Below are 53,255 nucleotides of genomic sequence, written 5' to 3'. Positions count from 1 at the left end.
AAATTATGCGCAGCAATGAATTTTCCGAGAAAAACGTACCCAGCGCCTTTATTCCAGTGATTGTCTTCAAAAATTCGATCTCACCGATACACTCAAATTGATCGATTTATGTTCAGTGCAGGGTAAAAATTTTCGTCGTATCGAGTGAAGGTAGACAAGGTGACCAGCAGTGCGGGGTCAGTGGTTTTGCCACTTTTGCTCAGGTTGTTATGGCGCTCTATTCCAGCTTTGCGTACTGGGTTGTTTCGGTTTTGAGCACATTTCTGCTCGCTCCAAGTTTTTTGTTTGTAAAGGAGAAACAAACTGATGAAGAGTCTACTCACCTTGGGTGCTGCCGTCGCGTTTATCGCAACAGGAAGTGCATACGCCGACACTAGCGTGGATATCCCACTTTCCGGGCACTTGTGTAAGACCTGTAATGTCACCGCATTCCTGAATGGTCCCTTTGACGACCTGGATATGACTACGACCGCGCAACAGGGCTTTGAATCACTCAGCCCCATATGCAATTACGGCGGTACGCTGACAGTCACGTTCACATCACTCAATGCGGGCTTTTTAGAAAGTGGACCCAACAGTGTGGGATATACGCTGCAAGTCAGTGGAGGTCTTTTGGCTCCCACGCAACTCACAGTTCCAGCTGTCGTTAACAACTGGCCGGCAGTAGCGAACGCAGTGCAGACGCGCAGTCTCAGTGTGGCCCTGCTTGCGGTTGCGACGGTGGCCGGCACCTATACCGACACGATTACGGCGTCGGTGACGCCGAATTAATTTACCGCGGTGGGCGCTAGGCGCTCGCTTAGAGGCCCACCTGAATTACGGGAACCGCTTTGGTGAAGTCGGCTAATTTCTCCATGAAATTCGATTTCATCGGAAAGCGCAACTTTTATCCAAATTCTCACCGCGCAGTGTCGAGTTATTCGATTGCGCCGGGAAAGAGATTGATGGGTGGCGGAATGTCCTAAATTGATTCCGCTTTAGGGGCGATCATCAGCTTTGTTGGCTCGTCATTTCCTGAAGTAAAGTTTGTAAAGGAGAAGTTAACTGATGAAGAAGCTGTTCGTGGTCGGCACAGCCGCCGCACTGATGCCCATGGGCAATGCCTATGCAGACACCAGCGTCCAAATCCCCCTGTCCGGGACCCTGATGAAAACCTGTGACGTGATCCAAAATTTAGACGGCCCTTTTGACAACTTGAATATGTCCACGACCAGTGAGCAGGGCAACGAACAGGTCATTCCCACGTGCAACTACGCCGGCACCGTGACTCTGACCTTCACGTCCCTCAATGGCGGCTTTCTCGTGAGTGGATCCAACATGGTCGCATATAACCTGATAGTGGATGGTGGGCTTCTGGCTCCCACGCAACTCACCATTCCGGCAGTTGTCGCCGTCTGGCCACATCCCGTGCCGGACATCGGGGTTCCCCGCAATATCAGGGTGGCCCTGCTCTCCGCCGCGACGGTAGCCGGAACCTATACCGACACAATTACGGCGTCGGTGACGCCGAATTAATTTTCTTGGGTGGGCAACGAGCATCTGCACAATGCCCCATATGCAAGGCGAGGGTCGATTCAATGCTGCATTGCTCTTGGCACTACGAACCTTTTAGATGGTCGGCGTGCCCCTGAGCTGGTCTTTGAAAACAGAAGAAAATGTATATCCGAGATCTTTTATTACTTTTTATTTTTTTGGCTATAGATACTCCGTTATCAGTGGCCCAGTCGGTGACGCCGACGCGGCTTGAACTCAATCTCGAAGAATCTGCCCAGGCAATCTTGACGCTATCTTCGACCAAGCCAGTAGACGTGGCTCTGGAACTTTCCATCGCGGACTATTCCGCAGCAGGTGGGGAGGTGGATGCTCCACTGGAAATCGTGCCACCACAGATGGTGCTGCGGCCAGGAGAGACTAGGCGGGTTTTGGTGAGATGGCGTGGCGAAAAAAGACTGCCGGTCAGCAAGTCATACTATTTGGCAATCGATGAGCTTCCATTAACCGTGGGTGCGCAAGAGAGTGACGCGGAGATTCAGCTGCTGACCTCGTGGCGGTTGCCGGTTCACGTAGAAGTTGGCGGTAAGCCTGAGGTAGATTTTTTTGCGCCGCATATCGATGGCAGCGCATCTATAGAACTTAAGAATACGGGCAGGCAGTACGCACTATTGTCCCACTACGAAATCGGAGTGAAGGGTAACCGGGAAGTCGTTGTTTTGGATGGACTGGATCTCGCCAGATTGCTAAATCGCGATGCGCTTCTGCCTGGGCAGACCGTATCCATTCCGTTGCGCCTGATAGGGCTCGGAGCCGTTGGGCTGCAGGGTGCAAGCCTGCTTAAGAAGGAATAGTGCCAGTGATCCATATACGATTCCTTTTGCTCTTTGTCCTCGCCAGTGGGTTAATGGCCGCGGTTTCAGGTGCGGCAAATGAGGTTGCCTCTGCGGATGCGTCAAAGATCATTTATGTGAATCTGCCGGTCTCAATTGACGGGCGCATTGTTGGTGATCTGAATGTAGGTGTCGCAGGTACTGCTCTGTACACGGTCGATCGCCAGAGTTGGCTGAGTTTTGCCAATGGATATTTTGATGCCGAGGTGGTAGAGCGTATCGCACAGACTGTCGATGGGCAGGCTATTCCGATCGGTGCTTTTATTGAAGAATTTATCGATATCTTTTTCGATCCTTCTGCGCTGGAGATAAAGATTAACCTGGCCGATTCGCGCAGGCTGACGCGAGAAGTGTCGCTGCGCTCTCATGTTGTCGATTACGATAACCTAACTGATTACGAACTGCCTGGGCGCTCCGCCTATCTGAATCTCAATCTGCAGCAGGACTACCGCTGGAACGGTGCGCTGGACAGCGATCAGCAGCGTGCCACGCTGGTGAATGTTGACGGGGCGATACAGCTTTTCGGCAGTCCAAGGTTAGTGCTGGAAGGTGGCGCCTTTCTCGATTCGGCGGTTGGCGTTGACGACCAATGGCAACGCAGCGAAGTTCGCCTGGTGCATGACGATATACGGCGAGCAGTTCGCTATTCAGTTGGCGATGTATTCTATCGGGCGACTGAATTCCAGGTATCTCCGCCACTGCTTGGTCTCTCAATCGAGCGGGCCTATGCCGACATACAGCCGCTGCGCAACATCACGCCCACCGGAACACGCAGTTTTACTGTAAACCAGCGCTCGACTGTTGAGGTCTATGTCAATGGTCTTTTTCAGAATACCTTGCGCCTTGAGCCGGGACGTTACGATCTGAGTGATTTCGCCGTAAATGCTGGAGTCAATGAAGTTTCTTTGTTGATTACCGATCCATCAGGCCAGCAAAGGCGCATTGAATTTTCGCTGTTCTCCGATCCCATACTGTTAAAGCGAGGTGTATCTGAGTTTTCTTTCAACGCCGGTTATCAGCGAAGTGTGGCAAGTCCCGTCGGCATTGACTACGACTACAATGCGCCCGCGTTTTCTGGTTTTTACCGGTATGGTATTACGGATTATCTAACGGCGGGCGCCAGCTTCCAGGCGACCGAAGTGCAGCAGATTGCCGGGGGCGAAGTCTCCCTCTCTACCCCCGTTGGTATTCTGGCAGGCAACTTAAGTACGAGTGACTTGAACGGTGTTGGGCGGGGGAGGGCGGCCTCACTGCGCTGGTCGTATGATTTTTTTCTCGGTGGCAGGCGCCCTCATGAATTTGATCTTGTCGCGGTTGGCAGGGATGAGCTCTATACCTATCTGGGCCAGGGCAGCCCGACCGCAACCTACAAGTCCGAGTTGCGCGCGCGCTATTCAGCGCCGGGACCGTTTGGCAGCTATATCAGTGCCAGCGCTCGCCATGCCGAGCTGTTTGATGCTGCGGCACCGATCGACAAAGTCTACGGCTTGGATGTCACGCGTCGCTTTGGTCCCCTGAATGTTTCCATCAGGTTCGAGCAGGAGAAAACCGACATCGAGGAGGCGCGCGCGATTGTCCGACTGTCGATGCCTTTCGGTGAGCGACAGATCGCGAGTACTCAATGGGATACTTTCGATGATACCGGTGAGTTGGTGCTCGGCAGGACACAATATGGCACCGTCGGTGATTTCTCTGGTGGATTGGCACTACGGTCTGGTGTTGATAACTACCAGGCCGACTTGGGCGCGTTCTACCAGGGCAATCGGTTCCAGTTGGGCTTCGATCATACCTACACCGACTTCACCGATACCGACACCGGCACGGAGCGCGAGCCGGTGCAGTTGAGTACGCTCAGGCTGGGGTCGAGCCTGGCCTACGCGGATGGAAGTTTTGCGCTGGCGCGACCGATCAATGACTCTTTCATCATGGTGCGGCGCCACGAAACCCTCGATGGCAGCCGGATTCTGGTGGACGAACGCCAGGGAGGTTATGCCGCGATCGCCGACAACTTCGGGCCGGCGGTCGTGCCCGGAGTCAACAGCTACGTTTCACGGCGTGTGCGCTGGGAGCCGGAAAGCCCACCCTTTGGCTACGACATGGGCAATATCGAGGGCAACGCCTTCCTATTTTACCGCTCCGGTATCGCCTACATGGCCGGATCGGAAGCCTCGATTACCGTGATCGGCGAGGTGCGGGACCTTCGCGGCGATGCCATCGGCATGACCGTGGGTAATATCACCGCGACCGACGGGCGCGAATTTGCGCCGGTGACCACCTTTACCAACAAGCGCGGCCGTTTCGTTGCCCAGGGGCTGGCACCGGGCGAATACCGGATCGTCTTTCCCGACCGCGGCGACCTGAGTGTGCGCTTTACCATTGAAGACGGGGCCACGGGGATTGTTGAACTCGGTGTTATCAGGGAGCGGGTGTCACTATGAGGCGAATTGCAATCGTGTCGGGCTGGCTTCTCCTCCTGTTGCTCGGCGCTGCCGCCTACGCGTCGGAAGATGGAGAGGATGCCTGTTCTGTGCAGGCTGTGTCCGTCGAGGGGCAGTCGGGATTTGTTTACTTCCCGTTTGCCGACCGCGACGAGGTCAGGGAGCTTCGGCTGGCAATCGACTCGCGCGGGCAGTGTCGTCTCGGTCTGGCGCTGTTGCCGACCTCCGGTGCCGAGTTGCGCGGGCCGGGGCAGCCACTGAATGTCACATTTCGCGATCGGCGCGATCAGGTCATTCCGTTGAACGGTAACGAACAGCAGTGGGTGCCGTTTGAGCAGACCGCTCGCGGCACTATCGCGTCCCTGGCGGTCGGGCTTCCCCGGGGGCAGGCCCGTCGCGCCGGTGATTACGTGAATACGTTTGTTGCGCGGATATTTGCCAACGGGCGCCCGGTACGCGAGATCGATTTTCAGCTGTCGGTCCGGGTTGCGCCGCAGGCGGACCTGCAGGTGGCGGGCAACGCGGAAGGGCGGCTGGGCCGGTCCGCGGGGATGAATTTTGGCGAACTGGAAACCGGTGAAACACTTTCGGCACTGCTGGCCGTGCGCGCCAACGGGGCCTACAACCTGTCCGTCGCGTCGGATAACAAGGGCGTCCTGCGCCATACCTCGCTCAATGGCGATATGGCGGCCGTTCCCTATACCGCGTGGATCGACGGCCGGAGGCTCTCCCTGCAGGGCGGGGCAGATATGCAAAATTATGCGGCCCCTCAAGATGGCCGGCGCCTCCGCAACATCAGTGTGCAAATCGGCGAGACTCGCGGGCGCATGGCGGGTCAGTACCGCGATACCTTGCGGGTGACGGTGACGCTACTGGAGTAAATTCAGCCGCAAAATAGCGTTGGAGGTATATGCGAGCAGCAGCGCTGGGGCTGAAACGAAAAAAGGCCGACTCTCGCGAGTCGGCCTTTTTTGGAATTGGTGCCCAGGAGAAGACTTGAACTTCCACGACCTTGCGGTCACTAGCACCTGAAGCTAGCGCGTCTACCAATTCCGCCACCTGGGCATTCCGCGGCAAGCGCCGCAGAGGTCCGCACTATAGGGATTTTCTGTGGCGTGTCAATCGTCGTTAGTGACCGGGAAGCTTTGGTGTGGCTGTGCGCGGGAGTTGGAGGGAAAAGTTGCCCTCCGCAAACGAAAAAAGGCCGACTCTCGCGAGTCGGCCTTTTTTGGAATTGGTGCCCAGGAGAAGACTTGAACTTCCACGACCTTGCGGTCACTAGCACCTGAAGCTAGCGCGTCTACCAATTCCGCCACCTGGGCAAATCAGCGGTGTGCTCCGCTGAGGACGCGCACTATAGGGATTTGCCCCGGGGGTGTCAACGGTCCGCCAGCGTTTTTTTCTACTTTCCCGCAAGCAGTCGGGATTGGCCGCGAAATCGCTTATACTGCGTGCAGTAGCGGCGCCTCCCTGACCCGGTATTCACCGCCAGCGCCGCCATTCCAATTCCCGGATATTCTCCGGATGCCGCCCAGAACCGGCGGCCACCTCAAACAACGGATGCTGTTTTGACTCAAAAGAAGACCTCAATTCATATCGAAGCCGATCCCCATGCGGAGCGCGAGGCGGAGAAGTACGACAAGCCTGTTCCCAGCCGCGAATACCTGCTGCAGTTGCTGGAACAGCAGGCCGGCCCAGTACCCTGGGAGACGGTCGCAGACCTGCTGGAACTGCACGATGAAGACCTGCGCGAGGGCGTGCGCCGCCGGCTGATTGCGATGTCCCGCGACGGCCAGATCGCCAGTAACCGCGCCGGTGATTTCGGCGTGCTCGACAAGATGAGCCTGGTGCGAGGCCGCGTGATCGGTCACCGCGACGGTTTCGGCTTTGTGTCGCCCCGCGACGGCGGCGACGACCTCTACCTGTCCCACCGCCAGATGAAGAAGGTCTTCGACGGCGATGAGGTGCTGGTGCGCGAGACGCCCGGCGGTTTCCGCGGCAAGCGCGAAGGTGCGGTGATCCGCGTCATCAAGCACAACACCCAGCAGCTGGCCGGGCGCCTGTTCCAGGAGAACGGCATCTGCTTCGTGCGCCCGGACAATCCCCGTATCAACCTGGACGTGATGGTGGCGGCGGACAAAACCGCTGGCGCCGAACACGGCCAGTATGTGGTTGTGGATATCACCATGCAGCCGGGGCGCGATTGTGTCCCCCAGGGCGAGGTGGCCGAAGTACTCGGCGATCACCTGGCGCCGGGGATGGAGATCGACGTCGCTATCCGCAACTACGGCATACCGCACACCTGGCCCGCCGCACTGCAGACGGAAGTCGACGCCATTGCCGATGAAGTGCTGGAAGTAGACAAAAAGGCCCGCGTGGATCTGCGCGCACTGCCGCTGGTGACCATCGACGGTGAAGACGCCCGAGACTTCGACGACGCGGTTTTCTGTGAAGTGCGTAAAGACGGCAGCTGGAAACTGCTCGTGGCCATCGCCGATGTCTCCCACTATGTGAGCCCGGGCATGGCCCTGGACGAAGAGGCCCACAGCCGCGGCAATTCGGTGTACTTCCCGGATTTCGTCGTGCCGATGTTGCCGGAAAAACTTTCCAACGGGCTCTGCTCGCTTAATCCTGATGTGGACCGCCTGTGTATGGTGTGCGAAATGCACATCGACCTCGACGGGCGCATTCTCGATTACCGTTTCTTCGAGGGTGTGCTGCGCAGCCATGCGCGGCTGACCTACACCCAGGTGGGGCAGGTCGTCGCCGAGCGCGACTCCCGCGACAGTGGCCTGCGCAAGCAGTTCGCGGCGTTGACTCCGCACCTGGATAACCTGCACGACCTTTACAAGGCCCTGCGCGGTGCCCGCGACCGCCGCGGCGCGATCGATTTCGAGACCACCGAAACACGTATCATCTTTGACGCCAATCGCAAGATTGAGCGCATCGTGCCGGTGCAGCGCAACGACGCGCACAAGATGATCGAGGAGTGCATGCTGGCCGCCAACGTCTGTGCGGCGGAGCTGATGGAGCTGGCCGAGTTGCCGGCACTCTACCGCGTGCACGATACGCCCAAAGAGGAAAAGCTCACCAACTTGCGCGAGTATCTCGGCGAGTTGGGCCTGCGCCTGCCCGGGGGCGCTGAGCCGCAGCCGAAAGATTTCCAGTTGTTGCTGGAGCAGGTCGAAGGCCGTGCAGATGCGCACATCATCCAGATGATGCTGCTGCGCTCGATGAACCAGGCGGTGTATCAGCCGGAAAACCGCGGTCACTTCGGTCTCGACTATCATGCCTACGCCCATTTCACCTCGCCGATCCGCCGCTACCCGGATCTGCTGTTGCACCGCGCGCTGCGCTGGCTGATTCGCAACGGCAATGCCAATCCGCCCGCGGTGGCGAAGAAAGTGCACACCGCACCCGGCGCCGCGGCGCTGGCGGCGGAGCAGATTATTCCCTACGACCTGCCGGCGATGGTGCAGCTGGGCGAGCACTGCTCGATGACCGAACGCCGCGCCGACGACGCCACCCGCGACGTGGTCAGCTGGCTCAAGTGCGAATACCTGCAGGATCACGTCGGCGAGACCTATCCCGGTGTGATCAGTGCGGTCACCGGTTTCGGCCTGTTTGTCGAGCTGGCCGACCTCTATGTTGAAGGCCTGATTCACGTCACGGCGCTGCCAAAGGATTACTACCGCTTCGAGCAGGCCCACCAGCGCCTGATCGGCGAGCGCAGCGGCAAGCGCTATCACCTGGGCGACTCGGTCACGGTGCAGGTGGCGCGGGTCGACCTGGAAGAGCGCAAAGTGGACTTTACCCTGGGTGAGTTGCTGCCGCGGGACGGGAAGCGCGACCGGAAAACCGAAGAGACGCGGGTGAGCGCCCGAGCGATGGAAATGGCGGTGGAGCATCAGCGCGAGCGCGACCGCAAGAAGAAGCCCGGTGAGCGCAGCAAGGCTGCCGCTGGCAAGCCGAGCCCGTGGGGCAAGCGGCCGGAGACGGCGCCGGGTACCACGCCGTTCAAGAAGCGCAAGGTCGGTTCCACTGAGGCGGTACCCGTCGAGGCGACGCCGGAAAAACCCGAGGCGCCCGCGGAAGGTGAAGGCGAGCAGCCGCACAAGAAGCGCGGCCCCAAGCGCACGCCAACCCGCAAAGGTGGCAAGCGCCCGGCCGTCGCCGCGCGCAAGGCCGCGCAGAAGGCGGAAAAAGCCAATGCCAAAAAAGGTAAGGGCAAAAAGAAACTGAAGAAGAAAACCACTTCCAAGAGCAAGAAGAAATAGATCGTGGCAGAACAGCTAGTGTACGGCCTGCACGCAGTGCAGGCCCTGTTGAAAAGCTCGCCGCAGCAGGTACAGGAACTGCTGCTGTTGCGCGGGCGCAAAGATCAGCGCCTGCAGAAAATCATCAGCCAGGCGGAAAAGAACGATATTCCGATGCGCTTTGTCGATCGCCGCGCACTGGACGACCGGGTCGGCGACGAGGGCAATCACCAGGGCGTACTCGCCGTCTGTGCCGGCAAGACCAAAGTCTACGACGAGCGTTTTCTGCAGGAGCTGCTGCAGCAGCTGGATGCAAAGTCCGAGGCGCCGTTCCTGCTGGTACTCGACGGCGTCACCGATCCGCACAATCTCGGCGCCTGCTTGCGCTCAGCCGAGGCCGCCGGCGTGCACGCGGTGATCGCGCCGAAAGACAAGTCCGCCGGGCTGACCCCCACGGCCAGGAAGGTCGCCTGCGGCGCTGCCGAGGTGCTGCCGTTCGTGACCGTCACCAATCTCGCCCGCACACTGCAGCAATTGCAGCAGGCTGGTGTGTGGATTTTCGGTGCTGCCGGCGAGGCGGAGCAGGATGTCTACCAGAGCCAGCTGACGGGCGCGATTGCGCTGGTGATGGGGGCGGAGGGTTCCGGCCTGCGCCGCCTGACCCGGGAAAACTGCGATCACCTGATCAAGATTCCGATGGCCGGTGAGGTCAGCAGCCTGAATGTCTCCGTGGCAACGGGGGTGTGCCTGTTCGAGGCGGTGCGCCAGCGGGCACAATAAATACTCATCCGTCAAAAAAGTTCAGGCAAAAAAACGGGGGCTAGTGAGCCCCCGTTTATTCCATTCCATTCCGTTTGTTCTTCTTTGTTCCAGTCAGTCAGTTTTTATTGTTGTTGAGTTTTTATTGTTGTTGAGTGTCCCCGGTCTTTTGCTTCGCCGGGTTGCTATGCAGCTCATTCGCGGGGCGGTACATCACCCACGACGTGAGAATATATTTGTCATTTCAAATCGGCATACCGACGAGCGCCTGGTACACCATGTTGTTGATGTTCCAGCACTCTTCCTTCCATTACGGCAGTGTAGAAAGGTAGAGGTCGGAACTATCTTTCTTGTCTTTGTCTACACCGGCGCGGCCGGCTGACTTCTCGGGAGCATCTTCAAAGCGCTGGATCGGGCGCTCACAGTAATCTGCGGATGCGGCGTCATCGAACTGAACAATCAATGGATCCATCGTCTACTCCCGGCAATCGACACTTCTGTCTGCCTGCATGTAGTGAGACGGTGAACCGTTAATATCCCTCAATTTCGGGTGGATGTTTTCTGGCTTGATTCACTCATTGCATTATGCGGGGGGCAGGTGACACCCTGGCAAGCCAGGTATCCACGGTATCCCGTACGGGGCCGCGATTCTTGATCCAGCTCTGGTGGGGGTGCCCTTCGGGTGGGTGGCTGGAATTTCCCGCTAGGCTGTCTGTTCGGCTTCGGCCGCCACCGTTTCAGCCGGCGGCGGCATATCCGCCAACTTGATCCGCAACTCGCGCCGCAACAGCACGACCGCCAGCGCCATCTGCAGTACCACCGAACTCGCCGACAGATACCAGAGATAGCGCGTCTCGAACCAGGGCTGGGTGCCGATCCACAGGGCCGGCACGGCAAAGACGAGGATGCGCAGTGTCGAGGCGGCCAGCGACGGCAGGGTATTGCCCAGGGCCTGAAACAGGCCGGAGCAGCAGAAGATGATGCCGGTGGGGACGAAATTAAACGACGCGATCCCGAGGAATTCCCTCGCCACCGCGATCGCTGCCGGATCGTCCAGGAACAGTGCGGCCATATTGCCGCCGGCGAAATAGCTGAGCAGCGACAGTGCGAACATCAGGGTTGATACGAAGAGGACTCCGCTGCGCAGTGTCTCGCGCACGCGGTCCTGCCGGCGCGCGCCGAAATTCTGCCCGGCAATCGGCGCCAGCGCGAAGGACACCGCCATTGCCGGCAGGAAGATGGACTGCATGACCCTCAGGCCCACTCCAAAACCCGCCTGAGCCGAAACCCCGACCTGGGTCAGCACCGTGTAGACCACTGCCAGGAAGGCCGCCATCAGCGCAAACTCGCCGCCGGAGGGCAGGCCGATAGCGGCCAGCCGCCGCCACAGCCCCAGTGCCGGGCGCAGCAGCTCAGCCGCATCGAAACGCAGCTTCTGTTGCGGGCGTAAAAACAGAGCGGCCAGCAGCACTCCACCCACTGCCACCGAAATCAGTGTCGCCATGCCGGCACCCGCTACACCCAGTGGCACACCGGTGCCCCAGCCGGCTACCAGCACCGGCGCCAGCGTGATATTGAGCAGCAGCGTCAGCACCTGGATCAGTGAGGGCTGCTTCACCTCGCCGGCGCCGCGCAGTGCCGCCGCCATGGCGGCGAACGGGAACTGCAGCAGCATCGCCGGCAGAAACCAGTTCAGGTACGCCACGGCCAGTCGCGCGGTTTCCGCGTCGGCGGTAAAGGCAGTGGCATAGGCGCCGCGCAGTGCGAAAGCCACTGTGCCGAAAATGAGTCCGCATACCAGCGCCAGCGACTGCGCCTGATTGAAACTGCGCTGGGCGGCGGGCATATCCCCGGCGCCGATGGCGTGGGAGACCAGCGTGGTGGTGCCCACCGACAGCGCCTGGGTCAGCGCCATCACCATGAACATCATATTGCCGGCAATACTGACCGCCGCCACCGGCGCGCTGCCGAGGCCGGAAACGAAATACAGATCCACCAGAAAATAGAGGGTCTGGAACAGCATGGTGGCGAACATAAAGGCGCCGTAGCGGGCAATATGGCCGCGAATAGCGCCCCGGGTCAGGTCCTGCATCGCTTTAAATCCTTTTAACTGCAGTTTGTTGTCGGCCCGGTACCCGGGCTATCCGGCGGTTGCCTGTTGTTGCGGTGCTGTGCCGTAGAGTTCTGCTGCCGGCCGATACAGCACCCAGGAGGTGAGGATCGTCTTGTCGCCGGAAAGCGGTGCATTGCCGCGGTGGGTGTGGGTAAAACCGCAGGGGGACAGGATCAGGCTGCCTTTCTTCGGTTTGATCTTGGCACCCTGGTAGCAGAATTCGGTCTCGCCGCCCTCGTCGACGTCGTTCAGGAACAGCAGCCAGAAGAGGACCCGGTGTAGCGAATTCTGTCCGGGATCACTGGGGTGCGGGTAGTGCTCCGAGTGCCAGTGGAAGTAGCCGCCGCGATTTTTTTCGTAGTGCTGCAGGTTGATACCGTCCAGCCGGAAAATGCCGCGCACCAGCATCTGCAGCTGCCGCTCATCCAGGTGAGCGATATCCTCGGCAGCGAGATTGCGCGGTTTCCGCGTCGCCTCGTCGAGGATGGTGGGGGAGATTGCGCCGGTCAGCATATGCGGGTAGCGGCGGCAGTAGGCCATGAGGCCGTGCGTAACGATATTGTTAACGGCCGCGCATTCCTCCCGCCAGGAATCCAGAGCCGAGATATACAGATCGGAGCTGGTTTTCTTGCTCGGGTCCACTCCGGAGCCGGTGCGGCCGGGGTGCTTCTCCGGCGCCTCGTGAAAGCGCTCGACCATGCGATCGCAGAATTCGGCGGGGGCGGCGTTTTCACACAGTAAGATCAGAGAATCCACTTGTTCACCAATGCGCAAAGAAAACCGGGCTCCTGCCCGGCCGGGGTCATCCAATCTAGCGTAAACAGGCTCAAAGAAAAACCGGCGACCGCTGTGCAGCGGCCGCCGGTCAGTCAACGAAGGGTGAGCTCGGTTACAGGTGGATGATGGAATCCGGATCGCCATCCGGGTCGCCGTTGGCGGTGCCGCTCGTGGACGGGTGACCGTTGGTCATCATCATCACCGCACAGGCGTGTGGCGAGGCCATCGAGGTGCCGGACATGGTGGTGGTACCGCCCCCGGCCCTGATCGACAGAATGCTGACGCCGGGCGCGGCATAGTCCACCGGGGGATTGCCCCAGTTGGACCAGGACGGCATGGTGTCGTTGCTGTCGATCGCGGAAATGGTGCGCACGTTGTTGCCATTGGCGCGGGCGGGCGAGTGGTTGTTGGCATCGTCGCCGTCATTGCCGGCGGCGAGTACGAAGAAAGCGCCGGATTTTTGCGATGCGGCGACCACGGCGTCGTCGAGATCCTGGCTGACACCACCGCCCAGGCTCATATTGGCGCAATCACCGGGTGCGGCGTTGGCGCCCACATAATCCACTCCGGCGATAACGCCGGACGTGGTGCCGGAGCCGCGGTGGTCGAGCACCTTGACTGGAATGACAGTGGCATTGGCGGCCACGCCGACCACATCGATACCGTTATCGATGGCCCCGATAGTGCCCGCCACATGAGAGCCGTGACCGTGATCGTCGTCGATTTCACCGGCACTTTTGCCGGACGTGATCGCGGAGAAGCCACGGCTGGCGTCCACGTTCAGGTCCGGGTTGTCCAGGTCAATGCCCGTATCGATCACCCAGGCGTCGTGCCCGCTACCGTCCACCGGCCCGCCCACGCGAGTGATACCGTAGGGGGTGACCTGAGCGGTGGAGCCGCCGCCGCAATTGGGGCCGGTACAGGAAGGTGGTGCGCTGATACTGACGACACTGTCCGGGGTCATGTGCATGATCGTGGTGTCGCCGGCAAACACTGCGGCGGCGGCACTGCACGGCAGGTTGATCGTCAGTCCCTTGATGGTATTGCGGTAAATATATTGGGCCGATGCGTTGCTGTGGCCCGCGGCGCGTGCCTCGGCCACCAGGCGGTGCGAAATGCTCGTGGCCTCCGCGCCGGAATAGCTGTCCTGGAAGCGCACGATGCAGCGATTGTGTACATCGGCAACTGCCGGATTAACGCTGAAAGAAGGTTGTTCTGCCTGAACTGCGGCGCTTGCGGCAACGGCGATGGCCGCAGCGATCAGTGATTTCTTCATGTCAAAGTCTACCTGTATATTTATTGTCTGGATCGGTAACAGCAATGTGGGATGTCTGACTGCTGAGGCCGGTAATACTTCGACGCAAAAGACAAAGAACTGCGCCTGCCGGACATAACAGATATCCGGGCACAACTCACAAACGAGACACGGCCAACGGCGGGGCCGCCGGGCTGGCGGTACTCAGGTCGTGGCTCTCATGCCAAGCTAGGTGACGGTTCGTGCAATTGCAATCGGCCAATTTCCCTTTTTTTGGAAAATAAGCGCGCACTCGCGGGTTTTCACGGGATTATTTTCCCCTGGGAACCTTTTTGCTGCCCGCCGCGTGTAAATGCACTGATGCCACCAAAAAATTCTGTTCGGTGGCTTTGCCGGGAACCTTTTTGCGTGTTGATCCGTGGTAACGATTTGATAGTCCCGAATGGTACGAACGTTAAGGAGTTGTGGTGTGACGCTGATGCGCTTCTTCCGCGGTGCTGACGCTGCCGAAGACCGTTTTACGGTTCTGGTGCGTCCGCATATGCGACTGATGTACCGCATGGCGTACCGCTGGACGCAGGATCGCAATGAATCCGAGGATCTGGTTCAGGACGTGCTGACACGGCTATTCCCGCGGCTCGATGAGTTGGCCGCCGTGGAGAAGCTGGGGCCCTGGCTGGTAAAGGTGCTGTACCGGCGTTACGTGGATCTCTATCGCCGGCGCGTCAGCTCTCCGATTGACGAGAGTATTTCCTGGTCCAGTGACGATGACGCCTTTGCGGATCTCTTGGTCGACAAACGCAATCGCTACCACCAGCTGGAGTTGCAGCGGGCGCTGAATCGCGCGCTGGAAACCATCGACGACGGTTGGCGCGACGTGGTGATGTTGCACGACGTCGAGGGCTACACCGCCCTGGAAGTCGCGGAGATACTCGATATCAATGTCGGGACGGTGAAGTCCCGCCTGCACCGGGCGCGCAAAAAACTGAAAGAAGCGCTGCAGTTGGGAACCATCGAAAGCAGTTATGCGTGTTGAAGGGCACGAGGAGGCGAATATGAACTGCAGTGAGTCAAGACGGGAACTGGACCTGATGCGCGAGTCGAACAGCAGTGCGCTGCTGGGGCACCTGCGCCGCTGTGTCGAGTGCCGCGACTACGCCGAAGAGCTGCGCATATCACGCCTTCTGAGCACGTTGCCGGCGCCGGAGCCCGACGCGGATTTCGAGCACCGCGTGCTGGCGGCAGCCCTGCCGCGGCGGCAGGGGGCCGGGCACCGGGCGCTGCGCGGATGGCAGCTGGCTACCGCGGCGAGCCTGCTGCTGGCCGTATTCCTGGCGCTGCCATCCAAACCCCAGGTGGTGCCCGAGGCCCAGCCTGTCAATGTGGCGGTACAACCGCTCAGTGTGTCACTGGATTCGGTCCGCGCGCTGCCGGGGACGCTGATCCAGGTATCGCTGCCGGACAATGTGCAGCTCGATGGCTACGGCGATGCGCGCGAACTGCAGTGGCATACGGACCTGCGCGCCGGCGCCAACCGGCTGACACTGCCGGTGCGAGCACTGAGCAGCGCCGAGGGAGCAGAAATCCTGATTCGCCTGGAGCACGATGGCTCGCAAAAGGAATTCCGGGTGCCGGTCCAATTTGGTACCGGCAAGGCTGCGCAGGGCGATGCGCCGCAGATGATATGAACAAATTCCCCCGATTGAGAGGTGAGGGCCGAATGATGAAAAGATGGAACCAATGGATCGCGCTGGGGCTGCTGTGCGCACCTCTGAGCCTGCCGGTGCTGGCCGACGATCTGGATGTGACCGTTTCGGTGGTTGGCGCCGACGATTCGGCGGAAGATGCGGTCAACGAGATCACGCTGCCCGAAGGCGCGATTGAATCGGTGAAAACCGCTGCGGAGTTCGGCCTGAGGACCGCCAATGCCGCCCGCGACAAGGAGCACGCTGAGTCAGAGACAGAGTCCCGGGACGCCGACAGGCTGACTGAGGATGACGTCAAGGCAATTGTCGCCGAGGCCCGCGCCCACAGCGACGAGGCCCGGGCCAATGCGGAAGTCGCCGCGGCGGCTGCGCGGGAAAATGCCGATGCCGCACGCGAAGCGGCGGAAGAGGCGTTGAAGAATGCATTGAGTGGCGCCGACCTGCAGGGGTCGATGGACAATGTGCAGGATATTCTCGACAACCTTCCGGACGATGTGAAAGCACACCTGCCGGAAGACCTTGATTCGATTCTCGAGGATGTACTGGATCACGCACAGGAGCGACCGACCGGGGAGTGACCTGATCAAGAGTGGTATCCGCTTCTTGCTGGCTGGGCGTTATTGCGCCCGGCCTTTTTGCTTTTTGGAATATTGGGGTATTGGATGTGAAGACCGGAGTCATCAGTACTGCTCTTTTATGGGGAGCCGTAACCGCGGCTGTATCCCCGCTCGCCCTGGCCGGCGATTCGTTTGCGCGCGGCACCGAAGCGTTCAAAAAGGGTAACTACAGCGATGCCCTCGCGGCATTCCAGCATGAGCTCAATGCTGGCAATGACAGCGCCAATCTGCAGTACAACCTCGGTATTACTCTTTACAAGCTCGAGCGTTACGGCGCGGCTGCGGGATATTTCCGGCAGCTGGGCGGAGACCCTGACTGGCGCGACCTGGCCGAATTCCAGTTGGGGCTGGTAGCGGAAAGGCAGGGCCGTCGGACCAGTGCGGTTGAACACTACCGCGCCGCTGCCGCAGGTCGCTCGGAGCGGCTGCGACGACTCGCAGGCACCCGGCTTGCGGCGCTGGCAGCGTCGCCGCGCCAGGCGCCGGAGCCGTCTCCGTGGCTGGGTATCGCCAGCCTGTCGTTGGGGTACGACGACAATGCCTACGCCCTGCAGAACGACCTGCTGCTGGACCCATCGGTGGGTGAAGACAGCTACTCGGAATTGTTTGCCTGGGGGCAGTATCAGTTGCAGGGCGACGCCCGCGATGGCTGGCGCCTGCACGGATTCGGCTACGGCCGGCGCTACGCTGACCTGAGCGACCTGGACCTGGGCAGCTACCGCGTCGGGCTGTCACGGGATATGCAGGTAGGCGGCTGGCAGGTGGAACTGGGCGGCGCCGGGGAGCTAGTGTCCCTCGGCGGCGAGCAGGTCACGCAGGAGATCGGTCTCGTCGGCCGCGCGCGCCAGGATATCGGCGATGCGGAATTGACGCTCTCTTACGCACCAGGTCATTTCAGCGGTCGTGGCGACTACGGTTATCTGGACGGTTGGCGCCAGCGTTTCGACGCCAAGTGGGAGCAACCCCTCGGCCCCTTTATACTCGATGCCCTCTATCGCCTGGATCTCAATGATCGCGAGGATCTGGACACGGTTAGCGGTGGCCATTACAGCTATTCGCCCACCCGCCAGACAGTCGGGATGGAGCTGGCGTGGCCGCTGCTGTCCGGCTGGGAAGTCTCCGCCGGGGCCGACTATCGCTCCAGCCGCTACGCTGGAACCAATAGCCTGGTCGACAGCGATGGCGTCGAAAAGCAGCGCCAGCGGGACGGCGAGCGACTGCGGACCTGGCTGGGGGCGGAGGTGCGCCTGCAGCCCCGGCTCCAGCTCGCCGGCAAGCTGATGGTGACCGACAACTCGGAAAACTTCGAGATCTACACCTACGACAAGTCCGAGGCCAGCCTGAGCGTCCGCTATTCATTCTGACCGCCACATCCCCGCCAGCTGGTCATCTTGCAACCAGTCGCGCAAGTCCCTACAATACGCCGCCCGCAATGGGCTCGGCTTGGCGCCGGGCCCGTTGTACTCCTTGCCTCACCGGATTAGCCGGGAGGCTGTTTAACCCGTAAGGAGCTAAAATGCGTCATTACGAAATTGTATTCCTGGTCCACCCGGATCAGAGCGAGCAGGTGCCCGGCATGGTGGAGCGTTACACCGCTACCATCAAGGACAGCGGTGGTCAGGTACACCGTCTGGAAGACTGGGGTCGTCGCCGTCTGGCCTACCCGATCAACAAGATCCACAAAGCCCACTACATCCTGATGAACGTCGAGTGCACGGAAGAAGCTCTGGAAGAGCTGACTACCAACTTCCGCTACAACGACGCCGTGCTGCGTAACCTGGTTATGCGCGAAGACGAGGCGATCACTGAAGAAAGCCCGATCATGAAGGCGGAAAAAGAGAGCCGTGAGCGCAAAGCCGCCCGCGCGGAGCGCACCGAGCGCCGCGAGCGTGCTGAGCAGGAAGACAAGTCTTCCTCCGCTGACGAGTCCGCGGAAGACAATTCTTCCGATAACGCCGAAAGCGAAGAGTAAGGGGATAATCAGATGGCACGTTTTTTCCGTCGTCGTAAGTTCTGTCGTTTCACCGCCGAAGGCGTCAAGCGTATCGACTATAAAGATCTCGATACCCTGAAAGCCTACGTTTCTGAAACTGGCAAAATCGTTCCGAGCCGTATCACCGGTACCAAAGCCAAGTATCAGCGCCAGCTGGCCACCGCGGTCAAGCGCGCACGTTACCTGGCGCTGCTGCCGTACACGGACAGCCACGAAGCCTAAGCCCTGTTGCTTAGACGTTGTAAGAGAGAAGCTATCTAGTCGTGCGCGCCCTTGCCGAATTCATCATGCGCGGGCGTGTGCGCGCGGTGCTCACCACCATGGTGGGTATACCGCTGATCAGCCCGGCGGCACTGGCTCTGGTGAGCCTGCGCCGCGGCAGCAACGACGGCCTGATGATATTCATGTGGGCCCTGTTGCCAGTCGTTATCGTGGGCGGCAGCGGTATGGAATCGCTAATGACCACCGGGATATCCGTAACCCAGTTGGCCGGTGTTTTGGCCGGTGCCCTGGTGCTGCGGTCAACCCGCTCCTGGGTTGCGACCCTGGTTGCAACACTGGCGGTCATGGCAGCTGGCATCATGCTGACATCGCACTTTAATGGCGGCCTGAAGGCAGACATGCTGGAGGGTATGGAGGCGCTGGGTATTGCTCCGCAGGATCAGCTGGAGCAGATGATGTCCAGCGAAGCGATCGTCAGCGGAGCCCTGACTTTCTGGGCCTCGCTGTTTGCGGTCACGGCACTAGTCATCGCGCGCTGGTGGCAGGCGCTGCTGTACAACCCCGGCGGTTTTGGCCAGGAGTTCCATCAGCTGCGAATGCCGCTGCCGGTGGCAGCCGTGGGAATGCTGTTATGGGTTTACTGTCTGGTTAACCCGGATTATGCATTCTGGGGTGTCGTCGCGGCTTTCCCGCTGGCGGTGGCCGGTATTGCCCTGATTCACTGGCTGGTAGCCAGTCGCAACTGGGGCCGGGGACCGCTGGTCGCTCTGTACGTGATGTTGTTCATCGCGACGCTGCCGCTGGTCGGATTCCTGTGCGGCCTGGCACTGATAGATAGCTGGATAGATATTCGCGGGCGTCTGGCCAAAAACTAGGCGCGACCCGCACAAAACTGAAATTGAGGAAACCGAGATGGAAGTTATTCTGCTCGACAAAGTAGGCAAACTGGGCAACGTGGGTGACCGCGTTGATGTCAAAGCCGGTTTTGGCCGCAACTTCCTGCTGCCTACTGGTAAGGCCGTAGCCGCTACCGCAGCCAACGTCGCTGAGTTCGAAGCCAAGCGCGCCGAACTGGAAGCCGCCGCAGCAGCCAAAATCGGTGCCGCTGAAGAGCGCGCTGCCAAGCTGTCCGAAGTCTCTGTCACCATCGCTGCCAATGCTGGCGATGAAGGCAAGCTGTTCGGCTCCATCGGCACCCGCGACATCGCCGAAGCCATCACCGCTGCCGGCGTTGAAGTGACCAAGGCTGAAGTGAAGCTGCCGGAAGGCGCTCTGCGCGAAGTTGGCGAGTTCGACGTAGACGTGCAGCTGCACGCCGACGTGATCACTACCGTCAAGGTCGTCATCGAAGCCGAATAAACGCTCTGCGTTTTATTCGCGCGGGCGGGTCATGACCCGCCCCGGCCGCTATTGGCCTGGTTGAAACCGGCGAACCACACGTTCGCGTGGAATCCACCTGCCCAACTGCGGCTGAGTCGCGCTACAATCGGGCGCTGGAATCCCCCTCCATCGGATACGGGGAACCAGCGCCCGATTTGTTTCTGTACCCTGTAACGCCCTATGACCGACGAATACGCTGTCTCCGAAGAAGCATTGCCGACCGAAGAGTCCTCGCCGCTACCGCACTCGGTAGAGGCCGAGCAGTCCGTGCTTGGCGGCCTGATGCTGGACTCCAGTCGCATCGACAGTGTCGCCGAGCAGCTCGGCGAGCAGGATTTCTTCGTAGCCAGTCACCGCAAGATCTTTGCGGTCATGGTCGAGGTGACCGACGGCGCGCAACCGCTGGATATCGTCACTCTCGCCGAGGCGCTGGCCAGTCGCGACCTGCTGGCGGAAGTGGGCGGCCCCGCCTACCTGGCCGAACTGGCCGAAAATACCCCATCGGCGGCGAATATCGTCGCCTATGCCAAGATCGTGCGCGAGCGCTCGATGCTGCGTCAGCTGATCGCCGCTGCCGGCGAAATCAGCCGCACCAGTTTCAATCCCGGCGGCCTCGCCTCCGCGGACCTGCTGCAGATGGCAGAGCGCCGCGTGGCAGAAATTGCCGAGGGACGCGCGAAAGAGGGTGGCTTCGTCGGCGTCGATACACTGCTGAAGCAGACCGTCGAGCGCATCGACGAGCTGTTCAAGACCGAGGGCGATCTCACTGGCCTCGGTACCGGTCTCAGCGAGCTGGATCAGCGCACGTCCGGCTGGCAGCCGGGCGAACTGATCATCCTCGCCGCGCGTCCGTCCATGGGCAAGACCGCACTGGCCCTGAACTTTATCGAAAGCGCGATGCTGAGCCAGGAGCGCCCGACGCTGGTTTTCAGTATGGAGATGCCGTCGGACAGCCTGGTGATGCGGATGCTGTCGTCCATCGGCCGTATCGACCAGGGCCGCATCCGCAACGGCAAACTGCAGGAAGATGACTGGCCCAAGCTGTCCAGCGCGGTGCAGAAGATGAAGGGCAAGGCCCTGTATATCGACGACACCCCGGCACTGTCGCCGAGCGAGGTGCGCGCGCGCACCAAGCGCACCGTGCGCGATCACACCAACAAACTGATGCGCGAAAACCCCAAGCTGTCCCGCGAGGAAGCCGAAGCGAAGAGCATGCCGGCGATGATCATGCTCGACTACCTGCAGCTGATGCAGGTAAAGGGCGCCACCGAGGGGCGGACCCAGGAGATCTCCGAGATCTCGCGCTCGCTGAAGGGGCTGGCAAAGGAATACAACTGCCCGGTAATCGCGCTGTCGCAGTTGAACCGCGGCGTGGAACAGCGCCCGAACAAGCGCCCGATGAACTCGGACCTGCGGGAATCCGGTGCGATCGAGCAGGACGCCGACGTGATCCTGTTCATCTACCGCGACGAGTACTACAACGAGGACAGCCCCGACAAGGGCATGGCCGAGTTGATCATCGGCAAGCAGCGTAACGGTGAGATCGGCACCTGTCGCGCCGCCTTCGTGGGCAAGTACACGCGCTTCGATAACCTGGCGCCGGAGTACTACCAGGGCGACTGATTCGGCGGTTTGCCCGCTAGATCTTGCCCGCTCCGGTCAGTGCCGGCATGGCGATACGACAGGGGGGGAGAACGTTGCTCTCGGAACAACAAGTCCGCGCGCTGGTGATCGAGCGCCAGTCTATCCACACCCCCTGGTCCGGCGATCTGCCATCTCTGATCCACCACCTCGGCGCGCTGCAGCTGGATGCCATCCAGCGCATTACCCGCGCCCACCATCACCAGCTCTACAACCGCCTGCCGCGCTACCGCGAATCCCACTTACAGCGGGCGGAACAGCGTCGCGAGATATTTGAGTACTGGTCCCACGCCGCCGCCTACCTGCCGATGGCCCATTACCGCTTCGCCCGTGTGCGCATGAACCGCATTCGCGAGGGGCAGAAGCACTGGTTTGAGAAGAACGCGAAACTGTGTCGCTATGTGCTCGATCGCGTGCGCGCCGAGGGTCCGCTGAGGGCCAGTGATTTTGTCCGCGCAAAAGGCGGTTGGTGGGAATGGTCCGACGAGAAAAAGGCGTTGGAGCAGCTTTTTCACGAGGGCGAACTGATGGTGAGCCACCGGGATGGCTTCCAGAAGGTGTTCGACCTGCCAGAGCGGCTGCTGCCGCCCGCGGTCCGCACGGATACCGCCAGTGACGAGGAATACGGCCGGCATCTGGTGCGGACTTTCCTGCGCTGCCAGGGTCTCGGGCGCAGCGAGGAAATCAGTTATCTGCGCCGCGAGGACAAACCGCTGGTGCAGTCCGCCATCGAATCCATGTTGCGCCGCGGCGAGCTGCTGCCACACGGCAAAGACCTGATGCTGGCCGCCGACGCGGACGCCTCTCCGCAGCGGCCGCCGCGCCGGGTGCGATTGCTGTCGCCATTCGACCCGCTGGTGCTGCAGCGCAAGCGGCTGAAAAGGCTGTTCGGCTTCGATTACCAGCTGGAGTGCTACCTGCCCGAAGCGAAGCGCCGCTACGGCTATTTCTGCCTGCCGATACTCTACGGCGACTGCTTTGCCGGCGTCGTCGACCTGAAGGCGGATCGCGCGTCCGGTGTACTGCGCATCGAAGCGCTGCACTGGCAAGCCCCTCCGGGCGCCGCATTGCGCTCGAGCTTTGGCCGGGCACTGCAGAAATTTGCCGGCTTCCACGGGCTGCAGAGCGAAGAAGTACGGCCGTAAGCGCGCCAACCAATCACGCCCCCTCGTCAGTCAGGGCCGCACATCCACTGCGCCGGCGATAGCGGGCCGGTATCGCTGTTGGTATGGTTGAGGCAAGGCAACAGGTGGGATACCCGCCTATGCGCCGGGACGCAAACTTCACAAGGGGAGGGAATCATGTGTGATGAAATAACTGCCAAAGAGGCGGAGGCCTATCTGCGCCGCAAGGGCATAAGCAGACGGACCTTTACCAAAACCGGACTGGGAGCGGCACTGGGGGCGATGCTGCCGGGCATAGCCTTTGGCGCTATGAAGGTCGCGGAGTCGGATGTCCGCGTGACAACGCCGGATGGCGAGGCTGACGCCTACTTTGTCCACCCGGCCAAGGGGCGTCACCCGGCGGTGATCCTGTGGCCGGATATCTTCGGTATACGCCCCGCCTTCCGCCAGATGGGCAAGCGCCTCGCTGAGCAGGGCTACGCGGTGCTGGTGGTCAATCCCTATTACCGTAATCATCGCGGGCCCCTGGTGCCGGGGGGAGCCGACGTGATCGGTCCGGAGGTGCGCCAAGTGGTGATGCCCGAGGCGCGTAAACTGGCCGGTACCCTGTCACCGGATACCGCGGTCAGCGACGGCCGTGCTTTCGTGAAATTCCTCGATGCGCAGCCCGCAGTGGATACCGAGCGGAAAATCGGCGTCATGGGCTACTGCATGACCGGCTCCTACACTCTGCGGCTGGGGGCAGCCATGCCCGAGCGCATCGGCGCCGGCGCCTCCTTCCACGGCGGCGGCCTGGTCACCGACAGGGCAGACAGCCCGCACCTGCTGATACCGAAACTGAAGGGGGGCTACCTGATCGCCATCGCCGAAAACGACGACGCCCGTCAGCCGGAGGCCAAGACGGTATTGCGGGAGGCGTTTGACCGCGCGGATGCCGACGCGGAGATCGAGGTGTACAAGGGCACGCTGCACGGCTGGTGCCCGACGGATTCCGCCGCCTATAACGAGGATCTGGCCGAGCGGGCCTGGGCCAGGATGCAGGCGCTGTTTGCGCGGGAACTCACCTGACGGCGACAGCCATCGCGGTGATCAGATACGCACGACCACGTAGACCTCGTGCCCGTCCCGCTGGGTGGGCATGAAGTAATCGTTGCCGTAGCGGTAGTACTGTACGCCGTTGACGATTTCAGCGGTGTAGCCGGTGGGCAGCTGTTCGAGTACCTGCCCGGGCGCATAACCACTAGGCGCATAACCACTATTAGGTCCGCTCGGCACCGGCGGCGCGGCTGGCGCCGGTGCCGCGATGGCCACCGGGGGCCCCGGCGGTGGCGCAACCACCACATAGCGGCTGGTGCCTGGCTGCCAGCGGTAGTAGGCGTCGGCGTACTGATAGTACGTAATGCCTCCAATCTGGATGCTCACGGCGCTGCCGGGCAGGCTGGCGACGGCCGCCCCCAGCGGTGCCGAGACCACCACGTAGCCGGACGGTGCCGGGCGATAGAAATAGCCGCCCTGATAAAAGAATGGGTTACCGCCCACGGACAGACTGACAAAACCGAACGGCAGTACCGGAGCGACGAAGCCCAGGGAAAGGCGCGGCCCGAAGAAGCGCGGACCGCGGTAGTGGTGTCCGTGCCAGTGGCCGTGGGGGCGGTGGTAACCGTGACCGCCGCGATCGTAGCCGCGCGGCTGGGCATCGGCCGGGGGCGTGAAGGCGAATGCCCCCAGCGCTATGATCCCGATGGTCCCCAGTATCAGTTTCAGCGTCTTCACAGTCTCTCCGGCGAAGCGATTACTTACATTGGTTAAATTTTAACCCCTTTTGGCGGGTCTCCGCCATGCCGCGGCCGTTAAGAAGCGTCAACCCGCCGAGGAGACCGGCCGGCGCTGGCGCTGCACGATGCCCATCAACTTGTACAGCAGCTGGGCGGCGGCAAAGTCGTAGGCGTGGAATCCCTCGATCGGCGCGAACTCCAGCAGGTCGAATCCGATAATTTCGCGCTGTTTCGCCACCGATTCAAACAGGTTGAGCGTCTGGTACCAGCCCAGCCCGCCCGGGACCGGTGTGCCGGTCGATGGAAAGACCGAGGGGTCTATTCCGTCGACGTCGAGAGTGAAGAACACCTTGCTGGGAAAATCTTCCGGCAATTCAATCGACTGCACATTCGTGGGTACCAGCTCGTGGGCATCCAGGTAGTGCACGCCGTATTTGTCCCGCGCGCCCATCTCTTCCTCGCAGTAGGCACGGATGCCTAACTGGAACAGCGGTATGCCGGCCTCCACCACAAGGCGCATCACGCTGGCGTGACTGTGTTTCTTGCCTTCGTAGCGGTCGCGCAGGTCGGCGTGGGCATCGATCTGCACGACGCCAAAATCCTCGATACCGGCATCCAGATAGCCCTTGATAACGCCCCAGGTGACCGAGTGCTCGCCGCCGATGCCTACCGGCATCTTGCCCTGCTCGAGAATTTCCCGGGTGGCCGCGGCAATGTTGTCCATCACCTGCTCCGCGCTGCCGGTCGTGTTGACCGGGGTGCGGGTGTAGATGCCGAGTTCGCTGGGGGTGGAAAAGTTGTCGAAGGTCTCCAGCTGCCATGACGCCTCGAGGATCGACGCCGGTCCTTTGCCGGTGCCGCCACCGTAGGAGACGGTCTCTTCGTACGGGATAGGCAGCACGTGAAAGAAGGCTTCCTCCGGCTTTGGCTGCTCGATTTCGGAACCGAGGAATATGGGGTAATCGTTTTCTGAAAGCATTGTTTCCATCCTGTGTAGGGCCGCAGGCGCCGTGGATGTGTGGAGTGACCGTGTGCCACTCCCCGGGATATTTGGACGATGATCCGGGGCGATCGGATTATACGCAGCCGTCGTCTTCGCCGGCGGTACTGTGCCCGAGGTTTTTCCAGTCGCGCCCGGAGAGTCGTCCCTTGAAGTCCTCGTAGCCGAATTCCCTGATGAGGTTCAACTCGTCGGTTTTGGAGTTCCACAACACGATGGCCGGCAGGGGTATTCCGTTGAAGGTATTGGTCTTGACCATCGTGTAGTAGGCCATTTCCTCGAATACCAGGCGGTCGCCGATCTTGAGCGGATCGCTGAAACTGTACTCGCCGATGCTGTCACCGGCCAGGCAGCTCTGGCCGCCGAGCCGGTAGTCGTGTGGCAGTTCACCGGGCCGCGCGGCGCCGGAGATCTCCGGGCGGTAGGGCATCTCCAGCACATCCGGCATATGGCAGGTGGCGGAGGCGTCCAGAATGGCCTGTTGCTGCCCATTCCAGGCAATATCGACGACTTCGCTGACCAGCACACCGCAGAAGAGTGCGACCGCCTCGCCGGGCTCCAGGTAGACCTGCACCTTGTGCCTGTCGGAGAAGGCGCGCACCGCGTCCACGAGTTCGTCCACCTGATAGTCGCAGCGGGTGATATGGTGGCCGCCGCCGAAATTGATCCACTCCATCTGCGCAATCAGGTCGCCGAACTTCTCCTCCACTGCGGCGATGGTGCGCGCAAGCGGCTTGAAGTCCTGCTCGCACAGGGTGTGAAAATGCAGTCCGCTGATTCCGGCGAGATCTTCACCCTCGAACAGCGAGCGCACGATGCCCAGGCGCGAGCAGGGCGCACAGGGGTCGTACAGGTCCGTGTGGCCCTCGGAATGCTCCGGATTGATCCGCAATCCGAAGCGCAATTCCGGACGCTTTTTCTGTGCATCGAGGCAGAGGTCGCGGTAGCGCTTCCACTGGGAGAAGGAATTGAAAATTACATGGTGGGCGAACTGCAGGATTTCCTTGAGCTCTCCCTCCTTGAAACCGGCGCTGAACACATGCACCTCTTTGCCGAGGTCGGCGCCGCCGTATTCCTCAAAACCCAGCCGGGCCTCGTACAGGCCGCTGGCACAGGTGCCGCTCAGATACTCGGCCACGATAGGCCCGGTGCTCCACATCGAAAAAGCCTTCAGTGCGGCCAGCACCTTGGCGCCGCTGCGCTCCTGCACATCGGCGAGGACGGCCAGGTTGTCGCGCAGCGCGATTTCGTCGACCACGAAACAGGGAGACGGTACCCGCGTGGGGTCGAAGTTGCCGAAGTAATCCTTGCGGGGGGTTAAATCCATAAGAGAGCCACTATTTGCGATCTATTCGAAGGTGCAAAACCATTATGCGAAGGGCCCGGTGCCAGTGTTCGTCCGCGCAACGATTGCCGATCAGGCTGTTGCGCGGACAGCCACTGGTAGCAGGCCCGCCCGGCAGCCGATTAAGGCCGCCAACAATAAGAGAGCAAAAATTTACTGGAAAGGTTTATCCAGCCAGGTCTCCTGCCACGGCAGGCCATACTGGTTCAGGTCGTGCATGAACGGGTCCGGATCCAGTTGCTCCATATTCCACACGCCCGGCTGCATCCACTTGCCTTCCATCATCATCTTGGCGCCGATCATCGCTGGCACTCCGGTGGTGTAGGAGATCGCCTGTGACTTCACCTCCTTGTAACACTCCTGGTGGTCGCAGATGTTGTAGATGTAGTAGATCTTGTCCTCGCTGTCCGGGGCCCTTTCCTTGGGAATGCCGCGGATGATATTGCCGATGCAGGTCTTGCCCTTGGTCAGCGGGCCGAGGCTGGCCGGATCCGGCAGCAGCGCTTTCAGGAACTGGATCGGTACGATTTCCTGGCCCTGGAACTCGATTGGCTCGATGCTGGTCAGGCCGACGTTCTGCAGCACTTCCAGGTGCTTCAGGTAGCTGGCGCCGAAGGTCATCCAGAAGCGCGCGCGCTCGATTTCCGGATAGTGCTTGGACAGCGATTCCAGCTCCTCGTGGTACAGCAGGTAGATGTCTTTCTCGCCGATACCCGCGGGGAAATCGAACACGCGCTTTTCTTCCATCGGCTTGGTGGTGACCCAGCCGCCGTTTTCCCAGTAGCGTCCGTTCGCAGTGATCTCGCGGATATTGATCTCCGGGTTGAAGTTGGTCGCGAACGGCAGGCCGTGGTCGCCGGCGTTGCAGTCGAGAATATCCAGCGTCTTGATGCGATCGAAATGGTGCTTCTTCGCGTAGGCAGTGAAGACGCTGGTAACGCCCGGATCGAAGCCGCTGCCGAGCAGCGCCATCAGGCCGGCTTTCTCGAACTTTTCCTGGTAGGCCCACTGCCACTTGTACTCGAACTTCGCCTCTTCCGGCGGCTCGTAGTTGGCGGTGTCCAGATAGTGCACGCCGGTCTCCAGGCAGGCATCCATGATATGCAGGTCCTGGTAGGGCAGGGCGACGTTGATCACCATGTCCGGCTTCACTTTTTCGATCAGCGCGACCATTTCACCGACGTTGTCCGCGTCCACCTCGGCGGTGTCGATTTTGCGCGGCAGCATTTCGGCAATATTGTCGCACTTGCTTTTGGTGCGGCTCGCCAATGTGATGTTTTCAAAAACATCCTCGACCTGCGCACACTTGTGCGCGACTACCTGTCCGACGCCGCCGGCGCCGACAATCAATACATTGGCCATAATAATCTCCTTATTTTTGTCGCGGCGCGGGCGCCGCGAAATTACCGAGGCACGTGGCCTTATTTCTCGAAATAGGTATAACCGCTCATGCTGGCAGTGTACGTGTGCAGAATCTGCTTGCGCTGCTGGGCGGTGATCTTTCCATCTTTTACCGCGCGCTCCGCCAGTTTGCGGAAACGCTCGAACAGTTCCTGCGGTCGGTACTCCACGTAGCTCAGGACATCGGCGATGCTGTCGCCGTGGATCTCGCGACTGTAATCAAAGCTGCCGTCGTCGTGGATACGCACGCTCACGACATTGGTATCGCCGAACAGGTTGTGCAGGTCCCCCAGAGTCTCCTGGTAGGCGCCGACCAGGAAGGTGCCGAGGATGTAATCCTCGTCCTCTTTCAGGTCGTGCAGCAGCAGGGTTTTCTGCTCTTCCTGGCGGCCGATAAAGCGATCGATCTTGCCGTCGCAGTCGCAGGTGATGTCCGCGATGATTGCCGAGCGCGTCGGAGCTTCGTCCAGGCGGTGCACCGGCACCAGCGGAAATACCTGGTCGATGGCCCACATATCCGGCAGCGACTGGAAGACGCTGACGTTCGCATAGTAGATGTCCGACAGCACCTCCGGCAGTGCCTGCAGGTCCACCGGCACTTCCTCCGCCTCGTCGAGCAGCTTGCGGATCTGCTGGGCGCCCTGCAGGAACAGGTTTTCCGCATTGGCGCGCTCGCGCAGGCTGACCTGGCCGTGCAGGTACAGGGAGCGCACCTCGTCGCGGTAGTAGAGCGCGTCGTTGTAGCTCTCCTGCAGGTTTTTCGGACCGATGCTGTTAACCGCATCCTGCAGGTTCAGCAGCATCTGGTGATCGCCGTCCGCAATTTTCGTGTGCTCGAGTTCTACCGGCTCGAAGCGGGTGGTATCGAGCACGTCGAACAGCAGTACCGATGAATAGGCGACAGTGGCGCGGCCGGATTCGGTAATAATCACCGGGTGCGCGACGCCCTCGCTGTCCAGCGTGCCCATGATCGCTTCCACCACGTCCACGCAGTACTCGTCCAGCGAATAGTTCTTGGAGTGGGTGTAATTGGTTTTCGAGCCATCGTAATCGACCGCCAGGCCACCGCCGAGATCCAGGTAACCCATGGCCGCGCCCTCTTCGACCAGGTCGGCGTAATAGCGACAGGCCTCCAGTACGCCGGTGCGGATATCGCGGATATTCGGCACCTGCGAGCCCAGGTGGTAGTGCAGCAGTCTCAGGCAATCGAGCATATCGTGGTTGCGCAACTGGTCGACCATCGCAATCAGGTCGTTACTGCCGAGGCCGAAGATACTGCGGTCGCCGCTGGTGGCGTTCCAGTAACCGCCGACCTTGGAGGCGAGCTTGATGCGCACGCCGATATTCGGCCGCACCTGTTCACGCTCCGCACAGCGGATGATGGTGTCCACCTCGGAAGGTGTTTCGACCACGAAAAAAACCTGCACGCCGAGGCGCTGCGCCTGCAGGCCCAGGTTGATGAACTCCTCGTCCTTGTAGCCGTTACAGACAATCAGCGATTCGGTATTTTCCAGAATCGACAGCGCCGCGATCAGCTCCGCCTTGCTGCCGGCCTCGAGACCGTGATTGAACGGGCGGCCGGCCCGGGCGATCTCCTCGATCACCTGGCATTGCTGGTTGACCTTGATCGGAAACACACCGCGGAAAACGTTGCTGTAACCGCAGGATTCAATCGCGCGCGCGAAGGACTGGTTGATGCGCGCGACCTGTGCGTCGAGCAGGTTTTCGATACGCAACAACAGCGGCATGCCGAGCCCGCGCTCGGTGGCGCCCTTGGCGATGTCCATCAGGGATACGCTGCGAGGCTCGCCGGCGGAATTTTCCACCCGCACGGTAATTTCGCCGGCTTCATTTAAATCGAAATAACCGGCGCCCCAGTTGCGGATTCCATAGAGTTCTGCGGAGTCTTCGCAAGACCAGTTTTGCACTTGTTGCTGTTTCATGGCGCCTTTTCGTTTGCAGGTTGGCGGGGCGCGAATGTTGGGCCCAGGCGGCCCGGAAAGCAATAACTATAGATAACAAAAACGTGCTTTTTTAGTAGGCAAAAATTAAATTTTGTTTCGGTTTTTGGCACGCAGATTCTCGCGGAAATTTAATTGAATTTTTATTCAATTTTTATGCCTGTCTGAGCGCGCGCTCACCGCACAATTTGCGGACACAAAAAAAGCGGCGCTAGGCCGCTTAAAGCTGGGGTGGCAGTTCAGGTCTGGGATCAGTAAAAGCCCGGGTTGGCGACGATCCGGTAGCCGCCGCGGGGGCCGTCCCACAGGTAGTAAGTGTCGTAGGCGACGTAGTAATTGCGGTCGCCGAAAACAACGCTGACGGCAGTGCCCGGCAGGCTGTGCACGATGGCACCGATAGGAGCGCGGGCAACGACATAGCCGGTCTCGAACGGACGGTAGAAAATTCCGTCGCTATAGAAGAAGCCGAGGCCGCCGAAACTGATACTTACAAAGCTGCTCGGCAGGTAGGCCCGGCGATAGCCATAGTGGTAGTGCGCCGGACGCCAGTGGTGCTTGTGCCGATACTCATGGCGCGCATGTTTGTAATGCGGGCGGTAGACCGGGCGATAGGCCGGGCGGTGACCGTGCTTATCGTGCTTGTAGTGTCCATGCTTGTCATAGGTGTAGCGGCCGGGGTACCGGTCGGGATTGTGACGTGCGGGCTTGCCGTGATAGCCGCGGTCGTCATGGCGACGGCCGTTGTCGTGGCGCCCTTTGTTATCGTAACGTCCGTTATTGTCGTGACGCCCCTTGCTATCGTGACGCCCTTTGCTGTCGTGGCGATCGCCACGCTGGTTGCCCTGGTGATTGCTGCGCTGTCCGTCGCGGTTGTGGCCGCGGCTGTTTTCACGGTGGCCGCTCAAGCGCTTGCCGTCGCGGTGTGCCGGACCGGCCGCGTGGGTGGAGCCGGCTTCGCGATGGAAGCTGTGCTTGTTGTCGCGCTCAGCGAGGGCTGGTCCGGACAGCACCAGCAGGCCGGCGGTGGCTACGGCGGTGATCACTTTCAGCATGGCTTTCTCTCCCGTGCCGCATCGCGGCATCTCTTATATCTCTGAACTTGGAGGCAAGTTTGCCCGCCGTCGACTGAATCCTTCCTGAACTGGATAGCAACTTTTGCAATTGCCGGGCGCGCCACCGTCAGAAAAACCGAATGATGATTCTGCTTTTTCGGAAATCGCCACTGTTGGCGGTCAGAAACCTGCCAGTTGTCGGGAGATGTGGGATTTTGTGCTCCGGGCGGCGATTGTCGCTTCCCGGCACAGGGAGTATGATGCCGCGCTGAAAAGGCACAGTGGCAGTAATCGCGATGCAAGTATTCCACCATGTGGCCGGTCTGCGCGAAGCGCTGGCGGAGGCCCGCCGCGACGGCAAGACCGTCGGTTTCGTCCCCACCATGGGCAATCTGCACGATGCCCATATCGAGCTGGTCAAAATTGCCCAGCAGCACTGCGACCTGGTCGTGGTGTCCATCTTCGTCAACCGGCTGCAGTTCGGCCTGAACGAGGACTGGGATAAGTATCCGCGCACCCTGGAGCGGGATATGGTGCGCCTGCGTGAAGCCAGTTGCGATTTCCTGTTCAACCCGGACGAGAGCGAAATCTACCCGAACGGCATGGACCAGCAGACCCGCGTGGTGTGCCCGGCGATGACCGACGTGCTCTGTGGCGCCAGTCGCCCGGGCCATTTCGAGGGCGTTACCACGGTGGTGGCCAAGCTGTTCAATATCGTGCAGCCCACCAAGGCCGTATTCGGTATCAAGGATTTCCAGCAGCTGGCAGTGATCCGCCGCATGGTGGAGGACCTGTGTATCCCGGTCGAGGTGGTTGCCGCGCCAGTGCACCGCGAGGCCGACGGCCTGGCGATGAGTTCGCGCAACAGCTACATCACCGAGGACGAGCGTCCGCGGGTCGCCGTGCTGAACCAGTCGCTGAACTGGGTGAAGGCGGAGATCGAGGGCGGTCGGCGGGACTTCGCCGAACTGGAAAAGCAGGCAGGGCGGCGTATCGAGGAGTCGGGCTTTCGCCTGGATTACTTCTCCATCCGCAATAGCCGCGACCTGCAGCCGGCGGCCGACGACGATGACCAGATCACCGTGCTCGGCGCCATGTACACCAGTGCCGCGCGCCTGATCGACAACGTATCCCTGGAGCTGTAAGGAGGGGAACATGCAAATCGAAATGCTGAAGTGCAAACTGCATATGGCAGCCGTCACCCAGGCCGAGCTCTGGTATGACGGCTCCTGCGCGATCGATGAAGACCTGGTGGAACTGGCCGGGTTGCGGGAATTCGAGAAGATCGATATCTACAACGTGACCAACGGTGAGCGTTTCCATACCTACGTGATCCTCGCCGAGCGCGGTTCCGGCATCATCTCGATGAATGGTGCAGCGGCTCGCCGGGTGCAGGTGGGCGACCGGATCATCATCGCTTCCTACGCGCAGATGACCGAGCAGGAAGCCGACAGCTTCAAGCCGAAGCTGGTCTACCTGGACGAGCGCAACCGCGTCGAGCGCAGCACCAATACCATTCCGGTGCAGCTGGCCGAGGCCTGATTCCCTTCAGTAAAAATCCTGTAGGAGTTGATCTATGAGCGCTCCTACAGTTTTTGTCATTGGCTGTGGCAAGGAGGCCTTGTGTTCGGAATAGAAAACCTGTGGCTGTTCGTCCTGTCCGGACTGCTACTGAATATACTGCCGGGACCGGATTCGCTATACATCATTGGCCGCAGCGCCAGCCAGGGCTTCAAGGCCGGTTCTGCAGCGGCGCTGGGGATAGGGGCCGGAACCCTGGTGCATATCCTTGCGGCAGCTCTCGGTTTATCTGTGGTGTTGGCCACCTCCGGCGAACTCTTTACTGCGATTAAGTTAGTCGGCTGTGCCTACCTACTGTATATCGGCCTGACAATGTTCCGCAGTCAGTCCGGTCGTGCGGATGCCTCGCGGAAGGTGGAGCCGGTGCCGCGCCTGAAAATTTTCTATCAGGGATTCCTGACCAATGTGTTGAACCCCAAGGTGGCATTGTTCTTCCTCGCCTTCGTGCCGCAATTTATTGCCGCCGACAGCGACAACAAGGCACTGGCATTTATCCTGCTCGGCCTGATCTTCAATTTCAATGGCATGCTGTGGTGTCACTTCCTTGCTTGGTCATCTGCCTCGGTGAGCCGCAAATTCACCACGAGTGAACGCGCCCGGAGATGGCTCAGCCGGGTCGCCGGCAGCCTGTTCGGCGTCTTCGGCATCAAACTCGCACTGAGCGTGCAGAGTTAGTTCCTCATTCCGGCGGAGGGCGTCGATTGGTATTGGCGGAATCAGTTGCTACTATGCTTTGATCCCTTGCCAAACGGTAAACATAGGGCGTCACCATGCTGACCAGCCCCAAAACCGGTGCGGCGGTCGAGTGGAGCCAGCTGTTGAAAAGCGGCAACCGCCTCTTTATCGGCTCCAATGCCGCCGTCCCCAACGCGCTGATGGCCGACCTGATCGACCACAGTCGCGGCCTGCACGATATCGAAGTCACCCATATCCAGACGTTGTCGGACAACGTCTGGGCCGAGCGCCGCTACAGCGAGCTGTTCAAAGTCAATGCACTGTTTATCGGCGGCGCCAATGTCCGCGAGGCCATCGCCGAGGGCCGCGCAGATTACACGCCCTGTTTCCTGTCGGAAATTCCGCAGCTGTTTCGCGAGCATCTGCTGCCGCTGGACGCGGCGCTGGTGATGGTCAGCCCGCCGGACGAATTCGGTTACTGTTCGCTGGGTGTCAGTGTCGATGTGGTGTCTGCCGCGGTGCGCGCCGCGCGTGTGGTGGTGGCCCAGATCAATCCGCGCATGCCGCGTACCTGCGGCCATAGCTTCATCCACGTCGACCAGATCGACGCCTGGATGGAAAAAACAGAAGAGCTGCCAGAGCGACCGATTCCGGAACTGGATCCGGTCACCGAACAGGTCGGGCAATATGTTTCGCTGCTGGTGGAAAATGGGGCCACGCTGCAGCTCGGTGTCGGCCGCGTATCGGCGGCCGTGCTGCGCTACCTGGGCAATCACCGGGACCTGGGGGTGCACAGCGAGGTAATTTCCGACGGCATCATCGCGCTGATGAAAAGCGGCGTGATCAATAACCGCAAGAAAACCTTTCACCGCGGCAAGGTAGTGACCAGCTTCTGTATCGGCACCCGCGCCATGTACGACTTTGTCGACGGCAATCCACATATCGAGTTCTACCCCGCCGAGCACGTCAACTCGCCCACCCGTATCGCGCGCAACGACAAGATGGTGTCGATCAATGGCGCTATCGAAGTGGACCTGACCGGGCAGGTGGTGTCCGATTCCATCGGCCGCAAGTTCTACAGCGGCATCGGTGGCCAGGTGGATTTTATTCGCGGCGCGGCGCTGAGTCGCGGCGGTCGGCCGGTAATCGCGTTGCCGTCCACCACGCGCGACGGCAAGCGTTCACGGATCGTGCCCACGCTGGCCCCCGGCGGTGGCGTGGTGACTTCCCGCGGCCATGTGCACTATGTGGTGACCGAATACGGAATCGCCTCGCTGCACGGCAAGAGTATCCGCGAGCGGGCGCTGGAACTGATCCGCATCGCCCACCCGAAATTCCGTCGCGAACTGTTGAACCAGGTGCGCGAATATTACTGGGTGCCCGAATACCAGGCGCAGGCACCGACGTCGGTGCCGGAGCTGGGTGCGGTGGAGGAGAAACATTTTACTTTCGACGGTATCCACTACACGTTGCGTCCGCTGCGGCCGGCGGACGAGCGGCGGCTGCAGGAGTTCTTCTACACCCACAACAAAGAAACCCTGATGATGCGTTACAACCACCATGTCACGCAGATGTCGCGGGAGAAGTCCTGCAGCCTGGTCAGTGTGGATCAGCAGCGCGACCTGGCACTCTGCTTTACCGATCGCGAGGGCGCTGCCGAAGTCATCCAGGGCGTGGGTCGCTATTACCTGAACGAGGTGGACAACAGTTGCGAAGTGGCCTTTGTGATCAAGGAGAGCCGACGCGGCCGCGGCATCGCCACCACGCTGTTACGGGAAATGGAGGCGATAGCGCGGAAGCGTGGTATCGGCAAGATGTTCGCCTGTGTGCGCCGCGACAATCACCCGATGCTGGCGGTATTCGAGAATTGCGGTTTTCAGCAGGTGCCCGGCGCCGAGCTGGACGAAGTCTACCTGGAACTGGAACTGCGCGATGCCGCTGACGCTCCCGCACCGCCTCCAGCGTAACCGGTTACACTGACGCGAAGACTAACGGGAAGCCTCGCTATGCCCATCGGATTTTTCACCAGCCCCGCCTGCGCCGGTCACGATATGGGTGAAGAACACCCGGAATGCGCCGCGCGACTCGACGCCATTCACGATCAGTTACTCTCCAGCGGTATGGACTTTGTGCTGCGCCAGTTCGATGCGCCTGCGGCGACCCGGGCGCAGTTGGAGCTGGTGCACACTCCGGACTATGTCGCGTCGATTTTTGCGCGCGCGCCGAAGGAGGGTTACGAGCGATTGGACCCGGATACCTGTATGAGTCCCGGCTCGCTGGATGCGGCGCTGCACGCCGCAGGCGCGGTGATATCGGCGGTGGATCGGGTTGTGGCCGGCGAAGTGCCCGCCGCCTTCTGCGCCGTGCGCCCGCCGGGCCATCACGCCGAGCGGGACAAGGCGATGGGGTTCTGCCTGTTCAACAATATTGCCATCGGCGCAGCTTATGCCCGCGAGCGCTATGGATTGGAGCGGGTGGCGATCGTCGATTTCGATGTGCACCACGGCAACGGCACCGAGGACTTCGTCAAGGGGCGGCAGGGTTACCTGCTCTGTTCCAGTTTCCAGTCGCCGTTCTACCCGTTTAGCGGTACCGGCGAGCTGCCGGAGAATGTGCTCAATACGCCGCTCGAGGCGGGTGCCGGCGGCGCCGAATTGCGCGATGTGGTCAATGACACCTGGTTGCCGGCGCTGGATGAGTTTCGGCCGCAGATGCTGTTTGTCTCCGCCGGCTTTGATGGGCACCGGGAGGATGATATGGCCCAGTTGCGTTTCGTCGAGGACGACTACCGCTGGGTCACCGAGAGAATCAAGGAGGTGGCCGATCGCCACGCGGACGGCCGCATCGTGTCTGCGCTCGAGGGGGGCTATGCGCTGAGCGCGCTCGGCCGCAGTGTCGTTGCCCACCTGAAGGGACTGATTGGGGGCTGATTGGTGCGGGGCGAGTGACTCGGCAACGTTAGGGCAACCGGTCAAGAAGGGAGGGCGCGGTGAAGCCAGTGGATACCTCGAGACTGGCTTCTCCGGAGGAGGTCAAAGAGCCGGCTCACTCCTCGTAGATGGCGTAGAACTTCTTCACGCTGCCGATTGTCTCCCAGCTGCCTTCAAAACCCGCCGGGATACAGAAGGCATCGCCGGTGGTCACGCGCTCACGGTGACCGTCTGCATCAGTGATTACCGCTTCACCATCGATGATGTAGCAGAACTCGTCCTCACTGTACGACAGCTTCCACTTGCCGGCGTCGGAGGACCAGACGCCGCAGAAGAAATTATCCTTGGCGTTGGTGAAAAAGTGTTCGGTCAGCTGTTGCGGCCGACCCGCCAACAGTTTCTCCTCCGCTACCGGACCGCGCTCGATTTCCCCGCGCCCCTCGACCATTCGCAACAACTTTGCTGCCATGATAAATCTCCCGGAAATGTGATCACTTTTTTGTTGGGGCTATTGTGCCCGCTCAGGCTCAAATTGGCATCTGATTCCGTGGGATAGCTGGGAATCGGCCCGGTCAGCGGGTTAATATGAAGGGATAGCCAGCTTGACAGCGTTGTCATTTATCTGTTGCCGATGTTATAACTGCCTTTGGCCTGAATCCCTGACTTCAGGTTCATAGTCAGACCGCGGTGTCCGCCCGAACGGCCCAGATAATTCTAATAAGGGAGAAAACGATGTCAGAAGTCCATGTTCACCCCGTGCCCGCCGAATTTGCCGCCGAGGCGCATATCCGCGCCGAGGATTACGAAAAGCTCTACCGCGAGTCGGTGGAAAACCCCGAATCCTTCTGGTCACAGCATGCCAAGGATTTCCTGCAGTGGGAGAAGCCTTTTACCAGGGTGATTGAGGAGGACCTGAAAAAAGGTCACGCTGCCTGGTTCGCCGATGGCGAGCTCAATGTCACCGTCAACTGTATCGACCGCCACCTGCCCGCTCGTGCGAAACAGACCGCGCTGATCTGGGAGGGCGACGATCCCGCCGACAGCAAAAACATTAGCTACGCCGAACTGCATGAGCAGGTCTGTCGCTTGGCCAACCTGCTGAAAGCGCGCGGTGTGAAGAAGGGCGATCGCGTCTGCATCTATATGCCGATGATTCCGGAAGCCGCCTACGCGATGCTGGCCTGTGCCCGCGTCGGCGCCGTGCACTCGGTGGTGTTTGGCGGTTTTTCGCCGGATTCCCTGAAGGACCGCATCCTCGACTCCGACTGCCGCCTGGTGATCACTGCGGACGAGGGCCTACGCGGTGGCCGCAAGGTGCCGCTGAAAGCCAATGTCGACAAGGCCCTGGCCAGCTGCCCCGACGTGCACACGGCGATCGTCGTCAAACGCACCGGCGCCAACGTGGACTGGGATAGCAAGCGCGATATCTGGTACGCGGAATCCGTCGCCGAGCAGAGCGCCGACTGCGCACCGGAGCCGATGAACGCCGAAGATCCGCTGTTCATCCTCTATACGTCCGGTTCCACCGGCAAGCCGAAAGGTGTACTGCACACCACCGCCGGCTACCTGCTGATGGCGGCCATGACGTTCAAGTACGTATTCGATTACAAAGAGGGCGATGTCTTCTGGTGTACCGCCGATGTGGGCTGGATTACCGGGCACAGCTACATCGTCTACGGCCCGCTGTGCGCCGGCGCCATCTCGCTGATGTTCGAGGGCGTGCCGACCTATCCCGATGCCTCCCGCTGCTGGGAGGTGGTCGATAAGCACAAGGTCAATATCTTCTACACGGCGCCCACCGCGATTCGCGCATTGATGGGCGCCGGCGATGACTTCGTCACCAAAACCGACCGCAGTTCACTGAAGCTGCTCGGTACCGTCGGCGAACCGATCAACCCGGAGGCGTGGGAATGGTACTACCGGGTTGTCGGCGAAGGGCGCTGTCCGATTGTGGATACCTGGTGGCAGACCGAGACAGGCGCGCACATGATTACGCCGCTGCCGGGTGCGATTGAGATGAAACCGGGTTCTGCCAGCAAGCCGTTTTTCGGTGTGCAGCCGGCGCTGCTGGATGAGAAGGGCCATGAGATCGACGGCGCGGGCGAGGGTGCGCTGGTCATGAAGGCCAGCTGGCCGAGCATGATCCGCTCTGTGTACGGCGACCACCAGCGCATGATCGATACCTATTTCTCTACCTTCCCCGGATACTACTTTACCGGCGACGGCGCGCGCCGCGATGAAGACGGCTATTACTGGATCACCGGGCGCATCGACGATGTCCTGAATGTTTCCGGCCACCGACTCGGCACTGCGGAGATCGAGAGCGCCATCGTGCTGCACGACGATACCGCCGAGGCTGCGGTCGTTGGTTATCCGCACGATATCAAGGGCCAGGGTATCTACGCCTACGTGACCCTGAAGGCCGGCCACGAGCCCAGTGAGGAACTGCGTCAGGAGCTGATTGACCTGTGTGTTAAGGAAATCGGCCCGATTGCCAAGCCGGATATCATCCAGTGGGCACCGAGCCTGCCGAAAACCCGCTCTGGCAAAATCATGCGCCGCATCCTGCGCAAGATCGCCAGCAATGAGCTGGATACGTTGGGAGATACGTCGACATTGGCAGATCCGTCGGTGGTCGACGACCTGATTAATCGCCGCGCCAATAAGTGATGCAGTGCGTTGCCTCGCCACAGGGCGGGGCAACGCTATGTTGCGGTTGCAGGAAACCGCAAAGCCAAGCCTCCCGGACAGAGCTCCTCTTTTCATCGCACATAGCGCCCCTTTTTGGTGCAGAATCTTCTCGCTCCCTGTAAAATCTGTCGCGGTTCTCATGGAGTAGAGTCCTATGCAGCAGTACCTGCAAGCCTGCGCGATCATCGACTGGCGGGATGACGCGATTGTTTCCACGGCACAGCAACTGGCCGCCAGTAGCGCCGACAGGGAGACGATTGCGCGCCGTTGCTTCGAATTTGTTCGCGATGAAATACCGCACAGCTGGGATATCCAACGAAACCCGGTAACCTGCCGCGCCTCCGATGTACTGCGCCATAAAACCGGATTCTGCTACGCCAAGAGTCACCTGCTCACCGCGCTGCTGCGCGCCAACAAAATCCCGGCGGGGCTCTGCTACCAGCGCCTGCTGCTGGATGCCGAGCAACGCCGCTACTGCCTGCATGGCCTAAATGCCGTCCACCTGCCAGAACATGGCTGGTTCCGTATCGATGCGCGGGGCAATAAGGGCGATATTTCCGCACAGTTTGTCCCGCCGCAGGAAAAGTTGGCCTTCCCGGCGCGCGGTGAGGGCGAGGCGGATCTACCCAAAATCTATACCGAGCCTTTGCCAGTGGTGGTCGAGACACTGGTGCGGGCGGGCGATATTCACGAGCTGGCGGCGCATCTGCCGGACCAGCAGCCGACGGTCGGCGCATAAGGATTTTCGTTTTCACATCATTCAGGGAGAAGTTTTTATGAAGAATCTCAATATGCATATTTTGCGCAGAGTACTGTCGGTGGTATTGCTGCTGCCGACAATTGCGGTCGCGGCCAATATTCCCGATTCACTGCAGCAGATCCCGTTCCCACTGATCTCTGGCGATTCGGTAAAGCTGGCTGACTACCGCGGCGACAAGCCGGTCTATGTCAAGTTCTGGGCCAGCTGGTGCAAGCCCTGTATGAAAGAGATGCCACATTTCGAGCATGTACAGGAAGAGTACGGCGATACGATCCAGGTGATCAGTGTCAATCTGGGCATCAATGACGACCTGGAATCGGTGCGCACCACCATGAAACAATTCGGCCTGACGATGCCCACTGCCATCGACAAAAGTGGCTGCCTGGCGGAGGCCTTTCATTTCATCGGTACGCCCTATCATCTGCTGTTCGACCGCAATATGAACCTGGTCCATGTCGGTCACAAGGCCAGCGCGGAGCTGGACAACAAGATCGCGCTGCTATCGCGCACCAAACCGCTGGACATGCAGGACAGCGCGGTGCTCGACGATGGTGCAGCGGATCTGCAGCTGTCTCTGGATGACGGCAAACTGCACGGGCTGCTGTTCACCGCCAGCTGGTGCGACTGGTATCTACAGGACACCCGCCCGCAGGTGTCTCGCGCCTGTGCCCGCGCACCGCGGGAGCTGGCGCGCCTGCGCAACAAGTATCCACAGGTGGAATGGCGTACGGTACTTTCGCGACTGTGGACAACGGACAAAGACCTGCAGGCCTACCGCAAAAAATATGCGGTCAGCGGCGCGCTCGATATCGATGCCAGCAACCGGCTGTTTATGCACTACGGCGTGCGCAATTACCCCACTCTGGTATTGATCCGCGATGGCAAGGAGTTGTACCGCACCAGTGATCTGGCGAACGTCGAGATCCCGGCGCAGCTCGCACAACAGTCACATTGATCCCGGCCGCCCCGGTCACGCGCTTCGCCGGATTTGTCGCCGGGCCATATTTCGGCGAAGATGGTGTCCGTTTGCGAGCGCTTGTTCGCGACCACTCGAAAACATAAACAATAAAGGAGAGTTTTATGCAATCGTTCAAATGGCTTGCCGCCGTTGTACTGACTGTGAGTGCTGCCTGTACCTATGCCAAAGAGGTCAGCCCAAAAGAGGAAGTCGCGGCGGTGGTGGAAAGTTTTCGCCAGGCAATTATCGACAAGGACGAAAAGACCTTCACCAACCTGTTCTTCGATCAGAGAGTTAACTGGATGGCGGTCAATGGCGCCAAGCGTACCGGATCGCTGCCGAGCCAGTCGGGCATCTATATCGGAAGTTATCTCGGGTTGATCGGTTGGCTGGTTTCCACCGATGTAAAAGCTGAAGAAAAATTTAATGATATCCATATCATGACCGATGGCGAGATCGCCTCGGTGCATTTCAAGTACAGCTTTCACGAGGATGACGACAAGAAAAACTGGGGTGACGAAGCCTGGCAGCTGGTAAAAACGCCCGATGGCTGGAAAATTGTTTCGGTGATTTATTCCATCATAAAAAACCCGGAATCCGCGCCGAAGAAGGGCTGAATAATGGTGGGTTTGTAACAAGGGGCGCAGGTGTAGGGGGTTGCGGGCGTTGAACGAGCTTCAGTATTTATGTGAACACTACCGTTTCAACGCCGAGCAGCGCTTGAAGGGTTTCAATTTTTTTGTCGTATTGACGATGTTTGCCGAGGGCGGCATTTTTACTGCCGTCGAGAAGGGTTTTCATCCGCTGATCCTCGCTCTGCTCGGCGGCTTTGTGGTGATACTGTCGACGGTGTTCTGGCTGGTGGATGCGCGTAGTCGAGAGCTGCTCGGTCTCGCCGTGCCCGGCCTGCGCCGGCTTGAGCAGGAGTTGCCGGAAAAAAGCCGCTTGTTTTGCCTGGATAAGGAAAACAGAGGCAGCTTCGTGCGGTACACTTTTGCGATTCGCGCGCTGCTCATCGGCCAGTTTATCTTCGGCACCGGTGTCGCCGCTTACGGTCTCTACAGCTGGATGTTTTCGCCATGAATCCTGATAACTTCGGTTCCCAATTGCCGACCCTCCGTGGGCCAGACCTGTCCCTGCGCTGGCTGACCGCCGCCGACCTGCCGGCACTGATGACGATCTTTGCGAATCCGGAAGTGGTGCGCTATATGGCCACCGAGCCGCTGGATACGCGTGAAGCCGCCGAGCGCTACCTGCTGTCGATCCACGAGGGGTTCCAGTCCGGTGGCCTGTATCAGTGGGGAATTGAGCGTGACGGCGCTGTTGTCGGCACCTGTACCCTGGCGGGCATCGATCGCGACAACCGCACTGCCGAGATTGGCTTTGCGCTCGGGCGCGAGCACTGGGGACGTGGTCTGATTCTGAGAGCGCTGCCGCTGGTCATCGAGTTCGCGTTCAACACGCTGCAGCTGCACCGCATTGGTGCCGACGCAGATCCACGTAACAGTGCCTCCATTCGCGTGCTGGAAAAACTGGGCTTTCAGCGGGAGGGGCTGTTGCGGGAGTGCTACTTCCATATGGGGGAAATCCAGGACGCGGCATTGTTCGGGCTGTTACAGCCGGACTGGCGGGCGTCCGCCTACTGTCCGCCAGCAGACTGACGCCGCAAGCGCGCAGCGCCCCCGATGAGCCATGTCCACAGCTTTGCGCCCATTGCCGGCAGTACCGCCACGCGGCTGATTCTGGGCTCGATGCCGGGCGTCGCATCGCTGCGGGCCGGCGAGTACTACGCCCATCCGCGCAACGCCTTCTGGCCAATAGTTGCTGCCACATTGCACTTTGATGGCTCGGCAGACTACCCGACACGCTGTAAGCAGTTAGTGAAGAACCACATCGCGGTCTGGGATGTATTGCATACCTGCACGCGTTCGGGAAGTCTCGATTCCGCGATTGTCGAAAGCTCGATTGTGCCCAACGACTTTGTCACCTTCCTGACCGCCCACGCCCGGATCCGGCAGATATTCTTCAATGGCGCCAAGGCGGAGCAGATGTATCAAAAATATGTGTTGCCGAAACTATCCCCTGGTCTGGCTGAAATCCCGACCCATCGGCTACCCTCGACCAGCCCGGCGCACGCGGGTATGACTTTCGCTGAAAAGCTGACCCGGTGGCAGCGCATAGCGCGGCACTGACAGGTGCGATCAGGCCGGAATAAGAATTTGGAGATTGATAGCAAATGACCACTGAAGTCCTCTCTCCCGCTGGCGATCGAGCAAGTGACAAGCCGCTGGGGCTTCTTGAACTGGTTGCTATTGCGGTTGGCGGCATGGTCGGTGGCGGTATCTTCGCGATTCTGGGCGTGTCTGCATCGATGATCGGAGCCTATACACCAGTGGCGATCGCGCTGGGCGGCGGTATTGCCGCACTGGCGGCTTACTCCTATATCAAGTTGGGGGTTTACTACCGCGATGAAGGGGCGATGTTCTCCTTCTACCAGCGCACCTTTCCGAATAAACCCTTTGCCGCTGCGTTGATCGGCTGGTGGGTGAGCTTTGGCTATATCAGTACGCTGGCCCTCTACGCTTATACGTTTGCCTCCTATGCAATCAGCGGATTCGAGTTCGCGGACAGCGAATGGGCGCGCAAGTTGATCGCTTGCGCCGTGGTGCTGCTGTTTACACTCCTCAATCTCTGGAGTGTGAAAGGAATGGGCAAAGTCGAAGATTTGATGGTTTACGCCAAGCTGGTGATTCTGGCAATCATCGCCGCGCTTCTGCTCAATCATCGCGAATTCACGGTGCCGCAATTGCTGCATGACAATGCATCGCCCGGTCTCTGGCCGGTCGTTGTTGTTGCGTCGCTCACCTTTGTGGCCTATGAGGGTTTCCAGCTGGTTTTGAATGCGGTGAACGAAATGGACCGGCCGGGGAGGAATATCCCCTTGTCGATCTATATCGCCATCGCACTGGTGATTGCGATTTATGTGATTATCGCGCTGGGTGCGATGCTTGCCGTCCCTTTCCAGGACCTGATTCGCAACAAGGAGTACGCCCTGGCTTCGGCCGCGGCAGAAATGGTGGGTAGTTGGGGCACGCTGCTTGTCGTTGTCGGGGCCCTGCTCGCCACCAGCAGTGCAATTAGTGGCACTATCTTTGGTGCCTCACGTCAGATGGCTGTGGTTGCGGAACAGGGTTATTTTCCTGCCGCGCTCGCCAACCGCAGTGCCCACATTCCGGTGCCGGCGATCTGGGTGATGTTTGCCAGTGCCTGCGCCCTGATCCTTGCCGGCTCCCTGCAGGTGATTCTCGAGTTTGGCAGTGTCACTTTCCTGCTCGTGTCACTACTCATGGCCTATGCGAATTTCCGCATCCGCGAGAAGACCGGTTCGTCAACGTTGGTGACGCTGATGGCATTGGCTGGGCTGCTCGTGGGCACCTTTTCGCTCTTCTATTACGAAGCGACGAGCCAGATTGAGCAGATGTATTTTATCGCCGGCCTGTATCTGCTGCTTGCGCTGGGAGCATGGGGCTGCGCGCGGCATACAGATCGCGCGGTCACGGGCTGAAGTGTCGTGATACACGGGATGCTGCCGGTGCTGGCGCCAGGCGGTCATCTAGAATCTGAATAGGCGCTGTAGAGATCGCTGCACGTCGCGGCAATGGCGCCTCGAAATTCTGTGGGGATTCATTCATGCTCGACCATATCGGCTTTCACGTACACAGCTACGAACGCAGCAAGGAATTCTATCGCCTGGCACTGGCGCCGCTCGGCTACGAATTGATTCTGGAATACGCTGAATGGGCCGGCTTCGGCTGGGCTGGCAAGCCCGATTTCTGGATCAAGGGCGGCAAGAGCACCGCACCGAACCTGCACGTTGCGTTCCGCGCCGACGATCGCGAAGCCGTCGACGAGTTTTATCAGGTAGCGCTCGAGGCCGGCGGAAAGGACAATGGTGCCCCCGGTGTCCGACCGGAATATCACGAGGATTACTACGCCGCATTCATCCTGGATCCGGACGGGCACAATATCGAGGTCGTGTGCCACACACCTCAGGATCTGGAACTCTAGCAAGGCACAAGGGGCGGACATGAAAACCATCGGGCTGATCGGCGGTATGAGCTGGGAATCCACCCAGGTCTATTACCGGCGTATCAATGAGCTGGTGCGCGAGCGCCTTGGGGGATTACATTCCGCACGCCTGTTGCTATACAGCGTCGATTTTCACGAAATTGATGCAATGCAGCGCAGTGGCGAGTGGCAGCGCGCCGGGGAATATCTCGCCGGCCTGGCAGAGGCGCTGACGACCGCCGGTGCCGATTTTCTCGTGCTCTGCACAAACACCATGCACAAAGTGGCGCCGGCAATCGAGGCTGCGGCAAGCGTGCCGCTACTGCATATTGCCGATGCAACCGCAGCCGCGATTCGGCGGGCCGGCCTGCGCCAGGTCGGGTTACTCGGCACCGCATTTACGATGGAGCAGCAATTCTATCGGGAGCGTCTGCAGCGGGAACACGGCATCGCCGTGTGCATTCCGGAGAAAATCGATCGCGCGAGGGTGCACCGAATCATTTTTGACGAGCTGTGTCGCGGTATTGCACGTGGTGAATCCCGTGAGGAATTGCGTGAAATCGTTGCCCGCCTTCAGGCGCAGGGCGCCGAAGGCGTCATTCTGGGCTGTACGGAAATCAGCCTTTTGCTGCAGCAGGCCGATGTCGCATTGCCGCTGTTTGATTCCACCGACATCCACGCGCGCGCCGCCGTCGACTGGGCGCTCGCGTAATGTGCGCCAGTTTTCATCACAGTCGTCACCGCGCTGCAACCACTCGTCTACGGTAACAACTTCTATACAGGGAATCCTGGAGGTGTGTCGTGGAAGCGACAAAGCGGGCCCGCCTGCTGAAAATTGCTCTGGTCGTCATCGGGCTGATTTTTATTTTTGGTATCTATTCGATGATGATGTGGATCTTCCCCTCCGGCTGGGGCTGGACGCCGCGGCAGCCGGAATACGAGCAGATGATTATGGGGATCTATGCGACTCTGGGCGTATTCCTGATTCGCGCGGCGAGGGACCCTGCGGCCAACAGCAGTCTGATCTGGTTCACCATCTGGTCGAGTATTGTGCACGGGGCCATCATGCTGGTTCAGGCGCTGGTAGACAGCACCGAGCGGACTAACCTGTTCGGCGATATACCGGCGCTGTTCCTGGTGGCCATTGTGCTCTGGTACCTGATGCCGAAGAAAACTGCCTGACCACTGCCGGGCGGCTTCACTACGGCCAGTGTTTGCTGGCAAATCCCCTACTTGCTGCTTGTGGATTTCGGCAGGTAGCGTTCTCGAATGACGCCGCTAAGGTCACCGTTGGGGATGGTCAGCTCAACCGGGCCAAACGCATAAGGGCCCAAGGTGTACACGCCATACAGCAATACCAGGCCTTCGTCAGTAAAGCGGAAGGTGTCGCTGTGTTGGAATGGCCAGATTTTGCGGAAGTCTTCGTCGATTCCCTTCTGCCCATCCAGCCAGCGTTGATGGGCAGCCCGGGCCAGATCCCAGAATTTCTGTTCCTGCCCCTCGCGGATGACATCGCCGAGCGACACGCGCTTGTCTGTGGACAAATCCCAGTTAAACCAGTCTTCGGACGGCATGCCGTGCGCACCTCCGGTATAGCGATAGCTGCTGATCTCCATTGTGAGCAGATCGCCGCGCAGGGACAGCTGCTTGGTTTCGCCACGCAGTTGCCAGCGGGCACTGCTTACTTTCTCCACCTCTGCCGCCTCTTTGAGAAATTGCTCGGCGATTTCTGTCAGGCTTTCCGGGTTTTTTTGTTCTTCGTCATTGCCTTGCAACTGCATCAATAGCTGCTGATCCAGTGCCCGGTTCAGTTCGGGACGCTGATCGAAAACTTCGCGATTGATGACCACCGACGCACACTCCTCTGCATCGCTGCAATTACCCGCCGTTTGCTCGAATGTCTTTTGTTCGGATTTCAATTCGCCGACAGGGATAGATGAGTCATGGATATCCGCCTGGGGCGAAGCATTGCGATCGCAACCGTTTAGTGTCAGCAGGGTGGTCAACACGGCACCTGCGACTAAAAAATATTTGGATGGTTTTGTTGGCATGGTGGCTCCGAGTCAGTTCAGATCCGCCGGGGCGGGAGGTGTGTCTGGTGAGAATGCCTGCGGCTGCACTCGGGGGCAAGTCCTTCCCAGCAGATGTCGGTTTCGTCGTCAACAAATCGACTCCGAAAATAAATTTATTTCCCTTATTTCTTTTTTCTATCGGTCTGTCCGGCGAATTGCCCAGCGCTATTAGAACAATAATTACATCTAATTTTCCCGATATAGCGTGTCCCTATAAGATTTTTCCAGTCAATAACCGATACCAAAAAAGGAACGCAATCCAATGTTCAAGAAAGCCCTTCCGTTGGCGGCGGCACTGGCGACAGCCATATCCGCGAATGCCAGCGCCAGTGATGCGCCCATGTCCAACCGGGACTGGTGGCCAACACTGCTCGACCTTTCCGCGCTGCGGCAGCACGATGAAAAATCCAATCCGATGGGAGAGGACTTCGATTACGCCAAAGCCTTCAAGGCCCTGGACCTGGATGCGGTGAAGAAGGATATTGCCCAGGTGCTGACCACCTCGCAGGACTGGTGGCCGGCGGACTACGGTAATTACGGTCCCTTCTTTATCCGCATGGCCTGGCACGGCGCCGGAACCTACCGAGTGTACGATGGCCGTGGCGGCGCCGGCGGTGGTCAGCAGCGCTTTGAACCACTCAACAGCTGGCCGGACAATGTGAGTCTCGACAAGGCGCGCCGCCTCCTGTGGCCGGTGAAGCAGAAGTATGGCAACAGCATTTCCTGGGGCGACCTGATGGTGCTGGCGGGTAACGTCGCCCTGGAGTCCATGGGATTCGAAACCTACGGCTACGCCGGTGGGCGCAAAGACGACTGGGAGCCGGATACCGTGTACTGGGGATCCGAGCGCCAGTGGCTGGGTGACAAGCGCCACTCGGGTGATCGCAAGATGGAAAAGCCCCTGGCCGCCGTGCAGATGGGACTGATCTATGTAAATCCGGAAGGCCCCAACGGCAACCCGGATCCGCTGCTGGCCGCGAAGGATATCCGCCAATCTTTCGGCCGCATGGCCATGAATGACGAGGAAACCGTCGCGCTGATCGCCGGTGGCCACACTTTCGGCAAGGCCCATGGCGCGCATAAACCCGAGGAGTGTCTGGGCGATGCGCCGGCAGCGGCCGGTGTGGAAGCGCAGGGTTTTGGCTGGAAAAACAAATGCGGCAAGGGCCACTCGGAAGACACCATCACCAGCGGCCTGGAAGGTGCCTGGACCGCAACCCCGACTATGTGGAGCAGCCAGTACCTCTCCAACCTGTTTGCGTTTGAGTGGGTGAAGACCAAGAGCCCGGCGGGCGCCACCCAGTGGGTACCGAAGAACGCAGACAAGCTGAAGTTTGTGCCGGATGCCCATGTCCCCGGGAAGAAGCATGCACCGATCATGTTCACCACCGACCTGGCGCTGAAGTTCGATCCGGAATACCGCAAGATCGCCAAGCATTTTGTCGAAGATCCGAAAGCGTTCCAGCGCGCCTTTGCCAAGGCGTGGTTCAAGTTGACCCACCGCGACCTGGGTCCGCGCGCGCTCTACCTGGGCAAGGAAGTGCCGCAAGAAAATCTGATCTGGCAGGATCCCATCCCCGCTGTGGACTACCCATTGGTGGACAAGGGCGATATCAAGACGCTGAAAGCCGATATACTCGACAGCGGTCTCAGTACGCAGGCACTGGTTCGCACTGCCTGGGCTTCCGCCTCCAGTTTCCGCGACACCGACAATCGCGGCGGCGCCAATGGTGCGCGCATCCGCCTGGCACCGGAGAAGGACTGGGCCATCAACCAGCCCGGGGAACTGCGACAGGTACTCGCCAAGCTCGAGAAAATCCAGAAGGATTTCAATCGCAAGCACGGCAAGACCCGGGTCTCCCTGGCAGACCTGATCGTCCTCGGTGGTGCGGCAGCGATCGAGCAGGCCGCGGCGAAAGCCGGTCACGAGATCGAAGTACCCTTTGAGCCGGGCCGCAACGATACCACCCAGGCACTGACCGACGTGCAGTCGTTCAACTTCCTCGAAGCCAAGGCCGACGGTTTCCGCAATTACTACGATAGCGAGAGTCACCTGGCACCGGTAGAGGCGCTGGTGGACCGCGCCGACCTGTTGTCCCTGAGTGTGCCGGAAATGACCGCGCTGGTCGGCGGCATGCGCGCCCTGGGTGCCAACAATGGCGACTCCAGAAATGGTGTCTTCACCGATCGCCCTGGCACATTGAGCAACGACTATTTCGTCAACCTGCTCGATATGTCCACCAGTTGGTCGAAGTCCGCCAGGGAAAATGGGCTTTATGAAGGCCGCGACCGCAAGAGCGGCAAGCTGAAGTGGACCGCCACACCGGTGGACCTGGTGTTTGGCTCCAACTCTGAACTGCGTGCAGTGAGTGAGTTCTACGCCATGAATGGCAACGAGGACAAATTCGTAAAGGACTTTGTCGGCGCTTGGACCAAGGTCATGACACTGGATCGTTTCGATCTGCAATAAACCGGTCCCCCACAGCAATGGACCGATGCCGCAAAGGGATTGCGGCAATGAAGACGGCGGCGTTGTACAGCGCCGCCGTTTTTCATTGGCGGTTCACATGGATCTTTAAATGGCTGGCGACCGATACGCCACCAACATCGTTTGTCGCCGGCACCGCGACCGCGTTAGCATGGCGGCCCGAAACCCTGCCGGTTACCTGCATGTCTGTAAACCACCACCCCTATGAAGCCCTGACACCGGATACGGTGATCGACTGCGTCGAGAGCGCCGGACTGGTGTCCGATGCGCGCATCTTTCCGCTGAACAGCTATGAGAACCGCGTCTACCAGGTGGGCATTGAGGGCGCCGAACCGCTGATCGCCAAGTTCTACCGCCCCGGTCGCTGGACCGATGAGCAGATACTGGAAGAACACCAGTTCACGCTGGAACTGGCGGCGGCGGAGATACCGGTGGTGGCGCCGCTGGAAATCGACGGCCGCACGCTGATGGAGGCGCAGGGCTTCCGCTTTGCGCTGTTTCCACGGCGCGGCGGGCGCCAGGTGGAGCTGGACAATTTCGAGCACCTGGAGCAGGTCGGTATCATGCTCGGCCGCATCCACGCCATCGGCGCGACGAAGCCGTTCGAGTACCGCCCGGCGCTGACGCTGCAGCATTTTGCCATCGACAGCCGCGAGTTCATCCTGTCCGGCGATTTCCTGCCGAAAGAAAACCGCGAGGCCTACGCGTCGGTGACGGCGCATATCATCGAGACGATTGCGCCACTTTTCGAGCGCGAGTGGCAGACATTGCGCCTGCACGGTGACTGTCACAGCGGCAATTTCCTGTGGCGCGACGAGACGCCGTGGTTTGTCGATCTGGACGACTGCCTGACGGGGCCGGCGATCCAGGATATCTGGATGCTGATTTCCGGCGATCGCGCCGAGCAGACGGCCTACCTGGATGCGGTGGTCGAGGGCTATGAGACCTTCTCCACCTTTAACCCGCAGGAGCTGGTGTTGGTGGAGCCGCTGCGCTGCCTGCGCCAGATGCACCACGCGGCCTGGCTGGCGCGGCGCTGGCAGGACCCGGCATTTCCGCAGGCATTCCCGTGGTTCAATACGCCGCGCTACTGGGCAGAGCATATACTGGCACTGCGCGAGCAGCAGTCGGCGTTGCAGGAGCCGCCACTGACCCTGGGCGCGGTTTAGTACTGACAGGCTCGATGAAGGAGCAATCAATGGAAGCGATCAAAACAGTGACCAGCGCAGATCCCATGTGGGAGGAAATCCGCGCGGGCGTCGCCCAGCAGGTGGAGCGGGAGCCGATCCTGGCGAGCTTCCTGCACGCCACCATCCTCAACCACGCGACGCTGGAATCGGCACTGAGTTTTCACCTCGCCAACAAGCTCGACAGCCCGGTGGCGGGCGCGCTGCTGATTCGCGAGGTGATCGACGAGGCGCTGGATGCGGACGCGTCGATCGGCCGCGCTGCACGCGCCGACCTGAATGCAGTCTTCCAGCGGGATTCCGCCTGCAGCGCCCTGTACGAACCCTTTCTCTACTTCAAGGGCTATCACGCCCTGCAGGCGTGGCGCGTGGCCCACTGGCTGTGGCTGCAGAACCGCCGCTCTCTGGCGCTTTTCCTGCAGCACCGCATTTCCGTCGTATTCAGCGTCGACATCCACCCGGCGGCGACACTGGGGGAGGGCATTCTGCTGGATCACGCCACTGGTATTGTCATCGGGGAGACTGCGGTGGTGGAGGACAATGTCTCCATCATGCAGTCGGTCACCCTCGGCGGTACCGGCAAGGTGAGCGGCGACCGCCACCCGAAAGTGCGCTGTGGCGTGCTGATCGGTGCCGGCAGCAAGGTGCTCGGCAACATCGAGGTCGGCGCCTGTGCCCAGGTGGCCTCCGGCAGCGTCGTGCTGAAATCGGTGCCGGCGCATAAGCTGGTGGCCGGCGTGCCCGCGCGGGTGATCAGCGACGCCACCTGCGCCGAGCCGGCGCTGTCGATGGATCACTGTGCGCTGTCGAAGGTGAATCGCGAGCTGCCCTGATCCGTCACGGTGCGCCAAGGGGAGGGTGGCGCGCGGCCAATCCCGGTCCGTAGTTCCGAACACGATCTGTTACGAAGACTATTCTTGTAGGCATGAAATACAGTCTCAGCGCCAAGAACCTCGTGTGCCGCAATTTGGAAGCCCGCGCCAGTTATTGCGCCGGCCTGCTGAATGCAGAGCACACCAAAGAAATCACCGGCATGCTGCGCAGTGACAGCGGTCTGCTGTCGTTCACCTTCAATCAGGCCATCACCAATGCGGTGATGCCGGAGCGCATCCTGCAGCGTTTCGTGGTCGATTATTTTGCCGAGCGCCACAGTCCCTTTACGCTCTGGCACTGCGCCAACAAGCCTTTTGACGACGAGCCGCTGGCCGAACTCGGATTGAAACGCGACCGGTCCCTGGTGGCGATGGCGGTGGAGGTGCAGCGGCTGGCGGCAGATGAGGCTCTGCCCGAGGATTTGCGCGGCAAGCTGGAAATTGCCCCGGTGCGCACCGAGGGACTGGATGAATACGCCGAGCTGCAGGCGTCCCTGTTCAATGGCTCGCGCGAGGGACCGCAGATAAAGAAGTTTTACCAGCGGCTGAAGGAAATCCCCGAACAGAAGCGCAGCCGGCTGAAATATTTCATCGCGCACCTGGACGGCGAGCCGGTCGCAGGCGGTTGCCTGTTCGCCTCCGCGGACGCGCTGGGCTTCTACGACCTGGCCACCGCCGAGAACTACCGCGGCCGCGGCATCGGCCGTGCGCTGTTCAATTACCTGGTCGGGCAGGCGCTCCACAGCCACCACAAGTTCGCGGTGGCGCTGGCGCCGGAGGAGCGCCAGGGGCTGCTGCTGGATACCGGTTTCTTTGCCGTGGGGGAAGTGGCGCGCTACCGCTTTGTCCCCTGAGCGGCAGGGCGGCCGGCCTGGCAGCGATCAGGCGCGTTCAATCGGGAAGGCAATGACGTCTTCGATTCTGCGATAGCCGCCCTGCAGCATCTGCAGGCGGTCCACACCGAGCGCCACCCCGGCGCACTCCGGCATGCCCGCGGCGAGTGCTGCCACCAGCCGCTCTTCAAACGGATACTGCACCAGCCCGCAACGGGCGCGATAGCGGTGGTCCGCTTCGAAACGCCGCCGCTGCTCGTCCGCATCGGTCAACTCCCAATAGCCATTCGCCAGTTCCAGGCCGCCGACATAGGCTTCAAAGCGCCGGGCCACCGGGGTGCCGGTTTCATCGTCGACAACCTTGGCCAGGGCCGCCTGGCTGGCGGGGAAGTCGTACAGCAGCGTGATGCCATCCCCCATGCGCGCCTCCAGGTGGTGGCTCATCAGCAGGTCGAGACACTCGTCGCGGCTCTGCGGCTCGAATGACAGCTCGATCTCGCGCGCGGCGCAGGCGAGGAGCTCTACATCGGGCGCCGTATGCGGATCCAGCTGCAGTTCGCGCCGGAACAGCGCGCGGTAGCTGAGTGAGCGAACCTCGCGGATGCCCAGCACAGCGCTGAGCAATTCACCGACTTCAGACATCAGCTGGCGGTCGTCCCATCCGCAGCGGTACCACTCGAGCATGGTGAACTCGGGGTTGTGGCGACCGCCGGCCTCGCCCTGGCGGAACGCCTTGGCGAGGCTGTAGCAGTCGCCCAGGCCCGCCGCCAGCAGGCGCTTGAGCCCGAACTCCGGACTGGTGGCGAGATACGCCGGGGCGCCGTTGCAGTTCACGGTGATCGAATCGATATGGGGGTCACTGGTGGCGCGGCGGGAGATGGCCGGGACTTCGGCTTCCAGCACATTCCGCTCGGCGAAGAAGCGGCGGATGTCCGCCAGCA

The 53,255-nt window shown here is 60.4% G+C and carries 51 protein-coding genes and 2 tRNA genes; 38 read left to right on the top strand and 15 right to left on the bottom strand.

Translation table 11 applies throughout. The annotated features are described in order from the left end of the window. The first annotated feature begins 306 nt into the window (after positions 1 to 306). From IG168_RS16785 to IG168_RS16765, 5 genes are all read left to right on the top strand, one after another. Positions 307 to 771, top strand: a complete 465-nt coding sequence (locus IG168_RS16785; RefSeq protein WP_193165749.1) for a hypothetical protein — start codon at positions 307 to 309, stop codon at positions 769 to 771. A gap of 276 nt (positions 772 to 1,047) precedes the next feature. Further along, the gene (locus IG168_RS16780; protein WP_193165748.1) at positions 1,048 to 1,515 is read left to right on the top strand and encodes a hypothetical protein; all 468 of its coding nucleotides are present in this window, start codon (positions 1,048 to 1,050) and stop codon (positions 1,513 to 1,515) included. Between the two features lie 140 nt (positions 1,516 to 1,655). Further along, positions 1,656 to 2,345, top strand: a complete 690-nt coding sequence (locus IG168_RS16775) for a fimbrial biogenesis chaperone (RefSeq protein ID WP_193165747.1) — start codon at positions 1,656 to 1,658, stop codon at positions 2,343 to 2,345. Between the two features lie 5 nt (positions 2,346 to 2,350). Continuing rightward, entirely contained in the window at positions 2,351 to 4,822 is a 2,472-nt protein-coding gene (locus IG168_RS16770; protein ID WP_193165746.1) for a hypothetical protein, read from the top strand. Further along, the gene (locus tag IG168_RS16765; RefSeq protein WP_193165744.1) at positions 4,819 to 5,703 is read left to right on the top strand and encodes a hypothetical protein; all 885 of its coding nucleotides are present in this window, start codon (positions 4,819 to 4,821) and stop codon (positions 5,701 to 5,703) included. The genes IG168_RS16770 and IG168_RS16765 overlap by 4 nt, the downstream gene beginning before the upstream one ends. A gap of 97 nt (positions 5,704 to 5,800) precedes the next feature. Here IG168_RS16765 and IG168_RS16760 read toward each other — a convergent pair. Both IG168_RS16760 and IG168_RS16755 read right to left on the bottom strand, forming a co-directional pair. Continuing rightward, positions 5,801 to 5,887 (bottom strand) — tRNA-Leu (locus IG168_RS16760). Positions 5,888 to 6,057: 170 nt separating this feature from the next. Next, a tRNA-Leu gene (locus IG168_RS16755) sits at positions 6,058 to 6,144 on the bottom strand. A gap of 246 nt (positions 6,145 to 6,390) precedes the next feature. Here IG168_RS16755 and rnr point away from each other — a divergent pair. Further along, positions 6,391 to 9,099 carry a ribonuclease R gene (gene rnr, locus IG168_RS16750; RefSeq protein WP_193165742.1) on the top strand — a complete coding sequence of 903 codons (2,709 nt, stop codon included), beginning with the start codon at positions 6,391 to 6,393 and terminating at the stop codon, positions 9,097 to 9,099. Between the two features lie 3 nt (positions 9,100 to 9,102). Beyond that, positions 9,103 to 9,858, top strand: coding sequence for a 23S rRNA (guanosine(2251)-2'-O)-methyltransferase RlmB (gene rlmB, locus IG168_RS16745; RefSeq protein WP_193165740.1), 756 nt, complete (start codon positions 9,103 to 9,105; stop codon positions 9,856 to 9,858). Between the two features lie 289 nt (positions 9,859 to 10,147). On the opposite strand, the gene IG168_RS16740 is transcribed toward rlmB, so the two are convergent. From IG168_RS16740 to IG168_RS16725, 4 genes are all read right to left on the bottom strand, one after another. Beyond that, positions 10,148 to 10,309 (bottom strand): hypothetical protein, encoded by a 162-nt coding sequence (locus IG168_RS16740; protein WP_193165738.1) that lies wholly within the window; start codon positions 10,307 to 10,309, stop codon positions 10,148 to 10,150. Positions 10,310 to 10,540: 231 nt separating this feature from the next. After that, positions 10,541 to 11,929 carry an MATE family efflux transporter gene (locus tag IG168_RS16735; protein WP_193165736.1) on the bottom strand — a complete coding sequence of 463 codons (1,389 nt, stop codon included), beginning with the start codon at positions 11,927 to 11,929 and terminating at the stop codon, positions 10,541 to 10,543. Positions 11,930 to 11,977: 48 nt separating this feature from the next. Then, entirely contained in the window at positions 11,978 to 12,706 is a 729-nt protein-coding gene (locus IG168_RS16730; RefSeq protein ID WP_319024742.1) for a 2OG-Fe(II) oxygenase, read from the bottom strand. A gap of 133 nt (positions 12,707 to 12,839) precedes the next feature. Further along, a complete protein-coding gene (locus tag IG168_RS16725) occupies positions 12,840 to 14,003 on the bottom strand; it encodes a S8 family serine peptidase (protein ID WP_193165733.1) in 1,164 nt (387 codons plus the stop codon). Between the two features lie 457 nt (positions 14,004 to 14,460). On the opposite strand from IG168_RS16725, the gene IG168_RS16720 reads away from it, so the two are divergent. From IG168_RS16720 to IG168_RS16670, 11 genes are all read left to right on the top strand, one after another. Further along, positions 14,461 to 15,018 (top strand): RNA polymerase sigma factor, encoded by a 558-nt coding sequence (locus IG168_RS16720; RefSeq protein ID WP_226877082.1) that lies wholly within the window; start codon positions 14,461 to 14,463, stop codon positions 15,016 to 15,018. After that, a complete protein-coding gene (locus IG168_RS16715) occupies positions 15,008 to 15,670 on the top strand; it encodes a hypothetical protein (protein WP_193165729.1) in 663 nt (220 codons plus the stop codon). Before IG168_RS16720 ends, IG168_RS16715 begins: the two co-directional genes overlap by 11 nt. A gap of 32 nt (positions 15,671 to 15,702) precedes the next feature. After that, entirely contained in the window at positions 15,703 to 16,266 is a 564-nt protein-coding gene (locus IG168_RS16710) for a hypothetical protein (protein WP_193165727.1), read from the top strand. An 86-nt stretch (positions 16,267 to 16,352) separates the two neighbouring features. Next, entirely contained in the window at positions 16,353 to 17,669 is a 1,317-nt protein-coding gene (locus tag IG168_RS16705; protein ID WP_193165725.1) for a tol-pal system YbgF family protein, read from the top strand. A gap of 152 nt (positions 17,670 to 17,821) precedes the next feature. Beyond that, positions 17,822 to 18,277 carry a 30S ribosomal protein S6 gene (gene rpsF / locus IG168_RS16700; protein ID WP_193165723.1) on the top strand — a complete coding sequence of 152 codons (456 nt, stop codon included), beginning with the start codon at positions 17,822 to 17,824 and terminating at the stop codon, positions 18,275 to 18,277. 12 nt (positions 18,278 to 18,289) lie between these two features. Next, a complete protein-coding gene (gene rpsR / locus IG168_RS16695; protein WP_067084304.1) occupies positions 18,290 to 18,520 on the top strand; it encodes a 30S ribosomal protein S18 in 231 nt (76 codons plus the stop codon). Between the two features lie 41 nt (positions 18,521 to 18,561). Further along, on the top strand, positions 18,562 to 19,395 hold the full coding sequence (locus IG168_RS16690) for a YybS family protein (RefSeq protein WP_193165721.1): 834 nt from the start codon (positions 18,562 to 18,564) through the stop codon (positions 19,393 to 19,395). 37 nt (positions 19,396 to 19,432) lie between these two features. Further along, positions 19,433 to 19,879 carry a 50S ribosomal protein L9 gene (rplI, locus tag IG168_RS16685; protein ID WP_193165719.1) on the top strand — a complete coding sequence of 149 codons (447 nt, stop codon included), beginning with the start codon at positions 19,433 to 19,435 and terminating at the stop codon, positions 19,877 to 19,879. A gap of 201 nt (positions 19,880 to 20,080) precedes the next feature. Continuing rightward, the gene (gene dnaB, locus IG168_RS16680; RefSeq protein ID WP_193165717.1) at positions 20,081 to 21,523 is read left to right on the top strand and encodes a replicative DNA helicase; all 1,443 of its coding nucleotides are present in this window, start codon (positions 20,081 to 20,083) and stop codon (positions 21,521 to 21,523) included. Between the two features lie 74 nt (positions 21,524 to 21,597). Beyond that, a complete protein-coding gene (locus tag IG168_RS16675; protein ID WP_226877077.1) occupies positions 21,598 to 22,686 on the top strand; it encodes a winged helix-turn-helix domain-containing protein in 1,089 nt (362 codons plus the stop codon). 156 nt (positions 22,687 to 22,842) lie between these two features. Next, positions 22,843 to 23,733, top strand: coding sequence for a dienelactone hydrolase family protein (locus IG168_RS16670; protein ID WP_193165713.1), 891 nt, complete (start codon positions 22,843 to 22,845; stop codon positions 23,731 to 23,733). A gap of 21 nt (positions 23,734 to 23,754) precedes the next feature. On the opposite strand, the gene IG168_RS16665 is transcribed toward IG168_RS16670, so the two are convergent. The 6 genes from IG168_RS16665 to IG168_RS16640 form a co-directional block, all read right to left on the bottom strand. Next, positions 23,755 to 24,438 carry a DUF6515 family protein gene (locus IG168_RS16665; RefSeq protein ID WP_193165711.1) on the bottom strand — a complete coding sequence of 228 codons (684 nt, stop codon included), beginning with the start codon at positions 24,436 to 24,438 and terminating at the stop codon, positions 23,755 to 23,757. An 87-nt stretch (positions 24,439 to 24,525) separates the two neighbouring features. Next, on the bottom strand, positions 24,526 to 25,419 hold the full coding sequence (gene speB / locus IG168_RS16660; protein WP_226877076.1) for an agmatinase: 894 nt from the start codon (positions 25,417 to 25,419) through the stop codon (positions 24,526 to 24,528). Between the two features lie 97 nt (positions 25,420 to 25,516). After that, positions 25,517 to 26,767 carry a carboxynorspermidine decarboxylase gene (gene nspC, locus IG168_RS16655; RefSeq protein WP_193165707.1) on the bottom strand — a complete coding sequence of 417 codons (1,251 nt, stop codon included), beginning with the start codon at positions 26,765 to 26,767 and terminating at the stop codon, positions 25,517 to 25,519. Positions 26,768 to 26,938: 171 nt separating this feature from the next. Then, the gene (locus IG168_RS16650) at positions 26,939 to 28,147 is read right to left on the bottom strand and encodes a saccharopine dehydrogenase family protein (protein WP_193165705.1); all 1,209 of its coding nucleotides are present in this window, start codon (positions 28,145 to 28,147) and stop codon (positions 26,939 to 26,941) included. A gap of 59 nt (positions 28,148 to 28,206) precedes the next feature. Further along, on the bottom strand, positions 28,207 to 30,129 hold the full coding sequence (speA, locus tag IG168_RS16645) for a biosynthetic arginine decarboxylase (RefSeq protein ID WP_193165703.1): 1,923 nt from the start codon (positions 30,127 to 30,129) through the stop codon (positions 28,207 to 28,209). A 269-nt stretch (positions 30,130 to 30,398) separates the two neighbouring features. Next, the gene (locus IG168_RS16640) at positions 30,399 to 31,199 is read right to left on the bottom strand and encodes a DUF6515 family protein (protein ID WP_193165701.1); all 801 of its coding nucleotides are present in this window, start codon (positions 31,197 to 31,199) and stop codon (positions 30,399 to 30,401) included. Between the two features lie 296 nt (positions 31,200 to 31,495). Here IG168_RS16640 and panC point away from each other — a divergent pair, with 296 nt between their 5' ends. The 5 genes from panC (at position 31,496) to IG168_RS16615 (ending at position 36,385) form a co-directional block, all read left to right on the top strand. Then, entirely contained in the window at positions 31,496 to 32,344 is an 849-nt protein-coding gene (gene panC / locus IG168_RS16635) for a pantoate--beta-alanine ligase (RefSeq protein ID WP_193165699.1), read from the top strand. A 10-nt stretch (positions 32,345 to 32,354) separates the two neighbouring features. Further along, positions 32,355 to 32,741 (top strand): aspartate 1-decarboxylase, encoded by a 387-nt coding sequence (panD, locus tag IG168_RS16630; protein ID WP_193165697.1) that lies wholly within the window; start codon positions 32,355 to 32,357, stop codon positions 32,739 to 32,741. Positions 32,742 to 32,822: 81 nt separating this feature from the next. After that, positions 32,823 to 33,455, top strand: a complete 633-nt coding sequence (locus IG168_RS16625) for a LysE family translocator (protein WP_193165695.1) — start codon at positions 32,823 to 32,825, stop codon at positions 33,453 to 33,455. A 95-nt stretch (positions 33,456 to 33,550) separates the two neighbouring features. Then, a complete protein-coding gene (locus IG168_RS16620) occupies positions 33,551 to 35,422 on the top strand; it encodes a GNAT family N-acetyltransferase (protein ID WP_193165693.1) in 1,872 nt (623 codons plus the stop codon). Positions 35,423 to 35,461: 39 nt separating this feature from the next. Then, entirely contained in the window at positions 35,462 to 36,385 is a 924-nt protein-coding gene (locus IG168_RS16615) for a histone deacetylase family protein (protein WP_193165692.1), read from the top strand. Positions 36,386 to 36,500: 115 nt separating this feature from the next. Here IG168_RS16615 and IG168_RS16610 read toward each other — a convergent pair whose 3' ends face one another. Next, positions 36,501 to 36,854, bottom strand: coding sequence for a cupin domain-containing protein (locus IG168_RS16610; RefSeq protein WP_193165690.1), 354 nt, complete (start codon positions 36,852 to 36,854; stop codon positions 36,501 to 36,503). Between the two features lie 263 nt (positions 36,855 to 37,117). Here IG168_RS16610 and acs point away from each other — a divergent pair, with 263 nt between their 5' ends. From acs to IG168_RS16555, 11 genes are all read left to right on the top strand, one after another. After that, positions 37,118 to 39,055: an acetate--CoA ligase gene (gene acs / locus IG168_RS16605; RefSeq protein ID WP_193165688.1), complete on the top strand. Its 1,938-nt coding sequence runs from the start codon at positions 37,118 to 37,120 to the stop codon at positions 39,053 to 39,055. Between the two features lie 175 nt (positions 39,056 to 39,230). Further along, positions 39,231 to 39,815, top strand: a complete 585-nt coding sequence (locus IG168_RS16600) for a transglutaminase-like domain-containing protein (RefSeq protein WP_193165686.1) — start codon at positions 39,231 to 39,233, stop codon at positions 39,813 to 39,815. Between the two features lie 37 nt (positions 39,816 to 39,852). Then, on the top strand, positions 39,853 to 40,791 hold the full coding sequence (locus tag IG168_RS16595) for a redoxin domain-containing protein (protein WP_193165684.1): 939 nt from the start codon (positions 39,853 to 39,855) through the stop codon (positions 40,789 to 40,791). A 125-nt stretch (positions 40,792 to 40,916) separates the two neighbouring features. Then, a complete protein-coding gene (locus tag IG168_RS16590; protein WP_193165682.1) occupies positions 40,917 to 41,411 on the top strand; it encodes a nuclear transport factor 2 family protein in 495 nt (164 codons plus the stop codon). Positions 41,412 to 41,460: 49 nt separating this feature from the next. Further along, positions 41,461 to 41,877: a hypothetical protein gene (locus IG168_RS16585; protein ID WP_193165680.1), complete on the top strand. Its 417-nt coding sequence runs from the start codon at positions 41,461 to 41,463 to the stop codon at positions 41,875 to 41,877. After that, the gene (locus IG168_RS16580; RefSeq protein WP_193165678.1) at positions 41,874 to 42,455 is read left to right on the top strand and encodes a GNAT family N-acetyltransferase; all 582 of its coding nucleotides are present in this window, start codon (positions 41,874 to 41,876) and stop codon (positions 42,453 to 42,455) included. The genes IG168_RS16585 and IG168_RS16580 overlap by 4 nt, the downstream gene beginning before the upstream one ends. A gap of 24 nt (positions 42,456 to 42,479) precedes the next feature. Next, positions 42,480 to 42,986, top strand: coding sequence for a DNA-deoxyinosine glycosylase (locus tag IG168_RS16575; protein ID WP_193165676.1), 507 nt, complete (start codon positions 42,480 to 42,482; stop codon positions 42,984 to 42,986). 44 nt (positions 42,987 to 43,030) lie between these two features. Next, positions 43,031 to 44,359, top strand: coding sequence for an APC family permease (locus tag IG168_RS16570; protein ID WP_193165675.1), 1,329 nt, complete (start codon positions 43,031 to 43,033; stop codon positions 44,357 to 44,359). Between the two features lie 125 nt (positions 44,360 to 44,484). Beyond that, a complete protein-coding gene (locus IG168_RS16565; protein ID WP_193165674.1) occupies positions 44,485 to 44,862 on the top strand; it encodes a VOC family protein in 378 nt (125 codons plus the stop codon). A gap of 19 nt (positions 44,863 to 44,881) precedes the next feature. Continuing rightward, complete coding sequence (locus tag IG168_RS16560; protein ID WP_193165672.1) at positions 44,882 to 45,574, top strand: aspartate/glutamate racemase family protein; 693 nt, start codon at positions 44,882 to 44,884, stop codon at positions 45,572 to 45,574. Positions 45,575 to 45,663: 89 nt separating this feature from the next. Continuing rightward, positions 45,664 to 46,044, top strand: a complete 381-nt coding sequence (locus IG168_RS16555; RefSeq protein WP_193165670.1) for a DUF6632 domain-containing protein — start codon at positions 45,664 to 45,666, stop codon at positions 46,042 to 46,044. Between the two features lie 47 nt (positions 46,045 to 46,091). On the opposite strand, the gene IG168_RS16550 is transcribed toward IG168_RS16555, so the two are convergent. Further along, positions 46,092 to 46,871: a DUF3298 and DUF4163 domain-containing protein gene (locus tag IG168_RS16550; RefSeq protein ID WP_193165667.1), complete on the bottom strand. Its 780-nt coding sequence runs from the start codon at positions 46,869 to 46,871 to the stop codon at positions 46,092 to 46,094. Positions 46,872 to 47,196: 325 nt separating this feature from the next. Between IG168_RS16550 and katG the strand changes: the two genes are divergently transcribed. The 4 genes from katG (at position 47,197) to IG168_RS16530 (ending at position 52,335) form a co-directional block, all read left to right on the top strand. Next, positions 47,197 to 49,404 carry a catalase/peroxidase HPI gene (gene katG / locus IG168_RS16545; RefSeq protein WP_193165665.1) on the top strand — a complete coding sequence of 736 codons (2,208 nt, stop codon included), beginning with the start codon at positions 47,197 to 47,199 and terminating at the stop codon, positions 49,402 to 49,404. A gap of 200 nt (positions 49,405 to 49,604) precedes the next feature. Further along, positions 49,605 to 50,591: a serine/threonine protein kinase gene (locus tag IG168_RS16540; RefSeq protein ID WP_193165663.1), complete on the top strand. Its 987-nt coding sequence runs from the start codon at positions 49,605 to 49,607 to the stop codon at positions 50,589 to 50,591. A gap of 29 nt (positions 50,592 to 50,620) precedes the next feature. Then, positions 50,621 to 51,442 carry a serine O-acetyltransferase gene (gene cysE / locus IG168_RS16535; protein ID WP_193165661.1) on the top strand — a complete coding sequence of 274 codons (822 nt, stop codon included), beginning with the start codon at positions 50,621 to 50,623 and terminating at the stop codon, positions 51,440 to 51,442. Positions 51,443 to 51,534: 92 nt separating this feature from the next. Further along, positions 51,535 to 52,335, top strand: a complete 801-nt coding sequence (locus IG168_RS16530; RefSeq protein ID WP_193165659.1) for a GNAT family N-acetyltransferase — start codon at positions 51,535 to 51,537, stop codon at positions 52,333 to 52,335. Between the two features lie 27 nt (positions 52,336 to 52,362). On the opposite strand, the gene epmA is transcribed toward IG168_RS16530, so the two are convergent. Then, a complete protein-coding gene (gene epmA / locus IG168_RS16525) occupies positions 52,363 to 53,253 on the bottom strand; it encodes an EF-P lysine aminoacylase EpmA (RefSeq protein WP_193165657.1) in 891 nt (296 codons plus the stop codon). Positions 53,254 to 53,255 lie beyond the last annotated feature (2 nt).

The sequence above is a fragment of the Microbulbifer hainanensis genome, assembly GCF_014904735.1.
Classification (GTDB): domain Bacteria; phylum Pseudomonadota; class Gammaproteobacteria; order Pseudomonadales; family Cellvibrionaceae; genus Microbulbifer; species Microbulbifer hainanensis.
This window is presented reverse-complemented; position numbering and strand designations above follow the sequence as displayed.

Excerpts from the sequence above, each read along its gene's own strand:
- IG168_RS16785 (WP_193165749.1), top strand. The coding sequence starts at position 307 with ATGAAGAGTCTACTCACCTTGGGTGCTGCCGTCGCGTTTATCGCAACA.
- IG168_RS16780 (WP_193165748.1), top strand. The coding sequence starts at position 1,048 with ATGAAGAAGCTGTTCGTGGTCGGCACAGCCGCCGCACTGATGCCCATG.
- IG168_RS16775 (WP_193165747.1), top strand. The coding sequence starts at position 1,656 with ATGTATATCCGAGATCTTTTATTACTTTTTATTTTTTTGGCTATAGAT.
- IG168_RS16765 (WP_193165744.1), top strand. The coding sequence starts at position 4,819 with ATGAGGCGAATTGCAATCGTGTCGGGCTGGCTTCTCCTCCTGTTGCTC.
- IG168_RS16740 (WP_193165738.1), bottom strand. The coding sequence starts at position 10,309 with ATGGATCCATTGATTGTTCAGTTCGATGACGCCGCATCCGCAGATTAC.
- IG168_RS16735 (WP_193165736.1), bottom strand. The coding sequence starts at position 11,929 with ATGCAGGACCTGACCCGGGGCGCTATTCGCGGCCATATTGCCCGCTAC.
- IG168_RS16725 (WP_193165733.1), bottom strand. The coding sequence starts at position 14,003 with ATGAAGAAATCACTGATCGCTGCGGCCATCGCCGTTGCCGCAAGCGCC.
- IG168_RS16720 (WP_226877082.1), top strand. The coding sequence starts at position 14,461 with ATGCGCTTCTTCCGCGGTGCTGACGCTGCCGAAGACCGTTTTACGGTT.
- IG168_RS16715 (WP_193165729.1), top strand. The coding sequence starts at position 15,008 with ATGCGTGTTGAAGGGCACGAGGAGGCGAATATGAACTGCAGTGAGTCA.
- IG168_RS16710 (WP_193165727.1), top strand. The coding sequence starts at position 15,703 with ATGATGAAAAGATGGAACCAATGGATCGCGCTGGGGCTGCTGTGCGCA.
- rpsF (WP_193165723.1), top strand. The coding sequence starts at position 17,822 with ATGCGTCATTACGAAATTGTATTCCTGGTCCACCCGGATCAGAGCGAG.
- rpsR (WP_067084304.1), top strand. The coding sequence starts at position 18,290 with ATGGCACGTTTTTTCCGTCGTCGTAAGTTCTGTCGTTTCACCGCCGAA.
- rplI (WP_193165719.1), top strand. The coding sequence starts at position 19,433 with ATGGAAGTTATTCTGCTCGACAAAGTAGGCAAACTGGGCAACGTGGGT.
- dnaB (WP_193165717.1), top strand. The coding sequence starts at position 20,081 with ATGACCGACGAATACGCTGTCTCCGAAGAAGCATTGCCGACCGAAGAG.
- IG168_RS16670 (WP_193165713.1), top strand. The coding sequence starts at position 22,843 with ATGTGTGATGAAATAACTGCCAAAGAGGCGGAGGCCTATCTGCGCCGC.
- speB (WP_226877076.1), bottom strand. The coding sequence starts at position 25,419 with ATGCTTTCAGAAAACGATTACCCCATATTCCTCGGTTCCGAAATCGAG.
- nspC (WP_193165707.1), bottom strand. The coding sequence starts at position 26,767 with ATGGATTTAACCCCCCGCAAGGATTACTTCGGCAACTTCGACCCCACG.
- IG168_RS16650 (WP_193165705.1), bottom strand. The coding sequence starts at position 28,147 with ATGGCCAATGTATTGATTGTCGGCGCCGGCGGCGTCGGACAGGTAGTC.
- speA (WP_193165703.1), bottom strand. The coding sequence starts at position 30,129 with ATGAAACAGCAACAAGTGCAAAACTGGTCTTGCGAAGACTCCGCAGAA.
- IG168_RS16640 (WP_193165701.1), bottom strand. The coding sequence starts at position 31,199 with ATGCTGAAAGTGATCACCGCCGTAGCCACCGCCGGCCTGCTGGTGCTG.
- panC (WP_193165699.1), top strand. The coding sequence starts at position 31,496 with ATGCAAGTATTCCACCATGTGGCCGGTCTGCGCGAAGCGCTGGCGGAG.
- panD (WP_193165697.1), top strand. The coding sequence starts at position 32,355 with ATGCAAATCGAAATGCTGAAGTGCAAACTGCATATGGCAGCCGTCACC.
- IG168_RS16620 (WP_193165693.1), top strand. The coding sequence starts at position 33,551 with ATGCTGACCAGCCCCAAAACCGGTGCGGCGGTCGAGTGGAGCCAGCTG.
- IG168_RS16615 (WP_193165692.1), top strand. The coding sequence starts at position 35,462 with ATGCCCATCGGATTTTTCACCAGCCCCGCCTGCGCCGGTCACGATATG.
- IG168_RS16610 (WP_193165690.1), bottom strand. The coding sequence starts at position 36,854 with ATGGCAGCAAAGTTGTTGCGAATGGTCGAGGGGCGCGGGGAAATCGAG.
- acs (WP_193165688.1), top strand. The coding sequence starts at position 37,118 with ATGTCAGAAGTCCATGTTCACCCCGTGCCCGCCGAATTTGCCGCCGAG.
- IG168_RS16600 (WP_193165686.1), top strand. The coding sequence starts at position 39,231 with ATGCAGCAGTACCTGCAAGCCTGCGCGATCATCGACTGGCGGGATGAC.
- IG168_RS16595 (WP_193165684.1), top strand. The coding sequence starts at position 39,853 with ATGAAGAATCTCAATATGCATATTTTGCGCAGAGTACTGTCGGTGGTA.
- IG168_RS16590 (WP_193165682.1), top strand. The coding sequence starts at position 40,917 with ATGCAATCGTTCAAATGGCTTGCCGCCGTTGTACTGACTGTGAGTGCT.
- IG168_RS16580 (WP_193165678.1), top strand. The coding sequence starts at position 41,874 with ATGAATCCTGATAACTTCGGTTCCCAATTGCCGACCCTCCGTGGGCCA.
- IG168_RS16575 (WP_193165676.1), top strand. The coding sequence starts at position 42,480 with ATGAGCCATGTCCACAGCTTTGCGCCCATTGCCGGCAGTACCGCCACG.
- IG168_RS16570 (WP_193165675.1), top strand. The coding sequence starts at position 43,031 with ATGACCACTGAAGTCCTCTCTCCCGCTGGCGATCGAGCAAGTGACAAG.
- IG168_RS16565 (WP_193165674.1), top strand. The coding sequence starts at position 44,485 with ATGCTCGACCATATCGGCTTTCACGTACACAGCTACGAACGCAGCAAG.
- IG168_RS16560 (WP_193165672.1), top strand. The coding sequence starts at position 44,882 with ATGAAAACCATCGGGCTGATCGGCGGTATGAGCTGGGAATCCACCCAG.
- katG (WP_193165665.1), top strand. The coding sequence starts at position 47,197 with ATGTTCAAGAAAGCCCTTCCGTTGGCGGCGGCACTGGCGACAGCCATA.
- IG168_RS16540 (WP_193165663.1), top strand. The coding sequence starts at position 49,605 with ATGTCTGTAAACCACCACCCCTATGAAGCCCTGACACCGGATACGGTG.
- cysE (WP_193165661.1), top strand. The coding sequence starts at position 50,621 with ATGGAAGCGATCAAAACAGTGACCAGCGCAGATCCCATGTGGGAGGAA.
- IG168_RS16530 (WP_193165659.1), top strand. The coding sequence starts at position 51,535 with ATGAAATACAGTCTCAGCGCCAAGAACCTCGTGTGCCGCAATTTGGAA.